The organism is Pseudomonas sp. B21-036 (assembly GCF_024748925.1).
Lineage (GTDB): Bacteria > Pseudomonadota > Gammaproteobacteria > Pseudomonadales > Pseudomonadaceae > Aquipseudomonas > Aquipseudomonas palmensis.
In genome coordinates, this window is sequence record NZ_CP087178.1 from 4,033,494 (window position 1) to 4,088,436 (window position 54,943).

General features: G+C 62.6%; 53 protein-coding genes, 5 tRNA genes and 1 pseudogene (2 of these 59 only partly in view). 21 read left to right on the forward strand and 38 right to left on the reverse strand.

All coding sequences use genetic code 11. From position 1 onward, the window contains the following. Positions 1-285 carry the 5' end (the start) of a DNA internalization-related competence protein ComEC/Rec2 gene (locus LOY33_RS18130; RefSeq protein WP_258659476.1) on the reverse strand. Its footprint begins 1,938 nt before the window's first position, so the window shows 285 of its 2,223 coding nt (coding positions 1-285); it begins with the start codon at positions 283-285; its stop codon lies off the left edge, out of view. Positions 286-425: 140 nt separating this feature from the next. On the opposite strand from LOY33_RS18130, the gene LOY33_RS18135 reads away from it, so the two are divergent. Beyond that, a complete protein-coding gene (locus LOY33_RS18135) occupies positions 426-965 on the forward strand; it encodes a DUF2062 domain-containing protein (RefSeq protein WP_043862892.1) in 540 nt (179 codons plus the stop codon). Here LOY33_RS18135 and LOY33_RS18140 read toward each other — a convergent pair. From LOY33_RS18140 to LOY33_RS18150, 3 genes are all read right to left on the reverse strand, one after another. After that, positions 933-1,712 carry an ABC transporter permease gene (locus LOY33_RS18140; RefSeq protein ID WP_058541067.1) on the reverse strand — a complete coding sequence of 260 codons (780 nt, stop codon included), beginning with the start codon at positions 1,710-1,712 and terminating at the stop codon, positions 933-935. The genes LOY33_RS18135 and LOY33_RS18140 overlap by 33 nt on opposite strands. Then, positions 1,709-2,641 (reverse strand): ABC transporter ATP-binding protein, encoded by a 933-nt coding sequence (locus LOY33_RS18145; protein WP_043862894.1) that lies wholly within the window; start codon positions 2,639-2,641, stop codon positions 1,709-1,711. The genes LOY33_RS18140 and LOY33_RS18145 overlap by 4 nt, the downstream gene beginning before the upstream one ends. Positions 2,642-2,785: 144 nt before the next feature. After that, positions 2,786-3,409, reverse strand: a complete 624-nt coding sequence (locus LOY33_RS18150; RefSeq protein WP_258659477.1) for a glutathione S-transferase — start codon at positions 3,407-3,409, stop codon at positions 2,786-2,788. A gap of 187 nt (positions 3,410-3,596) precedes the next feature. On the opposite strand from LOY33_RS18150, the gene LOY33_RS18155 reads away from it, so the two are divergent. Then, on the forward strand, positions 3,597-6,044 hold the full coding sequence (locus LOY33_RS18155) for an acyl-CoA dehydrogenase (protein ID WP_043862896.1): 2,448 nt from the start codon (positions 3,597-3,599) through the stop codon (positions 6,042-6,044). 76 nt (positions 6,045-6,120) lie between these two features. Further along, a complete protein-coding gene (locus LOY33_RS18160; protein ID WP_043862897.1) occupies positions 6,121-6,534 on the forward strand; it encodes a PA2817 family protein in 414 nt (137 codons plus the stop codon). Between the two features lie 193 nt (positions 6,535-6,727). On the opposite strand, the gene LOY33_RS18165 is transcribed toward LOY33_RS18160, so the two are convergent. From LOY33_RS18165 to LOY33_RS18215, 11 genes are all read right to left on the reverse strand, one after another. Beyond that, positions 6,728-8,725: a nucleoside-diphosphate sugar epimerase/dehydratase gene (locus LOY33_RS18165; RefSeq protein ID WP_258662909.1), complete on the reverse strand. Its 1,998-nt coding sequence runs from the start codon at positions 8,723-8,725 to the stop codon at positions 6,728-6,730. Positions 8,726-8,828: 103 nt separating this feature from the next. Continuing rightward, positions 8,829-10,127 (reverse strand): hypothetical protein, encoded by a 1,299-nt coding sequence (locus LOY33_RS18170; protein ID WP_258659478.1) that lies wholly within the window; start codon positions 10,125-10,127, stop codon positions 8,829-8,831. Between the two features lie 152 nt (positions 10,128-10,279). Beyond that, a complete protein-coding gene (locus LOY33_RS18175; protein ID WP_043862898.1) occupies positions 10,280-11,275 on the reverse strand; it encodes a hypothetical protein in 996 nt (331 codons plus the stop codon). Positions 11,276-11,285: 10 nt separating this feature from the next. Next, entirely contained in the window at positions 11,286-13,040 is a 1,755-nt protein-coding gene (gene asnB / locus LOY33_RS18180; RefSeq protein WP_258659479.1) for an asparagine synthase (glutamine-hydrolyzing), read from the reverse strand. Position 13,041: 1 nt separating this feature from the next. Further along, a complete protein-coding gene (locus LOY33_RS18185; protein ID WP_258659480.1) occupies positions 13,042-13,596 on the reverse strand; it encodes a sugar transferase in 555 nt (184 codons plus the stop codon). 1 nt (position 13,597) lies between these two features. After that, positions 13,598-15,121 (reverse strand): lipid II flippase MurJ, encoded by a 1,524-nt coding sequence (locus tag LOY33_RS18190; RefSeq protein ID WP_258659481.1) that lies wholly within the window; start codon positions 15,119-15,121, stop codon positions 13,598-13,600. Beyond that, positions 15,122-15,955, reverse strand: a complete 834-nt coding sequence (locus LOY33_RS18195; RefSeq protein WP_258659482.1) for an HpcH/HpaI aldolase/citrate lyase family protein — start codon at positions 15,953-15,955, stop codon at positions 15,122-15,124. It abuts the gene before it with no gap. A gap of 349 nt (positions 15,956-16,304) precedes the next feature. Beyond that, positions 16,305-16,380, reverse strand: a tRNA-Gly gene (locus LOY33_RS18200). Positions 16,381-16,383: 3 nt separating this feature from the next. Beyond that, positions 16,384-16,459: transfer RNA gene (locus tag LOY33_RS18205), tRNA-Glu, on the reverse strand. A gap of 102 nt (positions 16,460-16,561) precedes the next feature. Next, a tRNA-Gly gene (locus LOY33_RS18210) sits at positions 16,562-16,637 on the reverse strand. A gap of 2 nt (positions 16,638-16,639) precedes the next feature. Beyond that, positions 16,640-16,715, reverse strand: a tRNA-Glu gene (locus LOY33_RS18215). Between the two features lie 333 nt (positions 16,716-17,048). On the opposite strand from LOY33_RS18215, the gene LOY33_RS18220 reads away from it, so the two are divergent. After that, complete coding sequence (locus LOY33_RS18220; protein ID WP_043862749.1) at positions 17,049-17,816, forward strand: hypothetical protein; 768 nt, start codon at positions 17,049-17,051, stop codon at positions 17,814-17,816. Between the two features lie 75 nt (positions 17,817-17,891). Here LOY33_RS18220 and LOY33_RS18225 read toward each other — a convergent pair whose 3' ends face one another. After that, positions 17,892-18,374, reverse strand: coding sequence for a GAF domain-containing protein (locus tag LOY33_RS18225; RefSeq protein WP_054915824.1), 483 nt, complete (start codon positions 18,372-18,374; stop codon positions 17,892-17,894). Next, positions 18,374-19,261, reverse strand: a complete 888-nt coding sequence (locus LOY33_RS18230; protein ID WP_058541064.1) for an ATP-binding protein — start codon at positions 19,259-19,261, stop codon at positions 18,374-18,376. The genes LOY33_RS18225 and LOY33_RS18230 overlap by 1 nt, the downstream gene beginning before the upstream one ends. A gap of 76 nt (positions 19,262-19,337) precedes the next feature. Between LOY33_RS18230 and LOY33_RS18235 the strand changes: the two genes are divergently transcribed. Next, positions 19,338-21,704 carry a response regulator gene (locus tag LOY33_RS18235; RefSeq protein WP_258659484.1) on the forward strand — a complete coding sequence of 789 codons (2,367 nt, stop codon included), beginning with the start codon at positions 19,338-19,340 and terminating at the stop codon, positions 21,702-21,704. Here the strand turns inward: LOY33_RS18235 and LOY33_RS18240 are convergent. Both LOY33_RS18240 and msrB read right to left on the reverse strand, forming a co-directional pair. After that, positions 21,701-22,189, reverse strand: coding sequence for a glutathione peroxidase (locus LOY33_RS18240; protein ID WP_043862745.1), 489 nt, complete (start codon positions 22,187-22,189; stop codon positions 21,701-21,703). The genes LOY33_RS18235 and LOY33_RS18240 overlap by 4 nt on opposite strands. Positions 22,190-22,215: 26 nt before the next feature. Beyond that, positions 22,216-22,611 (reverse strand): peptide-methionine (R)-S-oxide reductase MsrB, encoded by a 396-nt coding sequence (gene msrB, locus LOY33_RS18245; protein WP_043862744.1) that lies wholly within the window; start codon positions 22,609-22,611, stop codon positions 22,216-22,218. Positions 22,612-22,776: 165 nt separating this feature from the next. Between msrB and LOY33_RS18250 the strand changes: the two genes are divergently transcribed. Then, the gene (locus tag LOY33_RS18250; protein ID WP_043862743.1) at positions 22,777-23,988 is read left to right on the forward strand and encodes a pyridoxal phosphate-dependent aminotransferase; all 1,212 of its coding nucleotides are present in this window, start codon (positions 22,777-22,779) and stop codon (positions 23,986-23,988) included. 203 nt (positions 23,989-24,191) lie between these two features. Beyond that, positions 24,192-25,079, forward strand: coding sequence for a protease HtpX (gene htpX, locus LOY33_RS18255; protein ID WP_043862742.1), 888 nt, complete (start codon positions 24,192-24,194; stop codon positions 25,077-25,079). Between the two features lie 51 nt (positions 25,080-25,130). Here htpX and LOY33_RS18260 read toward each other — a convergent pair whose 3' ends face one another. Beyond that, on the reverse strand, positions 25,131-25,784 hold the full coding sequence (locus LOY33_RS18260; RefSeq protein ID WP_058541062.1) for a thiopurine S-methyltransferase: 654 nt from the start codon (positions 25,782-25,784) through the stop codon (positions 25,131-25,133). 105 nt (positions 25,785-25,889) lie between these two features. Between LOY33_RS18260 and LOY33_RS18265 the strand changes: the two genes are divergently transcribed. Next, positions 25,890-26,657: a class III extradiol ring-cleavage dioxygenase gene (locus tag LOY33_RS18265; RefSeq protein WP_054915826.1), complete on the forward strand. Its 768-nt coding sequence runs from the start codon at positions 25,890-25,892 to the stop codon at positions 26,655-26,657. A 105-nt stretch (positions 26,658-26,762) separates the two neighbouring features. Here the strand turns inward: LOY33_RS18265 and LOY33_RS18270 are convergent. Both LOY33_RS18270 and LOY33_RS18275 read right to left on the reverse strand, forming a co-directional pair. Then, positions 26,763-28,473: pseudogene (locus tag LOY33_RS18270) on the reverse strand (DEAD/DEAH box helicase). Between the two features lie 322 nt (positions 28,474-28,795). Then, a complete protein-coding gene (locus LOY33_RS18275; protein WP_043862738.1) occupies positions 28,796-29,551 on the reverse strand; it encodes a spermidine synthase in 756 nt (251 codons plus the stop codon). Positions 29,552-29,679: 128 nt separating this feature from the next. Here LOY33_RS18275 and LOY33_RS18280 point away from each other — a divergent pair, with 128 nt between their 5' ends. Next, entirely contained in the window at positions 29,680-31,026 is a 1,347-nt protein-coding gene (locus tag LOY33_RS18280; RefSeq protein WP_054915827.1) for a class II 3-deoxy-7-phosphoheptulonate synthase, read from the forward strand. Between the two features lie 48 nt (positions 31,027-31,074). Here LOY33_RS18280 and LOY33_RS18285 read toward each other — a convergent pair whose 3' ends face one another. Beyond that, entirely contained in the window at positions 31,075-31,824 is a 750-nt protein-coding gene (locus LOY33_RS18285; RefSeq protein WP_054915828.1) for a sulfite exporter TauE/SafE family protein, read from the reverse strand. 105 nt (positions 31,825-31,929) lie between these two features. On the opposite strand from LOY33_RS18285, the gene LOY33_RS18290 reads away from it, so the two are divergent. Further along, on the forward strand, positions 31,930-32,886 hold the full coding sequence (locus LOY33_RS18290) for a LysR family transcriptional regulator (RefSeq protein WP_054915829.1): 957 nt from the start codon (positions 31,930-31,932) through the stop codon (positions 32,884-32,886). Between the two features lie 51 nt (positions 32,887-32,937). Beyond that, entirely contained in the window at positions 32,938-33,396 is a 459-nt protein-coding gene (locus tag LOY33_RS18295) for a MarR family winged helix-turn-helix transcriptional regulator (RefSeq protein WP_043862734.1), read from the forward strand. Positions 33,397-33,474: 78 nt separating this feature from the next. Here the strand turns inward: LOY33_RS18295 and LOY33_RS18300 are convergent, their stop codons facing one another. Together LOY33_RS18300 and earP are read right to left on the reverse strand one after the other, a co-directional pair. Continuing rightward, on the reverse strand, positions 33,475-34,047 hold the full coding sequence (locus LOY33_RS18300) for an elongation factor P (RefSeq protein ID WP_043862733.1): 573 nt from the start codon (positions 34,045-34,047) through the stop codon (positions 33,475-33,477). Between the two features lie 48 nt (positions 34,048-34,095). Beyond that, positions 34,096-35,229: an elongation factor P maturation arginine rhamnosyltransferase EarP gene (gene earP / locus LOY33_RS18305; protein ID WP_258659490.1), complete on the reverse strand. Its 1,134-nt coding sequence runs from the start codon at positions 35,227-35,229 to the stop codon at positions 34,096-34,098. A gap of 137 nt (positions 35,230-35,366) precedes the next feature. Here earP and LOY33_RS18310 point away from each other — a divergent pair, with 137 nt between their 5' ends. Both LOY33_RS18310 and LOY33_RS18315 read left to right on the forward strand, forming a co-directional pair. After that, positions 35,367-35,759 carry a hypothetical protein gene (locus LOY33_RS18310; protein WP_043862731.1) on the forward strand — a complete coding sequence of 131 codons (393 nt, stop codon included), beginning with the start codon at positions 35,367-35,369 and terminating at the stop codon, positions 35,757-35,759. 1 nt (position 35,760) lies between these two features. Further along, positions 35,761-36,243 carry a GreA/GreB family elongation factor gene (locus tag LOY33_RS18315; RefSeq protein WP_043862730.1) on the forward strand — a complete coding sequence of 161 codons (483 nt, stop codon included), beginning with the start codon at positions 35,761-35,763 and terminating at the stop codon, positions 36,241-36,243. A 38-nt stretch (positions 36,244-36,281) separates the two neighbouring features. Here the strand turns inward: LOY33_RS18315 and LOY33_RS18320 are convergent, their stop codons facing one another. Further along, positions 36,282-37,169 carry a LysR family transcriptional regulator gene (locus tag LOY33_RS18320; RefSeq protein ID WP_258659494.1) on the reverse strand — a complete coding sequence of 296 codons (888 nt, stop codon included), beginning with the start codon at positions 37,167-37,169 and terminating at the stop codon, positions 36,282-36,284. Between the two features lie 106 nt (positions 37,170-37,275). Here LOY33_RS18320 and LOY33_RS18325 point away from each other — a divergent pair, with 106 nt between their 5' ends. Both LOY33_RS18325 and LOY33_RS18330 read left to right on the forward strand, forming a co-directional pair. Beyond that, on the forward strand, positions 37,276-38,466 hold the full coding sequence (locus LOY33_RS18325; RefSeq protein ID WP_258659496.1) for an MFS transporter: 1,191 nt from the start codon (positions 37,276-37,278) through the stop codon (positions 38,464-38,466). A gap of 103 nt (positions 38,467-38,569) precedes the next feature. Then, the gene (locus LOY33_RS18330) at positions 38,570-40,729 is read left to right on the forward strand and encodes a TonB-dependent siderophore receptor (RefSeq protein ID WP_258659498.1); all 2,160 of its coding nucleotides are present in this window, start codon (positions 38,570-38,572) and stop codon (positions 40,727-40,729) included. An 88-nt stretch (positions 40,730-40,817) separates the two neighbouring features. Here LOY33_RS18330 and LOY33_RS18335 read toward each other — a convergent pair whose 3' ends face one another. The 3 genes from LOY33_RS18335 to LOY33_RS18345 all read right to left on the reverse strand — a co-directional run bounded on the left by LOY33_RS18335 (position 40,818) and on the right by LOY33_RS18345 (position 41,694). Next, positions 40,818-41,333, reverse strand: a complete 516-nt coding sequence (locus tag LOY33_RS18335; protein ID WP_043862726.1) for a hypothetical protein — start codon at positions 41,331-41,333, stop codon at positions 40,818-40,820. A gap of 78 nt (positions 41,334-41,411) precedes the next feature. Next, positions 41,412-41,501 (reverse strand) — tRNA-Ser (locus LOY33_RS18340). Continuing rightward, positions 41,497-41,694, reverse strand: coding sequence for a hypothetical protein (locus tag LOY33_RS18345; RefSeq protein WP_148071534.1), 198 nt, complete (start codon positions 41,692-41,694; stop codon positions 41,497-41,499). Before LOY33_RS18345 ends, LOY33_RS18340 begins: the two co-directional genes overlap by 5 nt. A 75-nt stretch (positions 41,695-41,769) precedes the next feature. Here LOY33_RS18345 and LOY33_RS18350 point away from each other — a divergent pair, with 75 nt between their 5' ends. The 3 genes from LOY33_RS18350 to LOY33_RS18360 all read left to right on the forward strand — a co-directional run bounded on the left by LOY33_RS18350 (position 41,770) and on the right by LOY33_RS18360 (position 44,364). Continuing rightward, the gene (locus LOY33_RS18350) at positions 41,770-42,459 is read left to right on the forward strand and encodes a crotonase/enoyl-CoA hydratase family protein (RefSeq protein ID WP_258659503.1); all 690 of its coding nucleotides are present in this window, start codon (positions 41,770-41,772) and stop codon (positions 42,457-42,459) included. Positions 42,460-42,605: 146 nt separating this feature from the next. Next, positions 42,606-43,349 carry a 1-acyl-sn-glycerol-3-phosphate acyltransferase gene (locus LOY33_RS18355; protein WP_258659505.1) on the forward strand — a complete coding sequence of 248 codons (744 nt, stop codon included), beginning with the start codon at positions 42,606-42,608 and terminating at the stop codon, positions 43,347-43,349. A 43-nt stretch (positions 43,350-43,392) separates the two neighbouring features. Beyond that, positions 43,393-44,364: a magnesium and cobalt transport protein CorA gene (locus LOY33_RS18360; protein WP_258659508.1), complete on the forward strand. Its 972-nt coding sequence runs from the start codon at positions 43,393-43,395 to the stop codon at positions 44,362-44,364. A 3-nt stretch (positions 44,365-44,367) separates the two neighbouring features. Here LOY33_RS18360 and LOY33_RS18365 read toward each other — a convergent pair whose 3' ends face one another. Further along, positions 44,368-45,096 (reverse strand): amidotransferase, encoded by a 729-nt coding sequence (locus tag LOY33_RS18365; RefSeq protein ID WP_043862722.1) that lies wholly within the window; start codon positions 45,094-45,096, stop codon positions 44,368-44,370. A gap of 548 nt (positions 45,097-45,644) precedes the next feature. On the opposite strand from LOY33_RS18365, the gene LOY33_RS18370 reads away from it, so the two are divergent. Further along, positions 45,645-46,460, forward strand: a complete 816-nt coding sequence (locus LOY33_RS18370) for a cytochrome c (protein ID WP_104572087.1) — start codon at positions 45,645-45,647, stop codon at positions 46,458-46,460. A 42-nt stretch (positions 46,461-46,502) separates the two neighbouring features. On the opposite strand, the gene LOY33_RS18375 is transcribed toward LOY33_RS18370, so the two are convergent. The 5 genes from LOY33_RS18375 to LOY33_RS18395 form a co-directional block, all read right to left on the reverse strand. Then, complete coding sequence (locus LOY33_RS18375; RefSeq protein ID WP_043862720.1) at positions 46,503-46,832, reverse strand: ribonuclease E inhibitor RraB; 330 nt, start codon at positions 46,830-46,832, stop codon at positions 46,503-46,505. Between the two features lie 198 nt (positions 46,833-47,030). Further along, complete coding sequence (locus tag LOY33_RS18380) at positions 47,031-47,267, reverse strand: hypothetical protein (protein WP_043862719.1); 237 nt, start codon at positions 47,265-47,267, stop codon at positions 47,031-47,033. Between the two features lie 73 nt (positions 47,268-47,340). Further along, positions 47,341-48,675 (reverse strand): T6SS immunity protein Tli4 family protein, encoded by a 1,335-nt coding sequence (locus LOY33_RS18385; protein ID WP_258659516.1) that lies wholly within the window; start codon positions 48,673-48,675, stop codon positions 47,341-47,343. Then, positions 48,672-49,847 carry a hypothetical protein gene (locus tag LOY33_RS18390; RefSeq protein ID WP_258659518.1) on the reverse strand — a complete coding sequence of 392 codons (1,176 nt, stop codon included), beginning with the start codon at positions 49,845-49,847 and terminating at the stop codon, positions 48,672-48,674. Before LOY33_RS18390 ends, LOY33_RS18385 begins: the two co-directional genes overlap by 4 nt. Before the next feature lie 263 nt (positions 49,848-50,110). Beyond that, a complete protein-coding gene (locus LOY33_RS18395) occupies positions 50,111-52,198 on the reverse strand; it encodes an LTA synthase family protein (RefSeq protein ID WP_258659520.1) in 2,088 nt (695 codons plus the stop codon). Positions 52,199-52,384: 186 nt separating this feature from the next. Between LOY33_RS18395 and LOY33_RS18400 the strand changes: the two genes are divergently transcribed. Next, positions 52,385-52,858 (forward strand): methylated-DNA--[protein]-cysteine S-methyltransferase, encoded by a 474-nt coding sequence (locus tag LOY33_RS18400; protein WP_054915836.1) that lies wholly within the window; start codon positions 52,385-52,387, stop codon positions 52,856-52,858. 44 nt (positions 52,859-52,902) lie between these two features. On the opposite strand, the gene LOY33_RS18405 is transcribed toward LOY33_RS18400, so the two are convergent. Beyond that, entirely contained in the window at positions 52,903-53,094 is a 192-nt protein-coding gene (locus LOY33_RS18405) for a PLDc N-terminal domain-containing protein (RefSeq protein ID WP_043862715.1), read from the reverse strand. A 129-nt stretch (positions 53,095-53,223) separates the two neighbouring features. On the opposite strand from LOY33_RS18405, the gene LOY33_RS18410 reads away from it, so the two are divergent. Beyond that, positions 53,224-54,165 carry a ZIP family metal transporter gene (locus tag LOY33_RS18410; RefSeq protein WP_043862714.1) on the forward strand — a complete coding sequence of 314 codons (942 nt, stop codon included), beginning with the start codon at positions 53,224-53,226 and terminating at the stop codon, positions 54,163-54,165. Here the strand turns inward: LOY33_RS18410 and LOY33_RS18415 are convergent. Together LOY33_RS18415 and LOY33_RS18420 are read right to left on the reverse strand one after the other, a co-directional pair. Continuing rightward, positions 54,162-54,692 (reverse strand): hypothetical protein, encoded by a 531-nt coding sequence (locus LOY33_RS18415; protein WP_043862713.1) that lies wholly within the window; start codon positions 54,690-54,692, stop codon positions 54,162-54,164. The two genes, LOY33_RS18410 and LOY33_RS18415, sit on opposite strands and share 4 nt — an antisense overlap. A gap of 59 nt (positions 54,693-54,751) precedes the next feature. Next, positions 54,752-54,943 carry the final stretch of an ankyrin repeat domain-containing protein gene (locus LOY33_RS18420; protein ID WP_054915837.1) on the reverse strand. 333 nt of this gene lie beyond the right edge of the window, so the window shows 192 of its 525 coding nt (coding positions 334-525); its start codon lies off the right edge, out of view; its stop codon occupies positions 54,752-54,754.

Genomic DNA, 54,943 nt, shown 5'->3' on the forward strand with positions numbered 1-54,943 from the left:
GAAACGCACCGAATGTGGGCCCTGCTGCGCCAGGCCCACTACCCGACCTTCCAGCCACAGGGTGCGCCCCTCCAGCTCGGGCCGGAGTCGATCGTCCAGCGCCCATTGCGCCGAGCAACAGGCCCAGGCAAAACCAAGCAGGAACAGACCGGGCACTGCCCATCGACACACCAGGCATAACATTCCCGTCATGCCGATGCCCCAGAGCCAGCCGACCGACGGCAAGGCAGGTAACACGTTGAGCGCCAACAGCCCCAAGGCCAGCGCCAACATCCTTGTGCGCATGGGTAAAGCTCCTGAGCAGATCTCACCCCAGAGGCTTAGATCACCCAGGCCCGCACCTTGCTTATTAATTGTCACAAAGTCTGAATTGGCGCTGTTTACAATCCGTGCATACTGGCCACTTCAGAACGCCGAGAGCCCACATGCCGCGTCGACTTTTCAAACGCTACATGCCAGATCCGACGAGCATTCGGGAACATAAATCCTTACGCTTTCTCGGCCGGCTGCTGCACGACCCCAACCTCTGGCACCTGAATCGCCATTCGGTGGCACGGGCCATGGCCGTAGGCCTTTTCGCAGCCTTCATCCCTATCCCGATGCAGATGCTGCTGGCCGCCAGCCTGGCGGTTCTGGTGCGTGGCAACATGCCCATCGCCGTCAGCCTGGTGTGGCTGACCAACCCCATCACCATGCCGCCGGTGTTCTACTGCACCTACCAGGTGGGGGCATGGCTGATGCAGATACCGCCACGCACGCTGCCTGAGGAACTCACCTTCGAATGGATCACCGACCAGCTGTCGACGCTGTGGCAGCCCTTTCTGCTGGGCTCGGTGGTGTGCGGCGTGCTGCTGGGGGCGCTGGCCTACTGCCTGACCATGCTCTATTGGCGCTGGTGGGTAGGCAGGCAGTGGCGCAGGCGCAAGCAGAAATCAGCTGCGCATTCCTCGCCCGCTGACCAGTAGGCGCACGCAGCCGATGTACAGTACCGCGGTGGCCACCAGCATGAAGGTGATGGCCACGCCGATGCGGATGTCCGAGACGCCCAGGATGCCGTAGCGGAACGAGTTGACCATGTGCAGCACCGGGTTGGCCAGCGACACGGTCTGCCAGAATGGCGGCAGCAGGGTGATGGAGTAGAACACCCCACCCAGGTACGTCAGCGGCGTGAGCACGAAGGTCGGGATGATCGAGATGTCATCGAAGTTGCGCGCAAACACTGCGTTGATGAAGCCCAGCAGCGAGAAGATCGTCGCGGTCAGCACCACCACCAGCACCGTCACGCCCAGGTGATGCACCTGCAGATGGGTGAAGAACAGCGACAGCAGAGTCACGATCACTCCCACCGCCAACCCGCGCAGCACGCCGCCCAGGGTGTAGCCGATGAGGATGGTGTGCGGCGACACCGGCGACACCATCAGCTCCTCGATCGAACGCTGGAACTTGCTGCCGAAGAAACTCGACACCACGTTGCCGTAGGAGTTGGTGATCACCGACATCATGATCAGGCCCGGCACGATGTACTCCATGTAGGTGAAGCCACCCATGTCGCCGATCTGCCGGCCGATGAGGTTCCCGAAGATCACGAAGTACAGCACCATGGTGATCGCCGGGGGCAGCAGGGTCTGCGGCCAGATCCGCGTGAACCGCCGCACTTCTCGATAGACGATGGTATTGAGGGCAACCAGGTTGGCGCGCAGTTCCGAACTCATACCGCCACCTTCGCCAGGTTTTTTTCCACCAGGGACACGAACAGCTCCTCGAGACGATTGGTCTTGTTGCGCAGGCTCAGCACCTCGATGTTCTGCAGGGCCAACTGGCCGAACAGCGCGGTGATGCCCACGTCCTTGTCCACCTGCACTTCCAGGGTGTGCGGGGTGATCAGCCGGCACGGGTAGCCGGCCAGTTGCGGCGCCTGGGCCAGGTCATGCTTGAGGTCGAGCAGGAAGGTCTCCACATGCAACGTGCCCAGCAACTGACGCATGCTGGTGTTCTGCACGATGGTGCCGTGGTCGATGATGCCGATGTTGCGGCACAGCTGCTCGGCCTCTTCCAGGTAGTGGGTGGTCAGGATGATGGTGATGCCCTTCTGGTTGAGCTCGGTCAGAAAGCTCCACATCGAACGGCGCAGCTCGATGTCGACGCCAGCGGTAGGCTCGTCGAGGATCAGCAGGCGCGGTTCGTGGATCAGCGCGCGGGCAATCATCAGGCGGCGCTTCATGCCGCCGGACAGCGAGCGCGATGGCACGTCACGCTTGTCCCACAGGCCCAGCTGGGTCAGGTACTGCTCGGCGCGCTCCCTGGCCACCTTCATCGGGATGCCGTAGTAACCCGCCTGGGTCACGACGATATCGAAGGTCTTTTCGAACTGATTGAAGTTGAACTCCTGGGGCACCACGCCAATGCAGCGCTTGAGCGCGGCTGGCTCTCGGTCCAGGTCATGGCCGAACACATTCACCGTGCCGCTGGTCTTGTTGACCAGGGTCGAGAGAATGCCGATGGTGGTGGATTTGCCGGCGCCATTGGGGCCGAGCAAGGCGAAGAAATCACCTTCGGCGACATCCAGGTCGATGCCCTTGAGGGCCTGGAAGCCATTGCCGTAGGTCTTGGTTAGCTGCCGAATGGACAGAGCAGAACTCATAGCAGGTCTACACACCAGGTTGAAGGGTTCACAAGGCAGGCGGTCAGACAGGGCCGACCGCGACGAATGTGGCCATGGTGCTTGCCCAGGCCACGCAAGTACAGTGAAGTGTATCGATATTGACTATCAGGGTAATCGACAGGTTCAGGTCAGCGCGGTCATTACCGCCGCCTGGTAGGCCGGCCGTTGCCTGAGGCGCTCGTACCACGCACGCAGGTGCTTCATTTCCGGACGCTCGATGGGCATCTCGAACCAGGCATACACGAAGCAGCCCAGCGGGATGTCGCCCATGCCGATCGCTTCCCCCGACAGGTAGGGTTGCGTGGCCAGGGCCTGATCGGCGATCGACAGCAGTTCGGCGCATTGCTTGTGCGCGGCGTTGATCTGCACCCAGTCCTGCTGGTCAGACGGGGTACGCAGGATGCCCCAGAACAACGGGCGGAATGGCGTAGCCAGCGATGACGTGGTCCAGTCCATCCACTTGTCTGCGCTGGCCCGGGCCGCCGGGTCGACGGGGTACCAGTCAGTGTTTGGGGCATACCGGCCACACAGGTAGCGCACGATGGTATTGGATTCCCACAGCACCAGCTCGCCATCCTCGATCATCGGCACCCGACCGTTGGGGTTGAGGGCACGGTAGTGCGGCTCGTCGACCACGCCGAACTCGCCACCGGCATCGATCGACTGGTAATCCAGGCCCAGCTCCTGGGCGCACCACAGCGCCTTCCTGACGTTTGACGAGTTCTTGCGTCCCCAGATCTTCAGCATGACGACTCCTGACATAGGCGGTGGGCACTCAGTCTACCCGAGCTGGCGAGGCTGACAATCGCTGGCCCGCGGCCCGAAAACGCGAACTTCCACAGGTCACGTCCTGTCACTGTTCTGACGGGTTGTTTGGCACAGGCGGTCTAAGCTCTGTCGGATAGCTATTTCTGGAGCTCACGGAGGAAAGCATATGTTGCTGTTGTGGTTAGTGGTGCTGGTGGTCGGTATTGCCTACCTGGCGCACCGGCGGGTTGCCCCCCTGCCCGCACTGGGCGTGGTTGCCGTCTACCTGGTGGCGATGGGCGCATTCAGCCATGCCCCCGGCTGGCTGTTGACGATCTTCTGGCTGCTGCTGGTGGCCACTGCCGTGCCCCTGGTGCTGCCCGATCTGCGCCGCAAATGGCTGACTGCCCCGCTGTTCGGCTGGTTTCGCAAAACCTTGCCGCCGATGTCGCAGACCGAGCGCGAGGCCATCGATGCCGGCACGGTCTGGTGGGACGGCGAGCTCTTCAGTGGCCGCCCCGACTGGAACACCCTGCTGGCCTATCCCAAGGTGCAACTGAGCGCAGAAGAGCAAGCCTTCATCGACGGGCCCACCGAGGAGCTCTGCGCCATGGTCAGCGACTGGCAGATCGGCCAGGACATGGACCTTCCCGCCGAAGCCTGGGCGCACATCAAGACCCATGGCTTCTTTGCCCTGATCATTCCCAAGGAATACGGCGGCAAGGGCTTTTCCGCCTTCGCTCATTCACAGGTCGCGATGAAACTGGCCACCCGCAGCGGCGACCTGGCCTCCACGGTGATGGTGCCCAACTCACTCGGCCCGGCCGAACTGCTGCTGCACTACGGCACCGACGAGCAACGCAACCATTACCTGCCCCGCCTGGCCCGCGGTGACGACATCCCGTGCTTCGCCCTCACCGGTCCGCTGGCCGGCTCCGACGCCGGCGCCATGCCCGACACCGGGGTCATCTGCAAGGGCCAGTGGCAGGGCGAGGAAGTACTGGGCCTGCGCCTGAACTGGGAGAAGCGCTATATCACCCTGGGCCCGGTGGCGACGCTGCTGGGTCTTGCGTTCAAGGCCTACGACCCCGATCACCTGCTGGGTGACAAGGAGGAACTGGGTATCAGCCTGGCTCTCATCCCGACCGACACCCCAGGTGTCGAGATCGGTCAGCGCCATCTGCCGCTGGGCGCCGCGTTCATGAACGGTCCCAACAGCGGCAAGGATGTATTCGTCCCGCTGAGTTTTCTGATTGGCGGGCAGGAGATGCTCGGCAAGGGCTGGATGATGCTGATGAACTGCCTGTCGGTGGGACGCTCGATCTCCTTGCCGGCAGTCGGTACCGGTGCCGCCAAGTACACCAGCCTGGTAACGGGCCAGTACGCACAGGTGCGCGAGCAGTTCAACGTACCGCTGGCCGCGTTCGAGGGCATTCAGGAGGCTCTGGCCCGCATCGGCGGCAATGCCTGGCTGATGGACAGCGCGCGCATGCTCACCGCCAACGCGGTGGACCTGGGTGAAAAACCCTCGGTGCTGTCGGCGATCCTCAAGTACCACCTCACCGAACGGGGGCGCGAATGCATCCAGCACGCCATGGACGTGCACGGGGGCAAGGGCATCATCATGGGCCCGAACAACTACCTGGGTCGCAGCTGGCAGGGGGCGCCGATATTCATCACCGTCGAGGGCGCCAACATCCTCTCGCGCAACCTGATGATCTTTGGCCAGGGGGCGATTCGCTGCCACCCGTTCGTGCTCAAGGAGATGGCCCTGGCCGCACGTGAAGACCACGACCAGGCGCTCAAGGAGTTCGACGCCCTGCTGCTCAGGCATGTGGGCTTCGCGGTGGGTAACGCGGCCAGCACGCTGGTCCTGGGGTTGGGCCTGGGGCGCTTTGAAAAGGCACCCGGCGATGCATTGAGCCAGGGATACTTTCGCGCACTCGATCGCCAGGCGGCGGCCTTCGCCCTGCTGGCCGACCTGTGCATGATGCTGCTCGGTGGCGAGCTGAAACGCCGTGAGCGCCTGTCGGCGCGCCTTGGCGACGTATTGAGCAACCTGTACCTGGGTTCGGCAGCCCTCAAGCGCTACCACGATCTCGATTCGCCCGAGTACCTGCGGCCGCTGTTGCGCTGGGCCATGGAAGAAAGCCTGGGCCAGGCCGAAAAAGCCCTGGACCGCCTGCTCGACAACTTCCCCAATCGGTTCCTCGGTGGCGCGCTGCGCTTGGTGGTGTTCCCGTTCGGGCGCCGTCATACCGGCCCGTCGGACGAACTGGATGCCGAGGTTGCTGCGCTGCTGGGTCGCGCCAAGGGTGATCCGGCACTCGAACAACTGCTGGCTGGCTGCTATCGCCCCACCGATGCAAGCGACCCGGTGGGCGCGTTGCAACAGGCCAGCGACCTGCTAAGGGCCAGCGCCCCGCTGCACAAGAAGCTGCACCAGGCCCACAAGGGCGGCCAATTGGCGCCGGCTCCCGGCGAATCGCTGATCGACGCAGCCTTGCACGCCAACACCTTGCAGGCCGGCGAAGCTCAAAGCCTGCACGAGGCCGAAGCCGCACGGCGCCGTGTGATCGACGTGGATGCGTTCAGCAAGGACGAGCTGCTGCCCACCGAGGGCAAGGTGCGCTGAGCATCACTCCAACGGGACATCGGGCGCGGGGAGCCTTATACTCCCGCGCCCGATTTTGCTCTAGAGGATCGCCCGCATGGCCAACGCCACTGCTCAACTGGAATACCACCTCGCCCTGCTCACCCACCTGCGCACCATCCTTGCAGCCCTGGGTGAGGCCGAACAGGTACCGGAAGAAAGCCACGCGCTGTTTCTGGAGCGTTTCGACGACCTGATGCAACAGTTGCCGGTCGACCCGGAGAGCACCTACCTGGGTCAGGACCTCATCTGCCAGGTCATCCAGCGCTACCCGCAGATCGCGCACCTTATCCCCCGCGACCTGCTGTGGTTCTTTGGCGGCGATTGCCTGCACTACATGCCGGAAGAAGAACTGGCCATGTACCAGGAGCTGGAAGAACGCCGCTACGAAGCCGAGCAGAACGACGAACCGTTCGACTGGAACCAGGAGAAGCAGTTGTTGAGCATGTCGGGCGACGACAGCAAGCACTGACACATTTGCTACGCATGGCCTGCTACCCATCCTCAAGCGCAGCAAAAGTGCGACATGTCTGCGCTGATAGGCTGGCCATTTCCCAGGCAAGACATAAGGGGAGAGCTGCCAGATTGACGGCCTTGCAACAGCAAATTTTTATCGAAACAAAAAACGCCGTTCACATGAACGGCGTTTTTTCAGCTGGAAGGCGTCAATGAAGTGATTCGCCACCTCCACAGCGCTGCTGATAGATCCAATCGACTATGTCGTCGTCAGGCGTGTATCCACTGACCATTTCCAGCAACAAGGCTCGAATGCGCGGATAGTCATCGGCATCAACCGCGGCGTTCATCTTGGCAAGTATCGCCTTGAGCGCCTCCCAGGTGAGGTGTTCCTCATTGGCACACATGATCATGGGATGCTCGGTGGAGTTGACGTTCTCACCGATCAGTAACTCTTCGTACAGCTTTTCACCGGGGCGCAATCCGGTGAATTCCAGTGCAATATCCCCAGTCGGATTCTTGTGACTACGCACGCTCATACCAGAGAGATGGATCATCTTTTGCGCCAGATCAGCGATAAGCACCGGCTGGCCCATGTCCAGCACAAACACATCTCCACCCTGTCCCATCGAGCCCGCCTGAATCACCAACTGCGCGGCTTCCGGAATAGTCATGAAATAGCGAGTAATCTTGGGATGCGTCACGGTAACCGGGCCACCCGTGCGGATCTGTTCATGGAAACGTGGAATTACCGAGCCGGAAGAACCCAGCACATTTCCAAAGCGCACCATTGTGAAGCGTGTCTTATTGACGTGATGCACAGCCTCATCATCCCCAAAAAGCACCGGTGCCTGCTCGTGGCTGAGAGCCTGCAAGATCATTTCCGCTACACGCTTGGTACTCCCCATCACATTGGTCGGGCGCACAGCCTTGTCAGTGGAAATCAGCACGAAATTGGCCACCCCTGCCTTCACCGCCGCCTGGGCCGTATGCAGCGTACCGAAAATATTGTTCAGCACTCCCTCGGAGACGTTGTGCTCCACCATCGGCACATGCTTGTAGGCAGCCGCATGATAGATCGTCTCCACACCCCAGGTGTGCAGAACATCGAGCATGCGGGACGGGTTTCGAATCGACCCCAGGATAGGAATCAGTCTGGTAGGCAGTGACTCGCTGGAGATGCGTCGCTCCAGCTCCATGTGCACCGCGTACAGATTGAACTCGCTGTGTTCAAACAGCAACAATACGCGCGGCTGGCTGAACAGGATCTGCCGACACAGCTCCGAACCGATCGAACCTCCCGCCCCGGTTACCATCACCACCTTGTCACGAATACATTGCTGGAACAGGGCCTGCAGTGGCGGAACCGATTCTCGCCCGAGCAGGTCGCTGATATCCACCTCCTGGATATCCTCCACCTTGACCCGCCCGCTGGCCAGATCCATGAAACCGGGCACGCTGCGCACGTGCAGCGGGAAAGACTCGAGCGCCAACAGAACCTCACGTCGACGCGCCCGGGTCGCCGAAGGGATCGCCAGCAAGATCTGGTGTGCACCGGTTTCGTCCAGCATCTGCTGAATATGCTTGGCTGAATACACCCGCAACCCGGCAATTGCACGATTGTACAAGCTGGGGTCATCATCGATGAATGCCACCGGGCGCATAACCCGACCTAACCGCAGGGCAGCGACCAGCTGATTGCCCGCCGCACCTGCGCCATATACCGCGACCTTGGGCAGACAAGCGTCCCTGTTTCTCAAGCGCAAGGGGGAGCCTGGGGAAAACCATTCACCGATAAAGTACTGGCGCAACCCAAGGCGTACGCCACCGATCAGAAAAATGCTCAGCCACCAGTAGTTGAACACCATCGAACGGGGCAATGGCTTGGGTGCGTCAACGTGCCAATAGATGGACAGCGCCAGAAGCAATGCAGAAATGGACACAGCCTTGACGATGGCGATCAGCGCATCGTTCCCCATGTAGCGCATCACCACCCGATACAGGCCAAAGCACCCGAACAGCGGAATGGCAAACAGCGGAGCGAGGGCAAACAACCAGGCATGTTTGCCAAACACATCGATTTCGTCCGCATCGCCAAGGCGCACCACAAAAGCCAGCCACAACGAGACCCACACAAGTACGACATCCGCCAGTACAAGAATGATCCGTTTCTGCTTACGGGGCAGATCAATCAAGCGACGCCGCATCTGTTCAGCAAGCCTCAACACCACAACACTCCTTTTCTTCAATTGATCGACCCAGGGGTACTCCCCCGCGACCTGCTTGGTATCCTCCAAGCCATGACCCGTCTTACGAGAGGGGAGAAACCGTGCCTTCTGACCCTAGCAGCGATTCGGCTAGCTCGACGATGTTATGCGTAGCGCTGGCCATCAAGGGGCCAGCCGAAACCATCGACGGGCGCTGCTCAGACTTGAGCTGGACGCGGCTCAGCGCTGCGCCCAGCCCTTCAAGTGAGCTCACTTCGGTGGCAATGCCCATTTTCCCGTAGGGCGCATCCTGATTGAAAACAGATCCACCCACAGAAAGAACACAACGCCCGGCCAGATGCGCTTCGAGGCCCACCGTGGAACTGGTCACGACCACGATATCGAGAGCATGCAGCAAGGTTGCAAGATCTTCACTGGGTGGACTGAGCTCGACACGCTCCTGGCCTGAGTGGAATTGGGCACTTTCACTGGGGTGATAACGCAACACCAAGCGATAATTTGCATGAGTGCTGACAAACTCCCGCAGGACTGCCTCGATCTTGCGCGGCAATGTCGGATCGCCGATTCGCCCATCGAAAGGATGGCGCTCGGGTTCAACTTGCGAAGCCCACAGAATGACGGTTTCGTCCTTGCCCCAACCTTTGGCAGCACGCATTGCACGTCCCGCTTCCTGTACCTGAGGCTGCTGCAACCGATCGAACGCCGGGTTGCCAGTGACAACTATCGTGTCGGGGTGACAGCCTTTTTCCACGAACATATCCCGTACCTGCTGATTCAGTACGCAGATTCGACTCGCATAACCGGGGCGGTTGACCCACTGGATTTCCTGCAGACCAAAAAGATCCACGGCACAGATCGAAGCAATGCCCAGAGCGCTGGCGGCTTCGAGTACGGCTCGCTCGCTACGCGGAGCACTGGTTGCTATCACCAGCGACGGGCGCAGCTCGGCCAGCCACCGCTTGAACAGACCGATCGGACAGAACACTCGGCGTCCCTTCTCGGCGAACAATTGTGCCGCACCTTCCAGACCATGTTCTGCCACCAGTTCGCGATAATTCAGCCCCATGTAGGCGACCGATTCGACCAGCTCAATACTGCCACCGGACGGTAGTTCGCTGGTCAGCTTGCGCCCCCATGCAACGACATCAGCCTGGTCAGCACCCGGCAGGTGCCGGTAGCCAATAAATGGAATGCCAGCTCGTTCCAGATACCCGGCAGCGGTAGTCAAAGCAAGAACCAACACCGGATGTCCCTTGGCGATAAGGCTACGTGCCACCGGCGTCAGCATGGCAACGTGTCCGCCGCCATAGGTAACTATCAAAATCGGGCCTTTCTCTGCAACAGGCAAATCGGCAACAGCTACAACGTCATCACTTGTCATCTAGGGTGCTCATAATACGATCGGCCTGCCCTAGTGCAATGCACGGGTACAGGACTCCTCAATCAAACAGTTGCAATCACTCACGCTGTGCTACCCATGAATACTGCATGCAATCAGGCAAACACCTTAAAAGGGTATGGGATCCCTTGCAATCAATCAGTCACATTCAAACCACGGGCACCGACCACTGGAGCAACAGGTTGGCGCCGCAGTCCGAGAAACCTCAATACTCGTCGCATGGCGCTGCCGGCTTCACAGAGCAAGAGCGGTATGGCAAGAGTAAGCACGGTAAAACCGAACAGCCCACCCGCCATTGAGATGATCAACAGCTTGCGTACAGGGCGTATGCGAGGGCCGAAAAAGAAAATCAGAGCTCCAAGGGCACCGATCGGTAGGGCTAACAGCAACAGGATCAGACCCAGACCGCCGCCTGCAAAGAAGATCTTGCCCATCCCATGCTTGAGCATGAGCATCAGGCCCTGTATACCGCCTCCATAGAAGTCCAGGTTCTTCTCGATCGCCACAATGAAGTAGGACAAGAACACATAGCCGCAGAGCATCAGCAGAATCAACGCCACCAGCCCGCTGAAGTTCCTGAGCTTGACGCCGCCTGCTTTCCAGCGCTCGAGAAAGAAAAGGAAGATGGCGAACAGCACGATGACGAATACACCTGTACTGACGGTCCCCAGGAAACAGGCAACGGCACCTCGCAAGACCGGCCATTTTATAGGAACCTGCGCCCGACTCATGTCAATGCACAACGAGACGCCCAAAAGCCAGGCGCTCCAGGCGATCACACCGCGCCCGTTCATGAACATGTGGACCAGGAAAAACAATCCCCAGATCAAGTAGGACGGGCTGACCTGGTGAGTCTTGCGCACGATGGCCGACCACACCGATGCATTGAGCAACATGAAAAGGCAGCAGTACAGTGAGAATCCAAGCCCCGGATAGTCCCGCTCGAGCATCAACCCCGGATAGGCGACCATGTACCGGAAAAGATGCGGGTGCCCGGTGAGAGTCGCCGGAGTTGCCCGCTGCAGCCACAGGTCCACGACCTGCGGCCACGCTGAAAACTCCTTCACACCGGACAACGTAATGCCCAACAGCAGCAACAGAATCACGAGCGTTGAGATACGTACTTTCATGCTTCGGGTCCTAGCAGTTCTTCTGCCAATGGCTCAAAGCAATAAGCGCACGAATTTCCCGCGTCCTGTTCTCCTCACCTGAAATATGCGCCTCGTTCATGCGGGACATCGCTGCCTGGTCAAACACTCCGACAGGCATGTTTTCACGACAGTAATCCGCTTTGGTGGTCTTGAACCACTCGCCGACTGGCACCGTGAACATCTGCTTCTTGCGGTAGGCCAGGTTATCGCCGATCAGCGGCGCGACCGCTTTTTTGTACAGATACTTTGTGATGCCGTCCTTGAGCTTGAGCGAACCCGGCATGCGGAAGGCGAACTCCATCATGCGGTAGTCCAGGAAAGGCGTACGCGCTTCGAGCGACACGGCCATGCCCATTCGGTCGGGCTTGACCAGATTATTGCCCGAAAGCAGCAATTGCATGTCCAGATACAAGGCCTGGTTGATTCGGTCCTGGTGCGCCACCGCCTTGAAGTAAGGCGCTGCTACGTCGAAGGAATCGATTGCTTCTAACCGCGCCGCGCGCTCCGGCGTGTACAAGGCCTGTTTACCGTGGTGGGTAAACAGCGAAATACTGTCGAAATAGTTGCGTTGAAACTCTTCGTCGGACCAGGTGGCCGCTTCAGGACGCGCGAAGAAATCTCGATGTTTATCATAACCGGCAAACAGTTCGTCGCCGCCATCACCGGTCAGCACTACCTTCACATGTTTGGCGGCCAACGCTGAAACGCGATAGGTGGGCAGGAATGAAACATCCCCGTGGGGCTGGTCGCAGTGATAGGTAGCCATTGGCCACAGATCAAGCATGTCAGGCTCTACTCGCTCCATGACGTGCTCGGCCCCAAAACGCTCGGCAGCTTCCTGCGCGTAGGCTGACTCATCGTAGCGCGGGTCGTCGAAACCGATACAAAAGGTCTTCACCGGATCGGTCATGTGTCGAGCCATCAAGCCAACGACGGTGCTCGAATCAACGCCGCCGGAAAGAAACGCACCGAACGGCACATCGCAACGCAGCCGCAAGCGCACGGCGTCGTCCAAAATGGCGTTGAATTCTTCGATCCATTCCTCCTCGCTGCGTCCGTGAACGGGCTGGACCGCCGCAAGGTCCCACCAGCACGACACCTCGACACCCTGCGAGGTGATCTTCATCAGGTGACCCGGCATCAAATGACGCACACCCTGATACAAAGTGAACGGCGCCGGCACGTAGTTGAACGTGAGGTAGTGGTGCAAAGCCTCTTCGTCCATTGGCGGATGTGGCATGCCAGCCTTGAGCACCGACTTGATCTCCGACGCAAAGGTGATCTGCTCGCCATCATCGTGTACATACAGGGGCTTTACCCCGATGCGATCACGCACCAGGTACAGCGCCTGCTCGCGGGCATCGTAGATGGCGATGGCGAACATCCCATTGAGTTTCTCGACAAAGGCAATACCTTCACGCTCGTAAAGGCGCAGCAGCACCTCGGTGTCCGAATGCGTGCGACAAGCGTAAGGGGTGCCTTCCAGCTCCTGCGCCAGCTCAAGGTGATTGAATATTTCACCATTCTGTACAACGACGATGTTCTGGTCATCGGAAATGAACGGCTGATGCCCACCAGCCAGGTCGATGATGGACAGGCGCTGATTGCCCAGTGCCACACCCGGAGCACTGAATACACCCTGATCATCTGGTCCGCGATGATGAATCGACTCTCCCATCGACCGCACCGTGTCAGGGGCCAGCGACTTGCCCCGGCGATTAAAATATCCAAAAATTCCGCACATTTCAGTTGCCGCCTTTTCCGAAAACCTGTTTGAACGTCAGCATGATGATTTCAAGGTCCTTCATCAGCGACGCCTCTTGGGCATATTGCAGATCCAATTGCTTGCGCTGCTGCTCGGTTGCAGCCGAACGCAATGTCGCCTGCGCAAGCCCGGTGATACCTGGTCGCACACTATGTCGCAGGCGCCACTCTTCTTCCGTGTATAGCGGGCGCTGCGCGGGCACATCCGGACGTGGCCCGACCACGCTCATGTCACCCAGCAATACATTGAACAACTGCGGCAGTTCATCAAGGCTTGTACGCCGAATGAACCGACCGACCCGGGTGATCCGCGGATCGCCTTCTGCAGTGGAGAACCCGCCGAGACTCTCGGCGTTGAGCACCATGCTTCGGAACTTGTAGATGAAAAACTCACGCCCTGCACGCCCGACCCTTCGCTGCTTGAACAGCACTGGTCCGAAGTCGGAGAAATAGATGACTGCCGCGACCCCGAGTAAAATCGGCGACAACACCACGATAGCCCCACCAGCACAGAACAAGTCAAAAAGCCTTTTCACGTTATCTCCCACGCCTGTCTGCAAAGCGCAACACCAATAGACCCGCAGCCACTGCGCCAGCAAAGACCCCACCCGCGAGCAGCACGCGCCAAATATCAAGGGAACCGGGCAACAGCACGGCAAATGGTTTCACTACCAGAACGTCAGTGAGCCAGCCGACGACAGCGACACCGCCGATGGCGAACAAACAGCTCAAAACTCTATACAACTGCGCACCAGCAGACCGCACGCCTTCGCGGCCCAAGGCCTGCATAAGGCTGATCGCCAGGATGCAATGAAACACCGGCAGTGCCCCCATCAGCGCGATGGGGTCGGCCATCAGCAACCCTGGCAGGCACAACAATGGGAACACCAGCATGATCAGGGCAGTTCGGCGCAGCACCTGCGCCGGCAGCCTGCGCGCGTTGAGTGCCGCTGCCGCCAGGCTGGCAATGCCCACCCACGGTACACTCAGCAGGGCGATCTGGGTCAGACTGGTGATGTGCGCCAGCCCATCGACACCGACACGCCCCGCACCAAAGAGTATCGCCACCACCGCATCGACAAACGGTATTCCGCACAGCACAACGGCGAAAGACAACACCAGCGCGCGCTGCAGGCCCGACTTCAGGATACCGTCGAAGGCCGTCGCGTCGTTGTGATCGTGAGCCTCACTCAGGCGTGGAAATGCCACGGTGGCCAAGGTGGTGATCAGGATGCCCAGCGGCAACTCGACCAGCTTTATTGCATAGTTGAACGCCGCCAGTTCCCCCTTGCCCAGCCAACTGGCCCCTGCACGCAAAGCCACCGGCACCAGAATCAGCAACGATGCCGAAGCCAGCCCGGCGACAAAGCCCTGTATCAGACGACGGTCAAGCAGCAGACCATGATGTGCCTGCATTACCCGTGGTGCGCCTCCACGCAGCGCAATCCACTGGCTGACCCAGCGCAGCAGCGCTCCTGCCAGGATGCCCGCGCAGAGCAACGACAGGTAACTTCTGGACCAGAACATGGCCATCAGTAACGCGGCAATGATGCTCAGATTAAAGAATAGCGTGCCGCACCCGGCCACGAAGAAACGGTCACGGGCGTTGAGTGCTGCTGTGCTGACGCCAGAGAGCGCGGCAAGCGGGATCGCCAGCGCAATGGCATAGATCATCCAGCTGTCCAGCCATTGCGTGGGCGCTTGCAAGCCTGGCGCGAACAGCCAAAACCACAATCCCGGCAGCAACGCAAAACACAGGCCGAACACTGCGAACAAGGCGCCAAATGCCAGCGAAGCCTGCCTGAAAAGGGCCGCAGCCTGTGCCGGGCTTGCCGCGCGCAGCGCCGGGACCAGAGCCACACCGATGCCACCGGAAAGCAGGAGGTTGACCAGCAGATCAGGCACCGTCAACAGCACGATGGCGATATCGGCCTGCTCGGACAATCCCAATGATGATGCCAGTAACACCTCGCGCCCGAAGCCAGCCAGACGCCCAGCCATCAATGCCAGACTCAGGAACAGCCCTGCGCTCAACAAACTACGCTGTCCTGGCGACGTCATTCAACCATTCACCCGACGAGCCCGGATCGCGGCGACAATCGCCTGCACACCCGTCTGCACGCTAGCATGAGCGGCTTGCAACTGCTCCGGTGCTGCGCATCGATAGTGCTCATAGACGTCGCGTAGCTTCTGCACTTCGCCTGCAAAATCCATCTCGGCCCGGATCTGTTCCACCGAGGAGGCATTGCGATGGAAGGCTCTGGACAGAATTGCCGCGCTGGAGCCAAGCCGTGCATGTTCCGCCACCAGCAATTCGGCCGGCAGCATGCCGTCACCCACCCGCGCAAGACCACCGATACCGAACGGCAGGCCGGCATCGCGCAGTACCGCCGCCAGACCATCTACCGTGCCGTTGGCTACCAGCTCGAACATGAAGTCCAGCCCCTGTTCGAGGTGAAGGTCGTTCAGACCGATATGCACCTCGTCCACGCCCGGCACCCGCACACATTCTGCCAGCGTTGCAGCCGCACCCACTGTCTCGACCAGCAGACTGCAGCGCACCCTGCCCCGTACCGCCTGAGTGAACGTGCGAACTTCGTCAGGCCCCCTGAACATGGGAAGCATCAGGATATCGGCCCCTGCATCAATAGCCTGATCGATCTCGGCCTGGCTGCCTTCGTGGACAGGATTTATGCGCACAAGCAAACGACCTGACGGCACGGCGGGCCTGACGCGCCGCACGTCATCGAGGGTGTGCTTGCTGATAACTGTGTTCAGGTGGCCCTGACGTGCCTCTTTGCCAGTGATTTCCGTGTCCACGAAAATGCGGTCTACACCATTCTCGACAGCGAAGCCTGCCATCTGCGGGCAGTTGGTGATCATGAGAAGCTTCATTAAGGCTCCCTTGTGCCAGTAATGGGTTTAGCCTGATCTATATGAAAATAGAGGCCACGATTTTCGACGCTATGATTAAGTCCATTAATCTTTCGAGTGAACAAACAGGCGCAGGACAAGCAGCGGGCACCTGTCGGGGTGATCGGCTTCACCTGCATCGAGGGGGCTGAGAATCAACCAGAGCAAGTTCGCACAACCGACAAATAAGAGCGGCATTCTACCTCAATCCGAAGTGTCGGACAGCCCCGCACCACCTGCATCGGAGCACCTTCCTACAGACTTGCGAAAAAAGAACTTTAATCGAGACAAAAAAAAACGCCGTTCATACGAACGGCGTTTTCTTTGAATTTGGAGCGGGAAACGAGACTCGAACTCGCGACCCCGACCTTGGCAAGGTCGTGCTCTACCAACTGAGCTATTCCCGCAAATGGCGTCCCCTAGGGGACTCGAACCCCTGTTACCGCCGTGAAAGGGCGGTGTCCTAGGCCACTAGACGAAGGGGACACTGCCTGAAACACCATGGTATAGTGTTTCAGTTCCAGAAATACACCCGAAGATGCTTTCTGGTTTCACTCAGCCCTGCCCTGAAGCAAAGCTGCTTAAAATTGGAGCGGGAAACGAGACTCGAACTCGCGACCCCGACCTTGGCAAGGTCGTGCTCTACCAACTGAGCTATTCCCGCAATGGCGTCCCCTAGGGGACTCGAACCCCTGTTACCGCCGTGAAAGGGCGGTGTCCTAGGCCACTAGACGAAGGGGACACACTACAACATTCACTCCCTGCCGCGTTTCGCTGTGTGCTTTACGCTGCAAGTGGCGCGCATTCTAGGGGTGCTTTGAGAAGTCGTCAACCCCTAGATATAAATTTATTTAAATCAATGACTTCGCCCTGCTTTACGCTGCCACGGAGGCCGCAGCGCGCCTGAGCCTTGACGATTATTTTCTGACGCACATACGCGACGCGGCCCAGTGCTGGCGGCACCTTAAGGCAAAATGCCAGCAATCCGCCCTGCTCAACTGCCAAACAGCTCTATCCGGGCAAAAGCGAAGCCACTACACTCAAACGGCAAACCTTCCTGTATGAGGCGTTAACGGTGACACCACTTCTGATCACCCTGCTTATAGTAGCGGGTATCGCACTCTTGATCGTGATTGGCTACCTGAACAATGTAGTCGAGAGCAACAAGCTGGAACGAGCCCGTCTCAAGATCGAGCTGGCCGACCGCTTGCGTCGTTGTGGCGAAATCACCGAAACCTTCCCCGGCCAGTTGATGACCCCGGCACTCAAGCTGCTGCTGACCCGCCTCGAACTGAACCTGAACCAGCGCCGCCTGGCCCTGGACAAGCACAACCGTGAAATCCAGGCACGCATCAGCGAGCTCCAGGGCCTGATTGCCCTGGGCGATGGCATACCGGTGAACAACCCTCCCGGCCCGATCCAGACCGAAGCCCGTGCCAAGGATGTACGCTTTCTGCTCGAAGCCCTGCACAGCCAGGTGGTGCGCGCCTCCCAGGAAGGCTTCCTGCCGACCAACGAAGCCAAGTACTGGGTAAAGGAAATTCGCCATATCCTGGTGCTGCTGCACATCGAGTTCTTCAACAACCTAGGGCAGCATGCGCTGCAGCAGAACCAGCCGGGGCAGGCCCGCCTGGCGTTCGAACGGGGCGTGCAGTACCTGCGCAAGCAACCTGATCCGGTGCTCTACCGCGAGCAGCTCGACTATATGGACAAACTGCTGGCACGCGCCAACGCCATGGTACTGAGCCAGAACCAGCCAACCGAAGACGAGGTCAACCCACTGACCGAAGGGCTGAAGTCCGACACCGAAGAAGACTGGAAGAAGAAAGTCATCTACGACTGATTGCAACACAACCCATTCGCCAGCAGCTCCCGACAGGAGCCTTGCTGGCGAATGGGCGCAACGCCTCTACCCGCCTCAGCAGTCCGTCGAATCCAGGAAAATCCGCGCCAGACGCTCCAGCCCGGCCTGATCCTGCTCACCAAAGCGTGCAAGTACAGGGCTGTCCAGGTCCAGCACGCCGATCAGCGCACCGTCCTTGACCAGAGGGATCACCAACTCGCTGTTGGAGGCGCTGTCACAGGCAATATGCCCCGGGAAGGCATGCACATCCTCCACACGCTGGGTCTGGCGTGTAGCCGCCGCAGCCCCGCACACCCCGCGCCCGAACGGGATGCGTACACACGCAACCTGCCCCTGAAACGGCCCCAGCACCAGCTCTTCACCGCGCGCCAGGTAGAAACCTGCCCAGTTCAGGTCTTCGACCTGGCTGTACAGAAAGGCGGAAAGCTGCGCAGCGTTGGCAATGAAATCCCGCTCCCCGTCCAGTAGTGCCTCCAGCTGCGCCGCCAGCAGGTCATAGCCGCACTGGCCGCCCCCCACTGCATTCAAATCGATCATTACTGTTGCTCCAGCAGTTTCAGGCCCACCCAATAGCGGGCAAATTGATAGGCGCAGCGGCCATTGCGATTGCCGCGGCCGGTTGCCCAGCGGATCGCGGCCTTGTCCAGCTCTTCATCCCGCGCCCAGACCAGACCTGGCGCCAGCGCCAACTGGGTGATCCAGTGCTCGACCACATCAAGGAAGTGCTCTTGGGTGAACGGGTAGAACGACAGCCACAGACCAAAGCGGTCCGACAGGGCAATCTTGTCCTCGACGGCCTCGCTGGGGTGCAGCTCGCCGTCGACCATCTTCCAGTTCTCGTTGTCGCTCTGCTTTTCCGGCACCAGGTGCCGACGGTTGGAGGTGGCATACAGCAGAACGTTGTCCGGCGCCTGCTCGAGAGAGCCGTCCAGCACGCTCTTGAGCACGCGGTAGTCGCCCTCCCCGGCCTCGAACGACAGGTCATCGCAGAACAGCACGAAACGCTGTGGCAGTTTGTGCAGTTGTTCCACCACCCGCGGCAGGTCCGCCAGGTGGTCACGCTCGATCTCGATCAGGCGCAGCCCCTGTGGGGCGTACTCTGCCAGCAAGGCACGCACCAGCGACGACTTGCCGGTGCCGCGCGAGCCCCACAGCAGCGCGTGATTGGCCGGCATGCCGTCGATGAACTGGCGGGTATTGCGGCCCAGTTGTTCACGCTGCCTGTCGACACCGATCAGGTCGGTCAGGCGCATGTCCAGGCTGACCTCGAGCGGCAGCAGAAAACCGCTGCGCCCTTCGCGCTGCCAACGGGCAGCCAGGCACTGGGTCCAATCGATGCTGGGGCGCAATGCCGGCAGCAGCGGCTCCAGACGCGCCAATACCGATTCGGCGCGCTCCAGGAAAGCATTCAAGCGAGAGTCCACGTTATGTCCTCGACACAGATTCTTGGGGAAGCCTGAATGTGCGACAGTACCTGCCAGCTACCGGGGGTGATCGGCTATGCTTGCGCAGCGCACGGAAAGTGGAACTGGCTCGGGATACATGGATATCAAGTTCACCAATCGCCTGTCTTACAAGCAAGCCCGGCTGACGGTCCTGGTCGGTTTCATCCTGGGAACATTGCTCAGTCTCATCCAGATCGGCATCGATTATGCCAGCGAAGACGCCTCTATCAATCGCGAGATGCAGGCACTGCTGCAAATCAGCCACAACCCTGCCTCGCGCATTGCCTACAACCTCGATGCGGAACTGGCCAACGAACTGACCCTGGGCCTGCTCAAATCCCCCGCCATCACCCGTGCGCGCCTGATCGACAACACCGACAGCGTGTTGTCCGATGTGCAGCGCCCGCGCGAACAAAGCAGCTATCGGGTATTGAGTGATTTTCTCTTCGGCCAGAGCCGGCAGTTCCAGGATCGCCTGATGCTCGACCAGATGCCCAGCGAATACCTCGGCACCCTGTATCTTGAAGTCGACACCTTCGCCTTCGGCAGCCGCTTTCTGAAGCGGGCCGAAGTAACGCTGCTCAACGGGTTCGTGCGCAGCCTGGTGCTGACCGGCATCCTGCTGGCACTGTTCTATTTCATGTTGACCAAGCCGCTGGTGCGGGTGATCAGCGCCCTGAGCAACAGCAATGCGCGCGCGCCCAACCAGAACAAGCTGGCCTTCCCGCCCGGTCACGAACAGGACGAGATCGGCGTGCTGGTCAAGGTCGCCAACCAGCAGTTCGTGAGCATGGCCACCGAGATCCAGCAGCGGCGCAACGCCGAAAACCGCCTGACCGACTACCTCAACGAGCTGGAAAACATCGTTTCGGCCCGTACCAACGAACTCAAGTCCAGCAACACCCGCCTGAGCCAGTCCAACGAGGAACTGGAGCAGGCGCGACGCCGAGCGCTGGACATGGCCCAGGCCCGTGCCGCATTCCTGGCCAACATGAGCCACGAGATCCGCACCCCGCTCAATGGTCTGCTGGGCATGATCGCGCTGTCGCTGGACAGCCCGCTCAACGCCGAACAACGCCAGCAGCTGTCCATCGCCCACGACTCGGGCAAGGTACTGGTGGAACTGCTCAACGATATTCTCGACCTGTCCAAGTTCGACGCCGGCCAGCTGGAGCTGGAGCGCATCCCCTTCGACCTCGGCGCCCTGGTGGAAGACACCGCCAACCTGCTGTCGCAGAACGCGGCGCCCAGCGTGGAGCTGACCTGCCTGATCGATCCGCAGTTTCCCAGCAGCGTGCTGGGTGACCCCACGCGGGTGCGCCAGATCGTCAGCAACCTGCTGTCCAACGCGCTCAAGTTCACCCGGTTCGGGCGTGTCGACGTTCGCCTGGGCACCTACCCCGGCGGCGTGCGCCTGGAGGTCTGCGACACGGGCATCGGCATCCCGCTGGAAGCCCAGGTCAGGATCTTTCAGCCTTTTACCCAGGCCGGTGCCGGCATTACCCGCCAGTATGGCGGCACCGGCCTGGGCCTGGCGCTGACCCGCAACCTCTGCGAAGCCATGCAGGGGCGCCTGAGCATCAGTTCGGAAGCTGGCTTCGGCAGCCAGTTCAGTGTCGAGCTGCCGCTGGCCTCCCACACCCCGGCGATTGCACCCGCCCCCCTGCGCGGCAAGGTGGTGGCGATCAGCAGCGCCAGCAGCGGCCTTGCCGAACTGCTGCAGAGCCTGCTGCCACGTTGGGGGCTGACGTACTCGCGCCATGACAGCATCGACAGCCTGGTCGACCTGGAGCCCGACCTGCTGGTCACCGACAACCTGGATGGCCTGTTCGGCCTGCGTCCGTCACTCAAGGCGCCAATCCTGCTGGTGACCGCCTATGGCAACTTCCTGCCGGGGGAAGAAGCCGCCCAGCTGGCGCCGCTGCAGCAGCAGGCCCGCCCGCTGGCCCGCAACGCCCTGTACCAGACCTTGCAGCGCATTCTGCAGGGCAGTGACGATGCAGGCCCGGTCGCCCAGGCAGGCACCCAGACCAGCGAGCGTCGTGCCCGCATCCTGCTGGTGGAGGACAACCCGGTGAACCAGCTGGTCGCCAAGGGCATGCTGGGCAAGCTGGGCTGCGAGGTGATCGTGGCCGGCCACGGCGGGGAGGCCCTGGAGCAGTTGGAGCAAGCCGCCTTCGACCTGGTGCTGATGGACTGCAACATGCCGGTGATGGACGGCTACGAGGCCAGCCGACGCATACGCCAGAGCGGACGCTGGCCCGACCTGCCCATCGTGGCACTTACCGCCAACGCCATGCCCGAGGAACGCGAACGCTGCCGGGCGGCAGGCATGAACGACTACCTGGCCAAACCCTTTCGCCGCGAAGAGTTGCTGGCGCTGATCGATCACTGGGTGCCGCCAACAGCCCCTGAAACCTAGCGCAGCAGCTTTTCGATATCGCCCGCCAGCGCCTCGGGCTTGGTGCTGGGCGCATAACGGCTCACGGCACCCGACTGCGGATCGACCAGGAACTTGGTGAAATTCCACTTGATCGCCTGCGAACCGAACAGGCCGGGAGCCCTCTGCTTGAGCGCGGCGAACAGGGGATGCGCGCCCGCCCCATTGACCTCGACCTTTCTGAACAGGGGAAAGCTCACGCCAAAGTTGGCTTCACAGAACTGCGATATCGCCAGCTCATCGCCCGGCTCCTGCTTGCCGAACTGGTTGCAGGGAAAGCCCAACACCACCAGGCCGCGCTCGCGATAGCGCTGCCATAGCGACTCCAGGCCCTTGTACTGTGGCGTGAACCCGCACTGGCTGGCGGTATTGACCACCAGCACCGCCCTTGCCGGGTAATCCGCCAGGGTTTTCTGCTCGCCCCGCAGGGTGGTGCAGGGAATATTGAGCAAACTGTTGTCGGCCATGACCGCGTCTCCTGCGTTCGGGTGGGTTACTGTCGCGGCACCAGGTCAAGGCACACCGAGTTGATGCAGTAGCGCAGACCGGTGGGCGGCGGGCCGTCGGGAAACACATGGCCCAGGTGGGCATCGCAAGTGGCGCAGGTGACTTCGGTGCGAATCATGCCATGTGAGGTATCGCGGATCTCGACCATCGCGTTGTCGGCGATAGGCTCGTAGAAGCTGGGCCAGCCGCAGCCGGAGTCGAACTTGGCTCTGGAATCGAACAGCGGCTTGTTGCAGCAGATGCAATGGTAGACGCCATCGGTGCGGGTGCTGTTGTACTTGCCGCTGAACGGGCGCTCGGTGCCCTTCAGGCGACACACGTTGTACTGCTCGGGGTCGAGCATCGCACGCCATTCTTCCAGGGTTTTCTCGATCTTTTCCATCACCAGGCCTCGCTGAATTAAAAACCCCGCACTGCGTCTTTTCGACAACGCGGGTGGCACGTATTATTGCGCCTCATCAGACGTCAGTCTGGCACCCGCGTTACACGCATTTCAAACGTTTTCACAGCGCAATGCGCGGCGATCTTTTCTAATCGGGATCACATCATGCAGGTCAGCAAATCGAACAAGCTCGCCAATGTCTGCTACGACATTCGCGGCCCGGTGCTCAAGCACGCCAAACGCCTGGAGGAGGAAGGCCACCGCATCCTCAAGCTGAACATCGGCAACCCGGCGCCCTTTGGTTTCGAGGCGCCCGACGAGATCCTCCAGGATGTGATCCGCAACCTGCCCACCGCCCAGGGCTACAGCGACTCCAAGGGCCTGTTCAGCGCGCGCAAGGCGGTGATGCAGTACTACCAGCAGAAGCAGGTCGAAGGTGTCGGCATCGAGGACATCTACCTGGGCAACGGCGTGTCCGAGCTGATCGTGATGTCGATGCAGGCCCTGCTCAACAACGGCGACGAGGTGCTGATCCCGGCCCCGGACTACCCGCTGTGGACCGCTGCGGTGAGCCTGGCCGGCGGCAACCCGGTGCACTACCTGTGCGACGAGCAGGCCGACTGGTTCCCCGACCTTGCCGACATCAAGGCCAAGATCACCCCCAACACCAAGGCCATGGTGATCATCAACCCGAACAACCCCACTGGCGCGGTGTACTCGCGCGAGCTGCTGCTGGGCATGCTGGAAATCGCCCGCCAACACAACCTGGTGGTGTTCTCCGACGAGATCTACGACAAGATCCTGTACGACGATGCCGTGCACATCTGCACCGCCTCGCTGGCCCCCGACCTGCTCTGCCTGACCTTCAACGGCCTGTCCAAGTCGTACCGGGTGGCGGGCTTCCGCTCCGGCTGGCTGGCGTTGTCCGGGCCCAAGCAGCACGCCCAGAGCTATATCGAAGGCATCGACATGCTGGCCAACATGCGCCTGTGCGCCAACGTGCCGAGCCAGCACGCCATCCAGACCGCACTGGGCGGCTACCAGAGCATCAATGACCTGGTGCTGCCGCCAGGTCGCCTGCTGGAGCAGCGCAACCGCACCTGGGAGCTGCTCAACGACATTCCAGGGGTCAGCTGCGTCAAGCCGATGGGCGCCCTGTATGCCTTCCCGCGCATCGACCCGAAGGTCTGCCCGATCTTCAACGACGAAAAGTTCGCCCTTGACCTGCTGCTGTCGGAAAAACTGCTGATCGTGCAAGGCACCGCCTTCAACTGGCCGTGGCCCGACCACTTCCGCGTCGTGACCCTGCCACGTGTCGATGACCTGGAGCAGGCGATCGGTCGCATCGGCAATTTCCTCAAGACCTACCAGCAGTAAGCCCGAATGCCTGCCTGCGCCAGCCCTGGCGCAGGCCACGGGCCAACCTCAAGCCTGCCGCTCTGGCTCGCGCACCTGGCATTCTCCGCGCCTGCCCGCACAAGTACACAGTTTGAAATAGTCGCCCGGTTGAATACACGGAGCGCGCACCTTATATACCCCGCATACGCAAGCTTTCTATCCGTCAGGAGAACGTAACAACCATGATGCGCATTTTGCTGTTTGTGGCCACCAACCTTGCGGTCGTGCTGATTGCCAGCATCACCCTGAGCCTGTTCGGCTTCAACGGGTTCATGGCGGCAAACGGGGTTGACCTCAAGCTCGACCAGTTGCTGATTTTCTGCGCTGTGTTCGGCTTTGCCGGCTCGCTGATCTCGCTGTTCATCTCCAAGTGGATGGCGAAGATGAGCACCGGTACCCAGATCATCACCCAGCCGCGCACCCACCATGAGCAATGGCTGCTGCAGACCGTCGAAGAGCTTTCCCGCCAGGCAGGCATCAAGATGCCCGAGGTGGGCGTCTTCCCGGCCTATGAGGCCAACGCCTTCGCTACCGGCTGGAATCGCAACGATGCGTTGGTCGCGGTCAGCCAGGGCCTGCTCGAGCGTTTCTCGCGTGATGAAGTACGCGCCGTGCTGGCCCACGAGATCGGCCACGTCGCCAACGGCGACATGGTGACCCTCGCGCTGGTACAGGGTGTGGTCAACACCTTCGTGATGTTCTTCGCACGCATCATCGGCAACTTCGTCGACAAGGTGATCTTCAAGAACGAAGAAGGCCAGGGCATTGCCTACTACATCGCGACCATCGTTGCCGAACTGGTCCTGGGTATCCTGGCCAGCATCATCGTCATGTGGTTCTCGCGCAAACGCGAGTTCCGCGCCGACGAAGCCGGCGCCCGCCTGGCCGGCACCAACGCGATGATCGGCGCGCTGCAGCGCCTGCGTTCTGAACAGGGCGTGCCGGTGCACATGCCTGACACCCTGAATGCCTTCGGCATCAATGGTGGCCTCAAGCAGGGCCTGGCAGGCCTGCTGATGAGCCACCCGCCGCTGGAAGATCGTATCGAAGCCCTGCGTCGTCGCGGCTAAGCGAGCAGCAGGCAAACAGGAAGGGCGACCCACGGGTCGCCCTTTTTCATTTCAGCGTTGCAGACGGTACACCCGCTCCAGCAGCCGATCAGCACCCGCCTTGATGAACCTGGGGCTCTGCGCCAACACGTCGTCCTGCGCGGCGATCGCCAACTGCCAATGCTCGCCGAACAGGCACTCGACCTCTTCATCGGGCACGGCAAAGGGCGGACCGTCAGTAACCGCCTGATCGTAGTCCAGAGTGATCAACAGGCCCTTGCAAGGCGACGGCAGGAGCTGCTGCAGATGCGCCACATACCGCTCGCGCATGGCAGGCGGCAAGGCGATGATCGCGGCACGGTCGTAAAGGCCCGTACAGCCCCGCACGTCACCCGCGGTCAGTGCGAAGAAATCGCCACACCACAACTCGATGCCCTCGCTGCGGTAGACCGTGAAGGCCCCCTGCTGCGAAACCTGCGGCTCCCGCTCATGCTCGGAAAAAAAGTCCTTCACCGCCCGCTCGGACAACTCCACCCCAAGCACGTCGTGGCCTTGCGCGGCCAGCCACGCCATGTCCAGGCTCTTGCCGCACAGCGGCACCAGTACACGGGCACCAGGCGCAATGCCCAGTGCGGGCCAATGCTGCTGCAGATACGGGTTGACCTGCTGCTGGTGAAAGCCGATCAGATCGTTCTCCCAGCGGTTGTGCCAGAACGCGGGCTGCATAACCTTACCTCGATAAATTCGATTAAATACCGCAAAAACTTATATTAGATTTAGATCAATGATCTGCCTGAAGATGGCTGCATATTAACCTTCAGGACCACCCCGATGCTGCCCAGCCTGTTTATCTCCCATGGCTCTCCCATGCTGGCACTGGAACCGGGTGCCAGCGGTCCGGCACTTGCCCGCCTGGCGGCGCAACTGCCGCGCCCCAGAGCGATCGTCGTGATGTCTGCGCACTGGGAAACCACCGAACTGCGCGTGACAAGCAACCCGCACCCACCCACCTGGCACGACTTCGGCGGCTTTCCGGCCGCATTGTATGCCGTGCAGTACCCAGCCCCCGGCGACCCACAGCTCGCCGAACAGGTAAGGCAACGGCTCAATGAAGCCGGGCTGCCCACAACACTCGATGCCAAGCGGCCTTTCGACCATGGCGCGTGGGTGCCCCTGTCGCTGATGTACCCGGCGGCGGACATACCGGTGGTGCAGGTATCACTGCCCAGCCAGCACGGCCCGGCGTACCAGCAACAGGTAGGCCAGGCACTGGCGGCCCTGCGCGAGGAAGGCGTGCTGCTGATCGGCTCCGGCAGCATTACCCACAACCTGCGCGAACTCGACTGGCATGCCGGCCCCGAGAGCGTAGAGCCCTGGGCACTGGCGTTTCGCGACTGGATGATCGACAAGCTGGCTGCGGGCGACACGCCGGCCCTGCATGACTATCGCCGGCAGGCGCCGTTTGCGGTGCGCAACCACCCGAGCGACGAACACCTGCTGCCGCTGTACTTTGCCCGCGGCGCGGGCGAACGGTTCGCGATCGAGCACCAGGGCTTTACCCTGGGAGCACTGGGAATGGATATCTATCGGTTCGACTGAGGCGGCAGCCCTTTCCCCGGCAAGGTCGGCCCCTATAAGCGAAACAGGCCGCCCAGGCAAAAAAAATCCCCGAACCAGTCGGGGATTTTTCATTTCACTCGAAGATCAATCTTCGCGATAACGACGCAGCTTCAGCTGCTTGCCGGCAACGCGAGTGTCCTTGAGCTTGGTCAGCAGCTTCTCGAGGCCATCTTCCGGCAGCTCGACCAGGCTGAAGCTGTCGCGCACCTGGATGCGACCGATCGCTTCGCGGGCCAGGCCGCCTTCGTTGAGGATCGCACCCAGCAGGTTCTTGGCCGCGATACCGTCACGCGCACCCAGCGCGGTACGGCAACGTGCACGACCTTCACCCAGTGGCATCGGCGCGCGACGCTCACGCTCGCCACGCTCGGAGCGCTCGGAGCGCTCACCGGCAGGACGATCACCACGTGGGGCCGAAGTCGGCACCAGCGGCTGCTCTTTCTCGACGGCTTCCAGGGTCAGCGCCTGGCCATTGGTGGCCTTGCGCAGCAGGGCCGCGGCCAGGGCACGCGGGCTGCAACCGATGTCGGCAGTCAGGCGGTCGAGCAGATCACCGTGGGTAGCTTCTGCATCGGCAACCAACGGCGCGAGGCTGTTGGTGAGCTTCTTGATGCGCGCGTCCAGTACGGCCTGGGCGTTGGGCAGACGAACTTCGGCAACCTTCTGGCCGGTCACACGCTCGATCACCTGCAGCATGCGGCGCTCACGCGGGGTGACCAGCAGCAGTGCACGACCTTCGCGACCGGCACGGCCGGTACGGCCGATACGGTGAACGTAGGACTCCGGATCGTACGGCATGTCGACGTTGAACACGTGGGTGATGCGCGGTACGTCCAGACCACGGGCAGCGACGTCGGTAGCGACGACGATGTCCAGGCGACCATCCTTGAGCGAGTCGATGACGCGCTCACGCTGGTTCTGGGCGATGTCACCGTTGAGCGCGGCAGCCTTGTAGCCTTTGGCTTCCAGGGCGCTGGCCAGGTCCAGGGTGGCTTGCTTGGTACGTACGAAGGCGATCAGTGCATCGAACTCTTCGACTTCCAGCAGGCGCAGTACCGCCGAGACCTTCTGGTCGGCGTGGACCATCAGGTGTGCCTGCTCGATGGCAGTCACGGTCTGGGTCTTGGTCTGGATCTTGACGTGTTTCGGGTCACGCAGGTGACGCTCGGCGATCGCACGGATCGACTGCGGCAGGGTGGCCGAGAACAGTACGGTCTGGCGGGTTTCCGGCATGGCCTTGAAGATGACTTCCAGGTCGTCCATGAAGCCCAGCTTGAGCATTTCGTCAGCTTCGTCGAGCACCAGGTGATTGACGGTAGCCAGCACCTTCTCGTCGCGACGCAGGTGGTCGCACAGACGGCCAGGGGTAGCGACGACGATCTGCGCGCCGTTACGGATTGCTTTGAGTTGTGGGCCCATCGGGGCACCACCGTATACCGCTACCACGGTAACGCCCGGCATCTGCTTGGCGTAGGTTTCGAATGCGGTAGCTACTTGCAGCGCCAACTCACGGGTTGGCGCCAGGATCAGGGCTTGCGGCTCGCGCTTGCTCGGGTCGATGCGGTGCAGGATTGGCAGAGCGAAGGCAGCGGTTTTACCGGTACCTGTCTGCGCCTGACCGATCATGTCATGACCGGCAAGAATAATCGGGATCGATTGCTGCTGAATGGCCGATGGCTCTTCGTAGCCAGTGGCGATAACGGCGGCAACAATACTTGGATGAAGATCGAGAGCGGCGAAGCCGCCGGTTTCCTGGGTCATGGGTCTGCCTCTAAGTGCATCCGCAAAGACCCATGCTCCAAAGCTGCACATGCCTTGTAAGACCCGAAGGTCACCCTGGCAGCTTTGTCGGCGGGGATTTGCGAAAACGATTGAAGAAAAAAAGGAACGTCAAGGCAGAGTCCGCGGTGCGGACGCGCAGCCGAAGCTGGCTTCGGGGAATTGCACTACCTGAACGAGGTCCGGTAAAAGACCGGCGCGTACTATACCCGATTTCCTGCATCGCGTGAGACTTTTTTACAGGAAAGAGAAGCCCGGAGGCCTCGAATCGACAGCCCTTGCCGATGATCGAGGCCCACGCGTCTGTTGGCGGCGCGGCCGGAGCTGAAACGATTTATTCAAGATGCCGGTCGGATCACCTCGATCAGGCGCTGCAGGGAGTAGCCCAGGCGCGGTTCAAGGGCCCGGGCGCGCGCGGTGAGCGCCTCCCGGTCGAGGGTCTGGTCGAGGTCGGCGGGCACCAGCAGGATGACGTTGCCCTCCTTCACCGGCAGCTCCCAGTAATGGCGGTGATACAGCCCGCGCAATAGCGCGGCGCCCAGCGGCTTGCCGTCATCGGTGGCCCACTGGTTGATGACCAGCCAGCCGCCGGGGTTCAGGCGCTTCTGGCAGTCTTCGAGAAACTTCCAGGCCAGGTGGCCGACGCCGGGCCCGTGGTCGGTGTAGAGGTCGACGAAGATCAGGTCGGCAGGCTCGGCCGTCTCCAGCAGCTCGACCGCATCACCCACGCGGATGTACAGGCGCGGATCATCGTCCAGCCCCAGGTATTCGATGGCCAGGCGCGGCACCTCGGGACGCAGCTCGATGGCCTCCACGTCCTCCAGGGGCAGGAACTTCAGGCAGGCCTGGGTCAGGGTACCGGCACCCAGGCCGAGAAACAGCGCGCTTTCAGGCTCGCAGTGGCACAGCGCGCCCACCAGCATGGCGCGGGTATAGTCGTACTCCAGCCAGCTCGGGTCGGCAGTGAATACGCAGCTCTGCTCGATGGCCTCGCCAAACTCGAGAAAGCGGTAGTCCTCGACTTCCAGCACGCTGATGGTGCCGAACTCGTCGTGCACCTGCGCCAGCAGCCGCTCTACCCGTTCCTCTGTCATGCTCTCTCCCGACACCTGCATGTGCCCAAGCAAAAACGACCATTGTCCGTCAATACAGGCGATGCAACAAGGCAGGGTCCAGGTGTTAGCATGTTCACAGCCCTTTTCCGATAGAAACCGAGCCTGTGATGAGCCAACCCTGGAGTCCCGATAGCTGGCGTGCCCTGCCGATCCAGCAGCAACCGCACTACCCCGATGCAGCGCACCTGCTCAAGGTCGAGCAGACCCTGGCCAGCTACCCGCCGCTGGTGTTCGCCGGCGAGGCGCGCGAGCTGCGCCGCCAGTTCGCCGAAGTGACCGAAGGCCGTGCCTTCCTGCTGCAGGGCGGCGATTGCGCCGAAAGCTTTGCCGAGTTCTCGGCAGCGAAAATCCGCGACACCTTCAAAGTGCTGCTGCAGATGGCCATCGTCATGACCTTTGCCGCCGGCTGCCCGGTGGTCAAGGTGGGGCGCATGGCCGGGCAGTTCGCCAAGCCGCGCTCGTCCAATGACGAAACCATCGGCGAGGTGACCCTGCCGGCCTACCGGGGCGACATCGTCAACGGCATCGGCTTCGACCCTGCCAGCCGCGTGCCCGACCCGGAGCGCCTGCTGCAGGCCTATCACCAGTCCACCGCCAGCCTCAACCTGCTGCGCGCCTTCGCCCAGGGTGGTTTCGCCGACCTGCACCAGGTGCACAAGTGGAACCTGGACTTCATCGCCAACTCGGCGCTGGCCGAAAAGTACAGCCAGCTGGCCGACCGCATCGACGAAACCCTGGCCTTCATGCGCGCCTGCGGCATGGACAGCTCGCCGCAACTGCGCGAAACCAGCTTTTTCACCGCGCACGAGGCGCTGCTGCTCAACTACGAGGAAGCCTTCGTGCGGCGCGACAGCCTGACCGGCGACTACTTCGACTGCTCGGCGCACATGCTCTGGATCGGTGATCGCACCCGTCAGCTGGACGGCGCCCACGTGGAGTTCCTGCGCGGGGTGAACAACCCGATCGGGGTCAAGGTGGGCCCGAGCATGAACACCGAGGAGCTGATCCGCCTGATCGACATCCTCAACCCGGCCAACGACCCGGGCCGGCTCAACCTGATCGTGCGCATGGGGGCCAACAAGGTCGGCGAGCACCTGCCGGGGCTGATCCGCAGCGTCGAGCGCGAGGGGCGCAAGGTGCTGTGGAGCTCCGACCCGATGCACGGCAATACCATCAAGGCCAGCAGCGGCTACAAGACCCGCGATTTCGCGCAGATCCTGGGCGAGGTCAAGCAGTTCTTCCAGGTGCACCAGGCCGAAGGCAGCCATGCCGGTGGCATTCACATCGAGATGACCGGTCAGAACGTCACCGAATGCATCGGCGGCGCCCGGCCGATCACCGAAGACGCGCTGTCCGACCGTTACCACACCCACTGCGACCCGCGCATGAACGCCGACCAGTCGCTGGAGCTGGCGTTCCTGATCGCCGAAACGCTCAAGCAGGTACGGCGCTGACACCTGCACGGCTCTCGACGGCCGTGCCGGCTCGACCCGCGGCGGGCTTCAGACCCTGAAGCCCAGCATCAACGCGCACACCACCAGAAACACACAGAACAACGAGCGCAGGACCTTTTCCGGCAGCGCATGGGCCAGCTTCACGCCCCAGCTGATACTCAGCAAGCCGCCCAGTGCCAGCGCGATGCCCATGTTCCAGTCCACATGCTGGTGCAGCCCGTAGGTCAGCAGCGTGACCGAGGTACTGGGCGCCGCCAGTGCCAGCGACAGGCCCTGGGCAACCACCTGGGTGGTGCCGAACACACTGGTCAGCACCGGTGTGGCGACCACCGCGCCCCCTACCCCGAACAGCCCGCCGACCACACCGGCACCCCCGCCCAGCACACCCAGCCAGGGCCAGGGCTGGCGCAACTCGGTCGAAGGCGGCGAGTTGCGAGTGAACATGCGCACCAGGTTCCACACCGTCAGCGCCACCAGAAACACCACGAAGCCGACGCGCATGGCCTGTGCATCCAACCCCACCGCCCAGATCGAGCCGAGCCAGGCGAACACGAAGCCGGCCAGCGACAAGGGCAATGCATGACGCAGCTCGATGCGATTGCGCTGGTGATAGCGCCACAGCGCCAGCAACACGTTCGGCACCACCATCACCAGCGCGGTGCCCTGGGCCAGTTGCTGGTCAAGGCCGAACAGCACGCCCAGCACGGGGATCGCGATCAGGCCGCCGCCGATCCCGAACAGCCCGCCCAGGGTACCCAGCCCTGCTCCCAATACGATGTACATCAACCACTCGACCATGCTCGCCTCTCTGCTCTGCAATAGCGCCATGCTACCGATGGCGGGCTAGCGGGGAAACGCACAGCAACGCACAATGGCTGTGCCCAATTCGCACAAGCAATCACCATGACCCCGGACGCCCTCACCCAACACCTGAGCCTGTTTCTCGATGTGCTCGAAAGCGGCAGCTTTTCTGCCGCGGCGCGGCGCCACCCGCTGACCCCTTCGGCGGTGGCCCGACGCATCGATACCCTGGAGGCCGCCGTGGGCAGCCGCCTGTTCGTGCGCAGCACCCATGCGGTACGCCCCACGCCCGCCGGCAATGCATTCGCCGAACGCGCCCGGCGTATCGTCGAAGAGCTGCGTCTGGCCCGCGCCGAGGCCGTGTCGCTGAGCAATGCACCGGAGGGCCTGATCCGCATCGATGCGCCTTCGGCGTTCGGCCGCCGCCACCTGGCACCGGCCATCGCCGATTTTCTGGTGGCGTACCCGGGCCTGGATGTACAACTGCGCCTGATCGACAGCTTCGTCGACCTGCAGGGCGCGCACCTGGGCGAAGTCGACCTGGTGCTGCGTGCAGGCCCTCTGGCCGATACCCGGCTGGTGGCAACACCGCTGGCGTACATGGTGCGCATTGCCTGCGCCAGCCCCGCCTACCTGCAGGCCCGCGGCGTGCCTGCCAGCCCCTGCGACCTGCCAGAGCACGACGGGCTGGACTGGGATGGCCTGGCCCCACCCTTCGCCTGGCGCTTCGCGGTGGACGGGCAGATGCGTCTGCTGCGCCCCTCGCGCATGCGCATGAGCGCCAACAACGCCGAGACCCTGCTGTTCGGCGCCCTGGCGGGCCTGGGCATCGCGCACCTGCCCACCTGGCTGATCAGCGAGTACCTGCTGCGCGGCGACCTGCTGCCGCTGTTCTGCGAGAACGGGCTGCCCCCGGCCGAAACCAGCGGTGTCTATGCATTGCGCCTTGAACATGAAACGAACTCTCGCAGCCGTTTGCTGCTCGAATTCCTCAAGAGCCGCTTCAGCCCCATCCCTCCCTGGGACCTGGCACTGCAGAGCGAGCTGCGCTGGCAATAGCGCGCATAGCATGCGCGCCACCATTTCATGGACCAGATAGAAAGGAGCCGCATGAACGCCACCTCCAAAGCGCCCGTTTACGATGAGCTGCTGCTCGACAATCAGGTGTGCTTCGCCCTGCACTCCACGTCACTGCTCATGACCAAGGTGTACAAGCCACTGCTGCAGGCACTGGGCCTGACCTACCCGCAGTACCTGGCCATGCTGGTGCTATGGGAGCAGGACGGGCTTACCGTCGGCGAAATCAGCCATCGCCTGCTGACCGACCCCGGCTCGCTCACGCCCTTGCTCAAGCGCCTGGAAGCCGAGGGCCTGCTCAAGCGCACCCGCAGCCGCGAGGACGAGCGCGTGGTGATCGTGCAACTGACTGCCCAGGGGCGTGCCCTGCAAGCGCAGGCACGCTCGATACCGCCGTGCATCCTGGGCGCCAGCGGCCACTCGCTGGAGCGCCTGCAACGCTTGCAGGCCGAGCTGCTGGCACTGCGCGACAACCTGCAGAACAGCCTCTGACGGCGCTGCAGCCGCGCATGCAGGGCATAAAAAAACCCGGCCTTGGCCGGGTTTTCGTGTTCGCGCAGATCGCCAGGTTTAAACCTTGGCGCGGCCCTTGTAGGAGCCACCTTCGCGGGTGTCGATCTCGATCCAGTCACCGATCTCGATGAAGTCGGCAACCGACAGCTCGGTACCGTTCTTCAGTTTGGCAGGCTTCATGACCTTGCCGGAGGTATCGCCACGGGCGGAACCTTCGGTGTAGTCGACCTGACGCACGATAGTGGTCGGCAGCTCTACGGAAACCAGGCGGTCTTCGAAGAATACGGCTTCGCACACATCGGTCATGCCTTCTTCAACGAAAGGCAGAACGCTTTCGATGTCTTCGGCGTTCAGCTCGTACATGGTGTAGTCGGTGGTGTCCATGAACGTGTAGGTGTCGCCGCTGATGAAGGACAGGGTCGCTTCTTTGCGGTCGAGGATCACGTCGTCCAGCTTGTCGTCGGCGCTGTAGACGGTTTCGGTCTTGTAGCCGGTCAGCAGGTTTTTCAGCTTGGTCTTCATGATCGCGCTGTTACGGCCCGATTTGGTGAATTCAGCTTTCTGAACCAGCCAAGGGTCGTTGTCGATACGGATCACGGTACCGGGTTTCAGCTCTTTACCAGTTTTCATTGCGAGATATCCGAATTTGGATGGATTTACAAAAATCGAGGCCGCATATCATAGCGAATTTCGACAAAACTGTACCAGCGCCGTGGCAAGGTCCGGCTGAGCGGCCTGCGCGGCGCACCAGCTCTCGGCGTGGGCGCTCAGTTCCGGCCAGTGCGCCAGCAGCTCGCGCCACGCCTGGCCCATGTCGCGATCCATGTTCCAGGCCCGCCACAGCGCCACCAGCGCGGCGGCTGCCGGGGCCGACAACCCCTGGGTGTAATGGTCCAGAAAGGCCTCGAGCTTTTCCCAGTGGGCGTACTCTTCCTGCACATAGATGTGCCACAGCAGTGGCCGCCCGGCCCACTGAGCACGCACGAACGAGTCCTCGCCGCGCACCGCATTGAACTCGCAGCACCACAGCAGCCGATCATAGTCATCCTGGCTGACGAAGGGCAGGATCTGCACCGTCAGCGCCCCACGCTGCGTCACACTGCCCACCCCCAGCCCGCTCTCGCCCAGCCAGGCCTGCACATCCCCCAGGATGCGCCCCTCGGGCACCAGCAGGTGACTGGGGCGGGTGTCGGCGGCCAGCACATCGAGCCAACTGGCCAGGCCCGGGTTCTCATAGGCGAACAACGAGATCAGCCGTGCACCCTCATGCACCCTCACGCCCAGGCCGCGCAGGAATGCCTGACGGGCCTGCGGGTCGTCTTCGAACGCCTTGCGCCGCGTCAGCAACGTGGCTTCGCGCAGCAACCCGCCGGTACCGGGCGTGAACCCCGGAAAGAAGAACACCTTGCGCAGGCCATTGGCCTGGGGCGACGGCAGGCCGTGGCAGCCTTCCACCCAGTCCTCGGCGCTCAGGTACTCCAGGTTCAGCCACACTGCCGGCACGGTGCGGTCCTGCATGGCCTGGACATAGGCCGCTGGCAAGTGGCAGCCGAAGGCGCCGATCACCACGTCCGGCACTGCCGTCGGCTGCCAGTCGGCCGGCCACAGGCACACCTCGACGCCTTGCTGCCATTGCTGCCGGGCCTGGGCGTCCGCCTCGGGGCACAGGCGCACGAAGGCCGCCAGTTCATCCACCCACAGGCGCACCGCCACGTCGTGTTCGGCCACCAGTTGCCGGGCCAGGCGCCAGGTGACGCCGATGTCGCCATAGTTGTCGACGACGCAACAGAAGATATCCCAGGTCGGTTTCATGGCAGGCACCTCACGTTGAGCCGGAAACAAAAAGCGCCGATTGTCCGGGTTAATCATTGCAGACAACAGTAGCGAGGCTGAATAAAACCCGCGCTGCATGCGACAATCGCCGCCATTGTCCTGGCCAGGAGGCTGCCATGTCGTACCGTGCGCGTCGCCGTGAACTGAAAATTTCGCAAAACCCGCTGCAACTGATCCTGTGCGTGGCCATCGGCCTGTGGCTGGGCTTCGTTGCCATCATGCTGACCCTGTGGCTGGGCTGGCAGTACCTGCCCGACCTGCGCCAGCCCCTGCACGAGGTGATCGCCCCGCCCGCGCCGGCCGTGGCGCCGCAGCAGTCGCCGGAGCAGAACCGCATGTTCGAGCAGTACAAGCAGATCCTGCACGATCAGGCGGTGCAGCAGGCCGAGGAGCAGGCCCAGGGCAGCCCGCGCAACCTGTCCAACCCCAGATGCCAGTTCTGGCTGCAACAGAACCGTACCGCCCCCACCGAGAAAAGCCGCGCCAATGTCCTTGAGTTCTGCAACTGAGATGAACAAGACCGACCTGCTGGCGCGCATCATCGAGCGCCTGGGCGTCGACCTCGACGTGGCGCAACGTGCTGCGCAGACCGCGTATGAGGCGGCCACTGCCGAGGAGAACATCGCCGAGAACAAGTACGACACCCTCGGCCTGGAAGCCTCGTACCTGGCCACCGGGCAGGCCCGGCGCATGGAGGAGATTCGCCAGGCACGGCTGGCGTACCAGCAACTGACCCTGCGCGACTACGACCCCGAGGCCGGCGTGCAACTGAGCAACCTGGTGCTGCTGGCCGACGAACAGGATCGCCAGCAGCGCGTGTTCCTGGGGCCGGAAGCGGCAGGGCTGAAAATCGGCGAAGGGCAGGCGCTGATCACGGTGATCACCCCGCGCTCACCTTTGGGGCAAAGCCTGATGGGCAAGCTCGAGGGCGACGAGGTGGTGCTGGTACTGGGCAATGGGCGCCAGGTCTACGAACTGGTGGAAGTGCTCTGAAGCACTTCGCTGGCTTGCCAGCAAAGAGGCTGCCACGGCTAATGGCTTGCCCTTGCCGCCAGGTTCTGCTCCAGCAACTGGACGAAGGCCCGCGCCGCCGGCGTCGGGGTGGTCGACCAGATCGCGTACAGGTGGCGCACCGGGGCATCGCACACCGGTACTGCGGCTACGCCCTTGAAGCCTGCGGCGATCCTTGCCGGCACCAGCCCCAGGGCCAGGCCACGCTGCACGAACTTCTCGATCAGGCCGATACTGCCCACCTCGAACTGCACCCGATGACGCACCCCTGCGGCGGCAAATGCCTCGTCGGTCTGTCGACGCGCGCCGCTGCCAGCCTGGAAGTCCACCAGAGGCTGGTCTTCCAGTTGCTCCAGCGCCAGACGCCCGATGCCTGCCAGCGGGTGCTGCAGCGGCAGCACCGCCACCAGCTCCTCGGCCGCCAGCAGGCGCGACGCCACCCCCGCCAGCGGCTCCCCCGGCCAGACGCCGATGAACGCCACATCCAGGCGCCGTTCGCGCACATCGGCAATCAGCAGCTCGCTCTTGCCGATCAGCCAGCGAATGTCCACCTGCGGGTACTGCCCGTGAAAACCGGCCAGCAGGTCCACCAGGTCCAGCTCGGTCAGCGAGCTGATCTCGCCGATGGACAAGCGCCCGCGCACTTCGCCACAGGCTGCGGCCACGTCCTCGGCGATGCGCCGGGTGGCCTCCAGCGCCGTGCGTGCGCTGAGCACGAAGGCTTCGCCCGCAGGTGTAAGGCGCACCCGGCGCGAGCTGCGCTCGAACAGCAAGGTGCCCAGTTGCTCCTCCAGACGCGCCACCTGATGACTCAAAGCCGACTGCACCACATGACAACGTTCGGCCGCACGGGTGAAACTACCGGTATCGGCCACCGCCAGCGCGTATTCGATCTGCTTGAGGTTCATCTTTCCATCTGCACAAGAGATTGATGGGATCTAAACGATTCATTGGCGTCATGCTAGCGCATTTTCGATAATGCACTCCCCTTCCCCCCTGACAACGAGACGGTCCATGGCCCCCGCCACAACTCACCTGAGCCGCGCCCTGATTCTGCTGATGGCAACCGCCACCGGCCTGGCCGTGGCCAGCAACTACTATGCGCAGCCCTTGCTGCACAGCATCGCTCAGCATTTCGGCCTGACCACCGCCACCGCCGGCAGCATCGTGATTGCCGCCCAGCTGAGCTACGGCGCCGGCCTGTTGCTGCTGGCGCCGCTGGGTGACCTGTTCGAACAACGCCGCCTGATCGTCAGCATGATCGCCATCGCCACGGTCGGCCTGCTGATCAGCGCCTTCGCCCCCAGCCTGATGTGGCTGCTGATCGGCACCACCCTGACCGGACTGTTCTCGGTGGTGGCGCAGGTACTGGTGCCGATGGCCGCCGGCCTGAGCGACCCGTCCGAGCGCGGGCGAGTGGTCGGCACCCTGATGAGCGGCCTGCTGCTGGGCATTCTGCTGGCGCGCACCGCTGCCGGGTTCATGGCGACCCTGGGTGACTGGCGCAGCATCTACCTGCTGGCCGCTGCGCTCATGGCCCTGAGCGCCATCGCCCTGGCCAGGGCCCTGCCCGAGCGCCACCAGCACGCCGGGCTCAAGTACCCCGCACTGATCGGTTCGGTGTTCCGCCTGTTCGTGGATGAGCCGGTGCTGCGCCTGCGCTCGTTGCTGGGGCTGCTGTCGTTCTGCCTGTTCGCGCTGTTCTGGACACCCCTGGCGTTTCTGCTGGCAGCCGAGCCTTACCACTACTCCGATGCGGTGATCGGGCTGTTCGGCCTGGCCGGTGCGGCCGGCGCCCTGGCCGCCAACTGGGCCGGGCGCCTGGCCGACCGCGGCAAGGGCTCGCTGGGCACCACCGTGGGGCTGCTGGCCCTGGTGCTGGCCTGGGTACCGCTGGCCTTCGCCCAGGTGTCGCTCGCCGCCCTGCTGATTGGCGTGCTGGTGCTCGACCTGGCGGTACAGCTGGTGCACGTGAGCAACCAGAACGCGGTGATCGCCCTGCGCCCCGAGGCACGCAACCGACTCAATGCCGGGTACATCACCTGCTACTTCATCGGTGGCGCACTGGGCTCGCTGCTGGGTACGCAGTTGTTCCAGGCCCACGGCTGGAACGGCATCGTGGTGGCAGGGCTGATGATCGGCGGCGTGGCGCTGGTGGTGTGGCTGTGGGTGGAGCGCCGCTCGGCTCAGGTGAAGGCCGCGTAACGGCGTTCGCCAACAAGGCTGGCTCCTACCCGCAGGCCCCCTTCAGGTAACATGGCGCCCCGCCTGCCGGCGCGCCTGTTGCTGGCCTTCAAGGAACCTGCGCATGACCCTGCACCACCCTCGCCTGCCCCTGGGGCTGCTGAGCCTCGGCCTGGCCCTGAGCTCGTCCACCACCCTGGCCGACAGCGGCATCACCCTCGCGCCCCTGAACGTGTCCGATGTGCTCGAGGACGGCTACCAGCCGCGCCAGGCCTCGGTGGCCGGCTTTGGCCCGGCGCCGCTGCTCGACACCCCCGCCTCGGTGTCGGTGTTCACCGAACAGTTGCTGCAGGACCGCCAGGTGCGCCTGCTCAGCGAGGTGCTACAAAGCGATGCCTCGGTCGGCGAGAGCTATGCGCCCATCGGCTACTACGAGAACTTCAACGTGCGCGGCTTCGAACTGGACGCCGCCCACAGCTACACCATCAATGGCCAGACCATCGCCGGCGAGCAGAACGTGGCGCTCGAGAACAAGCAGCAGGTCGAGTTGCTCAAGGGGCTGTCGGGCCTGCAAAGCGGAGTAGCCGAACCCGGCGGGCTGATCAACTATGTGACCAAGCGCCCGCAGGATATCCGTTCGCTCACGGTATCGAGCACGGCCTTGGGCGAGCGCTACATCGCCACCGACCTGGGCGGCTGGTTTGGCAGCGAACGCCAGTTCGGCCTGCGCGCAAACCTGGCCCATGAAGATATCCGCTCCTACGTCGACCATGCCGACGGCCAGCGCGACTTCGCTTCGCTGGCCTTCGACTGGCAAGTGAACCCGGATGCGCTGCTGCAACTGGATGTCGAGTACCAGCAGCGCGAGCAGCGCTCGGTGCCCGGCTACCAGTTGCTCGGCGGCAACCGCCTGCCCCACGGCATCGACCCCGACGATCGCCTGGCCTATCAGCACTGGGCCAAGCCGGTGCAGATCGACTCGCTGAACCTGGGCGGTCGCTTCGAATACCGCTTCAGCGACACCTGGACCGGCAGCGTGAGCGCTTCGCGCAGCCGCGTGGTGATCGACGACTACAGCGCGTTCGCCTGGGGTTGCTACGGCGCCGCCAGCTGCGCAGGCTCGAAGGTGCCGAACTACTTCAGCCCCGAGGGCGACTACGACATCTACGACTACCGCAGCCCGGACGATACCCGGCGCACCGACGAGGCACAGGTCACCCTCAACGGCTTGTTTGCCCTGGCGGGCCTGGAGCACGAGCTGACGGTCGGCAGCAGCGCGCAACGGCGCACTGTCGACCAGCGACCGACGTTCAACGAGTGGATCGGCAGCGGCAACATCTACCAGCCTACGCCGGCACTGGAGCCCTTCGACGGCAGCCCGGGCCACCGCGAACGCCGCCTCGACAGCCGCCAGTACGGCCTGTTCGCCAGCGACCGAATCAGCTTCGACGAACACTGGCAGACGGTACTCGGTGCGCGCGTTGTACGCCTGGACGAGCAGGCCTTTGGTGAAGATGGGAACCTGCGCCGGCATACCCGGCAATATGAACTGCTGCCCAACGCCGCGCTGATCTACAAGCCGCGCGCGGACATTTCGCTGTACGCCAGCTACAGCAAGGGGCTGTCGTCGGGCAATGCCGCGCCGTGGTTCGCGCTCAACAGCCAGGACATCCTGGCCCCCACCACGTCACGCCAGCTCGAACTGGGTATCAAGCGTGAATGGCAGCGCATGAGCCTGAGCGCGGCGCTGTTCCAGCTGCGCCAGGGGTATCAGTATGCCCAGCCGGATGGCAGCGGTGACTTCACCTACGTGCAGCAGGGACAGCAGAAGAACACCGGCCTGGAGCTGGCGGCCAGCGGCTGGGTAACGTCGAACCTGCAGATCAACGCCAGTGCCGCGGCCATTCGTGCACGGGTCGGCGGCAGCGGCACGCGGGCGTACGACGACCATCAGGCGCTGAACGTGCCGAATCTGCGCGCGGCGCTGCAAGCCGACTACAGCCTCCCGGGAGTACCGGGGTTGGCGCTGCTGGGTGGGGCGCGCTACAGCGCGAGCAAGTATGCCAACCAGGCAGGTACGGTGGCGGTGGGTGGCTATGCGGTGTTCGACATTGGCAGCCGCTATCGCACGCGCATCGGCGGGTATGACACGGTGCTGCGCCTGACAGTGGATAACGTGTTCGATCGGCGCTACTGGAGGGACGCGGGGGAGTATCTGGGCGACGGCTACCTGTTTCAGGGCGCGCCGCGAACTGCGCGGGTGTCGGCTGCTGTGAGCTTCTGAGAATGCGTTCGCCGGCAAGGCCGGCTCCTGCACAGGCGTTCGCCTTGCCTGCAGGAGCCAGCCTGGCTGGCGAACAGCGCGCCGCCGATCAGAACGGCTCGCTACCCTCGCGGAACTGCACTTCCAGTATCCCGGCGATTTCGCTCAGGTCGGCCGCCGCGGCCGGGGTGGTGATGAAGCCGCTGTAGCAGTCCTCCAGCGTCGACCAGTTCCACAGCACCAGGCCCTGCTTCTGAAGCTCGGCATGGGCCAGCACCATCAGTTGCGACACGCTGTGGTTTTCCAGGAAGTCTTCATCTTCCGGGTCATCCACGCCAAAGGTCACCTGGGCGTCACGTGCTTCTGCCAGTTGCTGGACGCTTTGCACGAACGACTCGGTGTCCTTCCAGTCGACGTAGAACACCGACTCCCAGTCGGCGATGTCCTTGACCATCCACATCAGTTGCTTGGGATCGTCCTCGAACTCTTCGATGTCATCCTCGTCCAGCTCCAGCTCGCGAAACGCCTGAAGATGCTCGGCGGCCATTTCGGGCGTGGGGCTGACAAGAGCAATCAATTGCTCGGCGGCAAGAATCTGCTGTTCGGAAAAGCACTCTGCAAGCATCTGAAACTTCCTTTTCAATGGCCCAACAAAAAGCCCCCGAACTCTTTCAAGTTCGGGGGCTCTTCGCGTATCTGAATATGGCGGTGAAGAAGGGATTCGAACCCTTGATACAGTTTCCTGTATACACACTTTCCAGGCGTGCTCCTTCAGCCACTCGGACACTTCACCGGTTCTCGCCAAGCTGTTCAGCCTGTCGAGGCGCGCTAATGTAGTCGAAAGCACTTTGAATGGCAAAGGTTTTTTTCAGAATATTCATGCGCTTAAGCCAGCAGTGGCAAAGCTGCCAATCTCTGGCGTGGTTCGGCTGTGGTCCATGCACGAAGCCCGTGATGCCGGGGCCGGCGTGCTGCGCCTGACTCATCGGTCAGCCTTGGTGCTTTACCTGACCGCGGCAGCTGGGTAACGTCAGCCCCACTCCACCTAAAGGAACTCTGTCATGAGTGAGCTGGTTACCTACCAACTGGAAGACGGCATCGCGACGCTGACCCTGAACAACGGCAAGGTCAACGCCATTTCACCGGACGTGATCGCAGCCGTCAACGATGCACTGGACCGTGCCGTGCAGGATCGCGCCGTCGTCATCCTCACTGGCCAGCCGGGCATCCTCTCCGGTGGCTACGACCTCAAGGTAATGACCTCTGGGCCACAGGCCTCCATCGCGCTGGTGACCGCGGGCTCGACGCTCTCCCGGCGCCTGCTGTCGCATCCGTTCCCGGTGATCGTCGCCTGCCCTGGCCACGCCGTGGCCAAGGGTGCATTCCTGCTGCTGTCGGCCGACTACCGCATCGGCGTCGAAGGCCCGTTCCGCATCGGCCTGAATGAAGTGCAGATCGGCATGACCATGCACCACGCCGGCATCGAGCTGGCGCGTGATCGCCTGCGTCGCTCGGCCTTCCACCGCTCGGTCATCAATGCCGAGATGTTCGACCCGGCCAGTGCCGTGGATGCCGGCTTCCTCGACAAGGTGGTGCCGGTGGAGCAGTTGCACGCAACCGCCCTGGCAGCGGCGCAGCAACTCAAGACCATCAACATGAACGCGCACAAGAAGACCAAGCTCAAGGTGCGCAAGGCGCTGCTGGACCTGCTGGACGACGCGATCATTCGCGACCAGGAACACCCGGTCTGATAGCGGGTCGCGCCATTCGCCGGCAAGGCCGGCTCCTGCAGGGGACGCAACCGTTGCAGGAGCCGGCCTTGCCGGCGAAGCTTTAAGTTTGCCCCGGGCTGTGCACAACCGTACACTGCGCCGCGTTTTGTCCGGGGTTAACCACAATGCTGTTTCTGATCCGCATGCCCCTCCTGGGCCTGCATTTTGTTCTGGTAGGCATACTGGGTGTGCTCATCGGCCTGTGTCGGCCTTTCAACCCCGACAACAGCCGCGTGTTCGCGCGCCTGTATGGCTGGCCCGCCACCTGGCTGATGCGCCTGCAGGTACAGGCCGAAGTCGGCCCGCTGTTAGACCAGCCCCCGGGCTGCGTGATCGTGGCCAACCACCAATCCAACCATGACCTGTTCGTGCTCGGTCACGTGGTGCCGCCGCGCACGGTGTGCATCGGCAAGAAGAGCCTCAAATGGATCCCCCTGTTCGGCCAGCTGTTCTGGCTGGGCGGCAATGTGCTGGTCGATCGCAGCAACGCCTACCAGGCCCGACGCGCCATGCAGACCACCACCCGCACCCTGCAGGAACAGGACACCTCGATCTGGGTATTCCCAGAGGGCACGCGCAACGCCGGCGAACGGTTGCTGGCCTTCAAGAAAGGCGCGTTCCACATGGCCATCGAAGCCGGCGTGCCTATCGTGCCGGTGTGCGTGAGCCGCTACGCCAGGCGCCTGAACCTCAACGGCTGGCGCAAGCAGAAGGTGATCATCCGCTCGCTGGCGCCGATCTCCACCACCGGCATGACCCACCAGGATGTTCCCGCCCTGGCCGAGCAGTGCCGCGAACAGATGCAGCGCGGCATCGACCTGATGGAAAAAGAACTGCAGGCCAGCCGCGCAGTTGCCGATTTGTCGTAGTCATACCAAGCTAGGGGCATGACAACGGGGGAAAGGCACAACCATGGGTCGAGTCGTAGCGGCAGCGGTCTACAGCGCCGGTAGAAAAGTCACCAACATCAGCCTCGACGAGGGCGCCGAGTGGGCCAGCAAACCGGGGCACTTCGTGTGGATCGGGCTGGAAGAGCCCTCCGCGCAGGAACTGGCCAATCTGCAGCGCCAGTTCAACCTGCATGAACTGGCAATCGAGGATGCGCTGGAAAAGCACAGCCGGCCGAAGCTTGAAACCTTCGGCGATGCCTTGTTCATCGTGACCTATTCGCCGGTACGCCAGGACGGCAGGCTGGAGTTCATCGAAACGCATATCTTTGCCGGCAACGGCTACATCATCACCTGCCGCAACGGCCATTCCAAATCCTATGCCCTGGTACGCCAGCGCTGCGAGGCCCGGCCGCTGCTGCTCGAGCACGGCGAAGACTTCGTGCTGTACGCACTGCTCGACTTCGTCACTGAAAACTACCAGCCGGTGAGCGAGGCGATTCACAGCGAGATCGAAGAGCTGGAAAACAACGTACTCAGCAGTTCGCTGCAGGAAGACGATATCCGCCGCCTGCACGGCCTGCGTCGCGACATCCTGCGCCTGCGCCGCTATGTGGCACCGATGGTCGAGATCAGCGAAGAGCTGCAGCGCCTGGCCTTCCCCTTCATCGACAAGAACATGCGCCCGTATTTTCGCGACGTGCAGATCCACGTGACGCGGCAGATGGAAGACCTGTCGAGCGTCCGCGACATCGCCAGCCAGACCATCGAGATCGGCATGCTGCTGGAGTCGTCACGCCAGAGCATCACCCAGCGCAAGTTCGCCGCGTGGGCGGCGATCCTGGCCTTCCCCACCGCCGTGGCGGGTATCTACGGGATGAACTTTCAGAACATGCCGGAGCTGAGCTGGCACTACGGCTACTTCACCGTGCTGGGGGTCATCGCCCTGGGCTGCACGGCACTGTTCGCCAGCTTCAAGCGCTCCGGCTGGCTGTAGGCCTCAGGCGGCGCTGCCCTGTGGCTTGTGCGCGACAAAGCGCATCATCCACTCGGCCACCGTGGTGCCCTGGTGTTGCTGGTCGAGGCTGGCCACGCCCTTGCTGTAGACCTCCGGGCCCAGGTGCTGCTGGCGCAGCTCGAGCAAGGCACGGGAATAGTCGTGGATGAACTCGGGGTGGCCCTGGAAGCACAGCACCTGGTCGCCAATGTGATAGGCGGCATAGGGGCAGAAGTCGCTGGAGGCGATCACCGTGGCGTTTTCGGGCAACTGGGTAACCTGGTCCTGGTGGCTGATCAGCAGGGTCAGTTCCTCCACCTGCGGGCTCATCCACGGCGCCTTGGCCGCCATCACGTAGCGGTGGGTTCCCACCCCCCAGCCCTGGTGCGCGCGCTCGCTGCGCCCGCCCAGCAACAGGGCCAGCAACTGGTGGCCGAAGCATACGCCCAGCAGCTTGTCGCCGCGCTTGTAGCGGTCCAGCAGAAAGGTCTTGAGCCTGGCGATCCACGGGTCGTCGCCAAACGAGTCGGCCTTGCTGCCGGTCACCAGGTAGGCGTCGAACACCTCGTCGTCGTCGGGGTATTCACCGTTCATCACGTTGTACACGCGAAATTCGGCGGCAATCGGCTGATGGGTGAACAGGTGCTCGAACATCCGTCCGTAGCCCTGATACTGATCGACCAGCTCGGGTCGCAGGACATCGGTTTCCAGGATGCAGATGCGTAACGACATAGATTTAGTCCCGAACGACATGAGGCACAAAGTGTCGCTAGAGCCTGCCGCGAATGGCGCTCGGAGGCAAGTGTTCACTCGGACGAACGGTCACACTGTGCAGGCCACGCCCCGGAGCGCACGCACGTGTCTAGCTGAAGGGATGGTCGCCGGATGGCCCTTGGCCTCATAGCCGTAGTGCCTTAGAACCCACCATTTAATACGAAAGCGTTCTAAAACACGGGTGACGTTGACCCTAAGGTTAGTTGTATATCGAAGCAAAGCAGGTCCGATGCGGGGGCAACGCGGACATTTCGACAGCGCTCGCGGGTTATCACGGACCCTGGCCAAGGACGCCACACGGCATTCAGGAATAACAACAAAAAGGCAGACCGCCATGTTCAAGCACTCCAAAGTACGTCAAGCCGGCCTCATCCTCTTCGCCACGACGCTGCTGCTGATCGTGCCCAACCTCACACGACTGTTCGGCTGAAGCCCACCCGTTCTGTAACCAGGCATCATCGCAACGCTGGTGTATCCTGCCGGCCTGAATGGTTGGAGAGCACCCGATGCGTCATTGCCTTGCCCTGATCCTGCTGTTGAGCCTGCCCCTGCACGCCGCACAGCTGACCCTGAACCTGGGCGGCGCCGAGCGCCAGTGGAGCACCGCTCAACTGCTGGCTCACCCGCAGGCGCGGAATATCCGCATCGACGGTGACGTTTCCTACAAGAAGACCATGCACTACCGCGCCGTGCCCATGGTGGCGCTGCTGGAGGGCGTAGCCCCCGGCGATCATCTGCAGGCCGTGGCGCTGGATGGCTTTGCCGCCGAACTGCCCGCTGCCCCGTTGCTCGGCAACGGCCCGGCACGCGCCTGGCTGGCCATCGAGGACCCCGCCCACCCATGGCCAGCCCTGAGCAAGGGCAAAGGCAGCGCCGGGCCCTTCTACCTGGTGTGGACCCAACCGCAGGCAGGCCGGATCAGCCCCGAACAATGGCCCTTCCAGCTTGCCACCATTCGCCGCCTGGCCCCTGTGGCATCGCGCTTCCCGGCACTGCTGCCAGACCCGCAACTGCGTGAGGACGACCCGATCAACCTGGGCTTTGCCGTGTTTCAGAAAAGCTGCCTGGCCTGCCACCGACTCAACGGTGCCGGCGATGCGCAGTTCGGGCCCGACCTGAACCTGCCCTTCAACCCCACCGAGTACTTCCAGCCGACGTTCTTGCGCCGTTACATCCGCAACCCGCAAAGCCTGCGCCAGTGGCCACAGGCGCGCATGCCCGGCTTTGCCGAAACGGTGATCAGCGACGCAGAACTGGACCAGTTGCTGGGGTACCTGGCGCACATGGCCAGCCGCAAGCGGTCCGGTGTGGAAGTACCCTGAAAATGGATGGGGGCGGCATGGCCGCCCCGCGGATACACAGGCTCAGGCGAGCAGTCGCTCCTGCTTGACGCCCCAGCCCTGTATCTGGCCGCCCAAAGGGGAAACTGCCAGCTCGAAGTCATGCTCGAACTCGCCGATGCCGCCATAGGTGGCGAACATCAGTTTGCTCAACTCCAGCTGCCACCCCTCGTCGCTTTCTCGTACCTGGGTGTTGATCGATTCACCACGAAACTTGCCTGCGGCCCTGCGCGCCCGCTCCTCGTCCGGGAACACCGCATAGAACTCGATGGGATGGATCTGGGCAAAATCGAAACCGCCTTCTTTCATGCGGCGTAGAACCGTGCTGCTGATGTCCTCATACGGGCTGCTCATGAATCGTCCTCCTCGTCGCGATGGATAGACTTTCAGTGCATTACGCACTGACCCACCCTGCCAAACGTGGGTGGGCAACTCGAGCGGATGTAGCGGATGCAGCAATGGTTTAAGGGAAAAGGGCCGGCTGGGTAAATAACCCGTGACCCTGGCTGCAGACTAGCGCCAATCATAAGGGTATGCCAGTAGCGCGAGCGCTCAGGGCTGTTCTTTGATTTCCTTGATCTCCACGCCGCTGTCCTGCTTCAGCCATTCGGCAGTGGGCATCGACACGCGGCCCTCGAAATCATTGAGGTCCGCCTTGTCCACGACAGGATAGAGGTGGGCGCGAATCACCCGAGCCGCCTCTTCGATACTGGGCTGCTGCTCGGCGTCAAACGACAGCGAGGTCCTTTCGCCTTTCTGGTCAACAAAGGTAATTACCCACGCTTTCATTGGATTCTCCTCAGTAACGCGACTCAGGGTGAATCAGCCTTACCTTCCGTTGACCCCGCGCCTGGGCGGTTGTTCAGTCGGCCTGCGGCGCAAAACGATGGCCGCCCGGCAGCGCCCGGATGCTTTTCAGGGTCTGCAGCATATCGACGCGGGTGCGCTCGAACGCAAGCTGCGGCTGGGAATGATCATCGAGCACCGTCAGCCCTACGCCAGGCTGGTATCCAGTGGGCGGAGCGTCGCCGTCGAGCGTGAACGTTTCGTAATCCACCGGCTTGTGGTACGCATCATAGGCCTTGTAGCGCGCACCGCGAAGGTTGCCGTCGAGTGCGCCGACAAGCACGCGCAGCGGGCCGAAGATGTCGGTCTGGACGAGCGTTGGAAACCGCCTGGAGATCACCTGCTCCAACAGCTTCGGCATGAAATCGGCGTCTTTCCTGATCTCGCGCCCCATGCTCAGGCGGTGCAGCAGGTTCGGGTTGCCCACGGGGTTGAAGCCCAGCGTTATCGAATGATGCGGGGCGCCATCGTCGGCAATGAACCCGAACGGCAGGCAAAAGCCGCGCTGCTGCGGGATTTCGTATTGCTCGCGGGTTCGAAAGGCCGCCAGCAAGGCACGTGCCCTGGGCTCGACACGTTCCAGTGAGACCGGTACGCCGGCAGCGTCCGACCCTGCATGAAATACAAAGCGATAGATGCGCTGGTTACGCCAGAGATGGGCCGTCATCTCACCCGGCACCCAGTCGGCGAACGTATCTGCTATCCCCAGGTCCAGAAAGCGCTCTTGCTCGAATAATGCGTCGGTCGGCCACTTGGCCTGTTCCTCGAGATAAGCTGCGCGTTCAGCCTCCAGTTTGACGGTGGGGCGCCCCGTGGCCGAGAACTCGCGGATCATGTCGTTGAGTACGAACAACTCGGTGCTCACCCAGTTGATTCGCGTAATGGTGTCGTCCAGGGCGCGATGCTGTTCAAGCAACGCGGAATAGTCTTCGTCGTCAGCCTTTTTTGCATCGATCTGGGCTTGCAGCGCGTCGATCTGCGCACGTACCACGCGTGTTTGCGCCGAACCGCGATCAGGCCCGTGGATAAGCTGCAGGCGATCGAAGACATTGCGATCCGTCACGGGGCTGACTTCGATCTTCACCAGGTAGGTCTGCTCGGGTGTCACGCCCTCGCCATACATGATCTGCTGGCCACCCGGGGCGATGGTTGGGCGCACGGGTTCGAAGTCCGGCTTTTGCCAGTAGCCCCCGGCAAGGTGCCAGGCAATCTCCTTGGGCACATCGAACTGCACCCGCCCCATGCACTCGGTACGCCAACCCGGCGGCGTCTGGTAATCCGGCTCACCCAGCGCCGACAGGGGCGCTGCCAGCAACGCCAGCCACATCCAGCTCATGTGTAACGACTTCATGTACGTTTCCTTTTCTGTGCCACTTGCGGTGCGTTCGGCAGGGCCTGTACCTGCCCCAGTATCTCGACGGCTTCTGTCTCCAACAGCTTCAGGCTCAGGCCGTCGCGGCTGTGCAGCTGGTCCACCTGCAGGATCATCGAAGGAACGGGCGTGGCGCCCAGGTGCGCTGCGCGCAGCTGGAATGTTTCGCGGCGATCCGTTTCGTGTTCGAGGTACCACTTGGTCAGCGTGGTGGTTTGCAGGATGGTCATCTGCCCCAGCCGGAACTGGCGTTCCGGCAGTTGCTCAAGTACGGGGAAATCAGCGCGATCGAGCGACAGGTCGGCGGCCCGCCGGGCCTCGAACTGCTCGCGCAGCGACTGGCTGGCCACCTGAAGGTCGTAGCGGACCGCCTCCTGGTGCCGCCCGAACCACGCGGCGCGCACCACATAGGGGGCTGTGCCGTCATCGGCCAGAAAGCCGAACGGCAGGCATATACCCGGTTGCCGAGGCACTTCGAAGGCGGCGCGTGGACGCAAGGCGGCGAGCACACGGCGCACATGCGGGTCCAGCCGCTGCAGCACCTGCTCGTTGCTCACTCCACGTTCGATGTAACCGAAGTTGAGCTTGTAGACGCGCGACTGGCGCCACAGCACCACGGTCAACCCGTGCTCGTTGTACACCGCATAGCCATCCTCCAGGGCAAAGTCCGGCAGGACTTGCCACTTGAAGCGATCGGAGACGGGGTACCCCGCGTCTTCACGGTTGAGCCGCTCAAGCCGCGCCTGAAGCGTGTCCACTGGCCAGCCCTTGCCCGCGAAATCGGCGATCATCGCCTCGAGCGACGCCCGTTCACCGGGGATCTTGTCGATGCGCTCGAAGGTGCGCGCTAGTGCCTTGTACCGTTCGTTCAAGGCGTGGTACTCGCTCGGCTTCTGGGCCTTTAGGTACGGGGTCATCAGGTTCCCGATGCGTGTCTGCTCGGCCATGATGTACTCGCCCTGCGCATTGGCCCGGCTCAGGACCAGACGATCCTTGAGGCGGTCGTACAGCTCACGGGTAGTGAGCGGGCTCACATCGATGGTGACCAGGTGCGATTCCCCGGAGAACTCCGGCGCGCCATAGTCGGCCTGCCACGTATCGCCACCAGGCATGAAGCGGGCGAACGGCTCGCCCAGGCGAAGACCGCTCATTTGCCACTCCAGGCTGGCCGGTACCACAAGGCGCGAGCGCCCTACACATTCCTGAGCCATCTGGGGCGCAGGCGATACGGCATCAGCCACCGCCTGGATCGAATGGCACAGGCAAACCAGCAACACGAACACACGCACGCAAACATCCTTTTTGCGGGACCGCTGTCGGCCCCTCTTGCTGAGGCGCGTGATTTGAGCACCCACGGCCCGAAAAGCCAAGACCCCGGCAAGCCGGGGTCCTGGTCAGTGCAACAGCCCGTGCGTCATTGCGGCGTGCTGTGGGTCACGCCGGCAGTGTTGTCCAGCAGGCTCTTGGTCGCGGTCTGGATGTAGGACTCCAGCTTGCGGCTCAATTGTGCCTGGTCCGGGCTTTCGATCACCTCGGCCTTGAAGTTGGCCCCAAGCTGGTAACGGTACATGCGCGGCGACATGTCCTTGGACTGGATCAGAATGCGATCGCCCTGCACCAGGCCGACGATCTGCTCACTGCCCGATGGCTTGATCATGCCGATGCCTTCATCACCGGCCGGCAGGTTGAGCAGGTCACGCCCCCAGCACTGATGACGGGTTTCGCCCCCCAGTCGGCCCATGATGGTCGGCACGATGTCGACCTGAGTGCCCACGGTGTGGCTGACCGCACCGAACTTTTCCTGGATGCCCGGCGCAATCAGCAGCAGCGGCACGTTGAAGCGGCCCAGGTCCAGTTCGGTGACCTGCTGGGCATTGCCGAAGCCGTGGTCGCCGACGATCACGAACAGGGTTTCCTTGAAGTACGGCTCCTTGCGCGCCTTCTCGAAGAACTGGCCCAGCGCCCAGTCCGAGTAGCGCATGGCGGTCAGGTGCTCGTTCAGGCGGCCCTGGTCGGTCACCGGCTGCACCGGCAGGTCCTTGGGCAACGCATACGGAGTGTGGTTGGACAGGGTCTGCAGCAGGGCATAGAACGGCTTCTTGCCATAGTTGTGCGCAAGCTCCTGTGCACCGCGGTCGAACATGTCCTGGTCGGAAACCCCCCACGTCGGGTCGGAGAACACCGGGTTGACGAAGTCATTGCGGCCGATGAAGGTGGTCATGCCCTGGTTGCCGAAGAACCCGGACTGGTTGTCCCAGGCGAAGTCGCCGTTGTAGACGTACACGTCGTCATAGTCGCGGGCGCTGAGCAGCGCCGGCAGGCCGGACAGCTTGTGGCCGCCTTCCGGCGTCTGCATCAGGTATTCGAAGCCTGGCAGGTTCGGGAAGCAGGCCATGGTGGCGAACATGCCCTGGTGGGTATGGGTGCCGTTGGAGAAGAAACGGTCGAACAGCAGACCTTCCTTGGCCAGCTTGTCGAAGTACGGGGTGATGTTGGTGGTACTGCCCAGCGCGCCCACCGAGTGGCCGGCGAAGCTCTCCATCAGGATTACCACGACGTTCTTGATCGGCAGGCTGTTGGCCGCAGGCGGGGTGAAGTCACGGCGGATCGCCGCGCTGTCGGCATCCACCAGCTGGTCGTGCTCGGTCAGGATCATGTCGCGCACGGTCTGCTGGGCCTGGCTCTGGTCGAGGGTGGCCTTCCAGATGTTGCCGCGGTCTTCGCCAAAACGGCTGTGGGCGGCGTCGATCAGGGTCAGGGTGCCGTTAAGGCCCAGCTGGTTGACGAAATTGGAGTCGGTAGTGAACGCGTCACCCCAACGCATCGGCGGGCCCTGGCGCAAGGTGCCACGGGCGGCGATCACAGCCACCAGCAGGATCACCACGAATACCGCGCCACGCAGGTACCAGGGCGCCACGTTGCGCAGGCCGGCGACGTTGCTGGAGTACTCGCCGCGCGGGCGGGTAAGACGGTCGATGCCCTTGAACAGCAGGCTCAGCACCCAGGTGCCAAAGGCCCAGGCCAGCAGGTAGCGCACCACCGGAAAGCCGTACCAGAGCATGCTCAGAACGGTCTTGGGGTCTTCCTTCACATACTGGAACACCAGGCCGTTGAGACGCTGGTGAAACTCGCGGTAGAAGTCCATCTCCATCAGGCCGAGGAACATCACCACGCTGGAAGCCAGGGTCAGCCATACGCGAAACAGGCCACGGGCGGCCATGGCGCGAGCGCTGAGGATCGCCAGCAGCAGCGGAATGCTCAGGTATACCACCACGCGCAGGTCGAAGCGCAGGCCGTTGAGGAAGCCTTCGGCGACGGTCGAGAGTGGGGTGTCGCCGATCATGTCGCTGTTGTAGAGCAGCAGCGCCAGGCGCACGAGGCTCAGCATCAGCATGATCACCAGGCCGCACAGCAAGGTATAGGCGAGGTGTGATTTGAGCGTTGGTTGCAGCAACGGGCGCGAAGCGGCTCGCTGATGACTCAAGGCATCCGTGTTAGCCATGGACAGGAAGATCCCTAGGGTTCAGATTTTTATGAGGGCCGGGACATTGCGTGGCCCTTGGACGAACGGAAATTCGCGCGCGGATTGTCAGCAATCGAATGTGAAAATTATGTTGAAAACCGCGCCTCGAACAATAGCTCAGTGTTCGGGTATCGTGTGGGCCAGACATGCCCGGAGCCACTCACCATGTACTTTCGCTACCACCCCAGCCCTATCGGCCAGTTGCTGCTGGCCGGTGATGAACAAGGTCTGCACCTGCTGCACATGGACAGCGCCCACCCCTGGCAACTGGCCGAAAGCTGGCAGCCGGCGGGCGCGCAGCTGGATACGGTAGCGCGACAGCTCGATGAGTATTTCGAAGGCCGGCGCCAGCGTTTCGAGCTACCCCTGGCACCACGGGGTACCGAATTCCAACGTGCAGTGTGGTGGGCGCTGCAGCAGATTCCGTATGGCACCACCACCAGCTATGCACAACTGGCGCAGCGCGTCGGGCGGCCGAAGGCGATACGCGCGGTAGGCACGGCCAACGGCGCCAACCCGGTGGCGGTGATCGTGCCGTGCCACCGGGTGATTGGCAGCGACGGCAGCCTGACCGGGTTTTCAGGTGGCCTGGAGCGCAAGCAGCAGTTGTTGCAGCTTGAGGGCGCCTGGTTGATCTGAGCCGCCGCATCGCCGGGAGGCCCACGCCCGAGCCTGGACTGGCGCTACAGCCTAACGTTGCCCCGTGGCCCGGCAATCGCCCAGATGATAAGGCCCAGCACCGGCAGCAGCAGGATCAGCAGGATCCACAGCACCTTGGCCCCGCCACTGGCGCCGCTCTTGATCACGTTGATGATCGCCCAGATATCCAGCGCCAGAATGACCAGCCCCACCAACCCGTTGAACGTCGACCCCATGGTGATACTCCCATGATTGAACCTGCCTTCAGCGTAGCTGGCTATCGGCCCCATAGCGGCGAACCGCTCGTCGCACACGCCGCGCAGTGATTACACTCGATTGATCGACTCCGTACCACAGAGGCCTCCATGCCACCCGCCCAAAGCTCCGCCAACGCCAACCCGACCTCCCTGCGCAGCGCCTGGCTGCACCAGGTTCAGGCCACCCCATGGCTCAGTGCCGGCCTGGCCCTGAGCCTGCTCGCCGTGCTCGGCCTGCTGGTCGCCAGTGCCTGGAACGCGGTGCATGGCGACAACAAGGACAACCTGCACATGGCCCTGCTCGGCGGCCTGGCAGGGTTTGGCGCCACGGCGCTGGGCGCGGTACTGGCGGTGGTGCTGCGCGACGTCAGCGCCCGCTCGCAGGATGTGATGCTCGGCTTCGCCGCCGGCATGATGCTCGCCGCCAGTTCGTTTTCGCTGATTCTGCCGGGCCTGGAGGCTGCGCGTGAAATCACCGGCAACGGGCCTTTCGCGGCCTTGACCGTGGTGGTCGGCATGGGCCTGGGGGTGCTGCTGATGCTGGGCCTGGACCGCTTCACGCCCCATGAGCACGAAAGCACCGGCCCCTGCGGCCCACAGTCGGAACGCATCAACCGGGTGTGGCTGTTCGTGCTGGCGATCACCCTGCATAACCTGCCCGAGGGCATGGCCATCGGCGTGGGCTTTGCCAACGGCGACCTCAACGTGGGCCTGCCGCTGACCACCGCCATCGCCATCCAGGACATTCCCGAAGGCCTGGCCGTGGCACTGGCGTTGCGCGCCACCGGCCTGTCCAACCTCAAGGCTGCGCTGGTAGCGGTCGGCTCGGGGCTGATGGAGCCGATCGGGGCAGTGATCGGCCTGGGCATTTCCACCGGTTTTGCCATCGCCTACCCGGTGAGCATGGGCCTGGCGGCCGGGGCGATGATTTTCGTGGTATCCCACGAGGTGATCCCCGAAACCCACCGCAATGGCCACCAGACCTCGGCCACCCTGGGCCTGATGGGCGGCTTCGCGGTGATGATGTTCCTGGATACCGCGCTGGGCTAGACGTGTACCGCGACCCGCAGCGCCTCCAGGGCAGGCGCCGCGGCGATGCCGACCTCGGCGCACAGCTCCAGCACCCGCGGCACGTCGTTGCCGTACACCAGCACCATCTGCAATTCGTCGTCCAGCAACTGGCTGATGTTGACCAGGGTGTAGCCGCCGTTTTCCTTGTTCATGCTGCCCATCTGCACCTGGATGCGGTTGAGTGCCGTGAGCGGCTCGACCTTGACCAGTTGCTTGGGCTTGATGTTGAAGGCAACGTCCTTGCCGAACGAGTCGGTGATCTGCTGGAACAGGTCACTGTAGGTGTCGGCCTGGAACAGCACGGTATCGGGCAGGCTGCCGATCACCACCCACTCCCCCAGCGGAATCGGGAAGGTGTCGTCGTAGTTGATGTCGGGGTTGGCCGCCAGGAACGCCTGCGGGTCGGCATAGGCCTGCGCCGCTTCGTCGGCGATGCGCTCGATTTCGGCGTCCGGAAGGCAGCCGGAGCTGATTTTGCCGATGAGTTCGACCAGTTGGTTTTTCATGCGGGGGCCCTGCGAGGCGAAAAAAGTCGCCAAGGATAGCCGCAAAAGCCCCCTGGCAGTTAGCCGGCCAGCGCCTGCAACTGGGCGACGGTGTCGGGTGCGCCCATGGTTTGCGCGGCAACCAGTGCGGTGGCGCCCTGCGCGTCGCGGTGATTGGGGTTCGCGCCCTTGCCGAGCAGGTAGGTGACGATGGAGGTGCGGTTGAACATCGCGGCCAGCATCAGCGCGGTACGGCCATCGGCAGACGCTCC

What these genes read in the sequence shown, in the direction of transcription:
- LOY33_RS18135 (WP_043862892.1), top strand. Translation starts at nt 426, where the DNA reads ATGCCGCGTCGACTTTTCAAACGCTACATGCCAGATCCGACGAGCATT.
- LOY33_RS18140 (WP_058541067.1), bottom strand. Translation starts at nt 1,712, where the DNA reads ATGAGTTCGGAACTGCGCGCCAACCTGGTTGCCCTCAATACCATCGTC.
- LOY33_RS18145 (WP_043862894.1), bottom strand. Translation starts at nt 2,641, where the DNA reads ATGAGTTCTGCTCTGTCCATTCGGCAGCTAACCAAGACCTACGGCAAT.
- LOY33_RS18150 (WP_258659477.1), bottom strand. Translation starts at nt 3,409, where the DNA reads ATGCTGAAGATCTGGGGACGCAAGAACTCGTCAAACGTCAGGAAGGCG.
- LOY33_RS18155 (WP_043862896.1), top strand. Translation starts at nt 3,597, where the DNA reads ATGTTGCTGTTGTGGTTAGTGGTGCTGGTGGTCGGTATTGCCTACCTG.
- LOY33_RS18160 (WP_043862897.1), top strand. Translation starts at nt 6,121, where the DNA reads ATGGCCAACGCCACTGCTCAACTGGAATACCACCTCGCCCTGCTCACC.
- LOY33_RS18165 (WP_258662909.1), bottom strand. Translation starts at nt 8,725, where the DNA reads ATGCGGCGTCGCTTGATTGATCTGCCCCGTAAGCAGAAACGGATCATT.
- LOY33_RS18170 (WP_258659478.1), bottom strand. Translation starts at nt 10,127, where the DNA reads ATGACAAGTGATGACGTTGTAGCTGTTGCCGATTTGCCTGTTGCAGAG.
- LOY33_RS18175 (WP_043862898.1), bottom strand. Translation starts at nt 11,275, where the DNA reads ATGAAAGTACGTATCTCAACGCTCGTGATTCTGTTGCTGCTGTTGGGC.
- asnB (WP_258659479.1), bottom strand. Translation starts at nt 13,040, where the DNA reads ATGTGCGGAATTTTTGGATATTTTAATCGCCGGGGCAAGTCGCTGGCC.
- LOY33_RS18190 (WP_258659481.1), bottom strand. Translation starts at nt 15,121, where the DNA reads ATGACGTCGCCAGGACAGCGTAGTTTGTTGAGCGCAGGGCTGTTCCTG.
- LOY33_RS18195 (WP_258659482.1), bottom strand. Translation starts at nt 15,955, where the DNA reads ATGAAGCTTCTCATGATCACCAACTGCCCGCAGATGGCAGGCTTCGCT.
- LOY33_RS18225 (WP_054915824.1), bottom strand. Translation starts at nt 18,374, where the DNA reads ATGATCGATTTGAATGCAGTGGGGGGCGGCCAGTGCGGCTATGACCTG.
- LOY33_RS18235 (WP_258659484.1), top strand. Translation starts at nt 19,338, where the DNA reads ATGCTTGCGCAGCGCACGGAAAGTGGAACTGGCTCGGGATACATGGAT.
- LOY33_RS18240 (WP_043862745.1), bottom strand. Translation starts at nt 22,189, where the DNA reads ATGGCCGACAACAGTTTGCTCAATATTCCCTGCACCACCCTGCGGGGC.
- msrB (WP_043862744.1), bottom strand. Translation starts at nt 22,611, where the DNA reads ATGGAAAAGATCGAGAAAACCCTGGAAGAATGGCGTGCGATGCTCGAC.
- LOY33_RS18250 (WP_043862743.1), top strand. Translation starts at nt 22,777, where the DNA reads ATGCAGGTCAGCAAATCGAACAAGCTCGCCAATGTCTGCTACGACATT.
- htpX (WP_043862742.1), top strand. Translation starts at nt 24,192, where the DNA reads ATGATGCGCATTTTGCTGTTTGTGGCCACCAACCTTGCGGTCGTGCTG.
- LOY33_RS18260 (WP_058541062.1), bottom strand. Translation starts at nt 25,784, where the DNA reads ATGCAGCCCGCGTTCTGGCACAACCGCTGGGAGAACGATCTGATCGGC.
- LOY33_RS18265 (WP_054915826.1), top strand. Translation starts at nt 25,890, where the DNA reads ATGCTGCCCAGCCTGTTTATCTCCCATGGCTCTCCCATGCTGGCACTG.
- LOY33_RS18275 (WP_043862738.1), bottom strand. Translation starts at nt 29,551, where the DNA reads ATGACAGAGGAACGGGTAGAGCGGCTGCTGGCGCAGGTGCACGACGAG.
- LOY33_RS18280 (WP_054915827.1), top strand. Translation starts at nt 29,680, where the DNA reads ATGAGCCAACCCTGGAGTCCCGATAGCTGGCGTGCCCTGCCGATCCAG.
- LOY33_RS18285 (WP_054915828.1), bottom strand. Translation starts at nt 31,824, where the DNA reads ATGGTCGAGTGGTTGATGTACATCGTATTGGGAGCAGGGCTGGGTACC.
- LOY33_RS18290 (WP_054915829.1), top strand. Translation starts at nt 31,930, where the DNA reads ATGACCCCGGACGCCCTCACCCAACACCTGAGCCTGTTTCTCGATGTG.
- LOY33_RS18295 (WP_043862734.1), top strand. Translation starts at nt 32,938, where the DNA reads ATGAACGCCACCTCCAAAGCGCCCGTTTACGATGAGCTGCTGCTCGAC.
- LOY33_RS18300 (WP_043862733.1), bottom strand. Translation starts at nt 34,047, where the DNA reads ATGAAAACTGGTAAAGAGCTGAAACCCGGTACCGTGATCCGTATCGAC.
- earP (WP_258659490.1), bottom strand. Translation starts at nt 35,229, where the DNA reads ATGAAACCGACCTGGGATATCTTCTGTTGCGTCGTCGACAACTATGGC.
- LOY33_RS18310 (WP_043862731.1), top strand. Translation starts at nt 35,367, where the DNA reads ATGTCGTACCGTGCGCGTCGCCGTGAACTGAAAATTTCGCAAAACCCG.
- LOY33_RS18315 (WP_043862730.1), top strand. Translation starts at nt 35,761, where the DNA reads ATGAACAAGACCGACCTGCTGGCGCGCATCATCGAGCGCCTGGGCGTC.
- LOY33_RS18320 (WP_258659494.1), bottom strand. Translation starts at nt 37,169, where the DNA reads ATGAACCTCAAGCAGATCGAATACGCGCTGGCGGTGGCCGATACCGGT.
- LOY33_RS18325 (WP_258659496.1), top strand. Translation starts at nt 37,276, where the DNA reads ATGGCCCCCGCCACAACTCACCTGAGCCGCGCCCTGATTCTGCTGATG.
- LOY33_RS18330 (WP_258659498.1), top strand. Translation starts at nt 38,570, where the DNA reads ATGACCCTGCACCACCCTCGCCTGCCCCTGGGGCTGCTGAGCCTCGGC.
- LOY33_RS18335 (WP_043862726.1), bottom strand. Translation starts at nt 41,333, where the DNA reads ATGCTTGCAGAGTGCTTTTCCGAACAGCAGATTCTTGCCGCCGAGCAA.
- LOY33_RS18345 (WP_148071534.1), bottom strand. Translation starts at nt 41,694, where the DNA reads ATGAGTCAGGCGCAGCACGCCGGCCCCGGCATCACGGGCTTCGTGCAT.
- LOY33_RS18350 (WP_258659503.1), top strand. Translation starts at nt 41,770, where the DNA reads ATGAGTGAGCTGGTTACCTACCAACTGGAAGACGGCATCGCGACGCTG.
- LOY33_RS18355 (WP_258659505.1), top strand. Translation starts at nt 42,606, where the DNA reads ATGCTGTTTCTGATCCGCATGCCCCTCCTGGGCCTGCATTTTGTTCTG.
- LOY33_RS18360 (WP_258659508.1), top strand. Translation starts at nt 43,393, where the DNA reads ATGGGTCGAGTCGTAGCGGCAGCGGTCTACAGCGCCGGTAGAAAAGTC.
- LOY33_RS18365 (WP_043862722.1), bottom strand. Translation starts at nt 45,096, where the DNA reads ATGTCGTTACGCATCTGCATCCTGGAAACCGATGTCCTGCGACCCGAG.
- LOY33_RS18370 (WP_104572087.1), top strand. Translation starts at nt 45,645, where the DNA reads ATGCGTCATTGCCTTGCCCTGATCCTGCTGTTGAGCCTGCCCCTGCAC.
- LOY33_RS18375 (WP_043862720.1), bottom strand. Translation starts at nt 46,832, where the DNA reads ATGAGCAGCCCGTATGAGGACATCAGCAGCACGGTTCTACGCCGCATG.
- LOY33_RS18380 (WP_043862719.1), bottom strand. Translation starts at nt 47,267, where the DNA reads ATGAAAGCGTGGGTAATTACCTTTGTTGACCAGAAAGGCGAAAGGACC.
- LOY33_RS18385 (WP_258659516.1), bottom strand. Translation starts at nt 48,675, where the DNA reads ATGAAGTCGTTACACATGAGCTGGATGTGGCTGGCGTTGCTGGCAGCG.
- LOY33_RS18390 (WP_258659518.1), bottom strand. Translation starts at nt 49,847, where the DNA reads ATGAGCGGTCTTCGCCTGGGCGAGCCGTTCGCCCGCTTCATGCCTGGT.
- LOY33_RS18395 (WP_258659520.1), bottom strand. Translation starts at nt 52,198, where the DNA reads ATGGCTAACACGGATGCCTTGAGTCATCAGCGAGCCGCTTCGCGCCCG.
- LOY33_RS18400 (WP_054915836.1), top strand. Translation starts at nt 52,385, where the DNA reads ATGTACTTTCGCTACCACCCCAGCCCTATCGGCCAGTTGCTGCTGGCC.
- LOY33_RS18405 (WP_043862715.1), bottom strand. Translation starts at nt 53,094, where the DNA reads ATGGGGTCGACGTTCAACGGGTTGGTGGGGCTGGTCATTCTGGCGCTG.
- LOY33_RS18410 (WP_043862714.1), top strand. Translation starts at nt 53,224, where the DNA reads ATGCCACCCGCCCAAAGCTCCGCCAACGCCAACCCGACCTCCCTGCGC.
- LOY33_RS18415 (WP_043862713.1), bottom strand. Translation starts at nt 54,692, where the DNA reads ATGAAAAACCAACTGGTCGAACTCATCGGCAAAATCAGCTCCGGCTGC.